The 56100-nt window shown below is 73.0% G+C and carries 52 protein-coding genes and 1 tRNA gene (2 of these 53 only partly in view); 20 read left to right on the forward strand and 33 right to left on the reverse strand.

Features of this window, described 5'->3' with window-relative positions; translation table 11 throughout:
• The 6 genes from E4U92_RS28230 to E4U92_RS28255 form a co-directional block, all read left to right on the forward strand.
• A protein-coding gene (locus tag E4U92_RS28230) for a phosphatidylglycerol lysyltransferase domain-containing protein (protein WP_137303255.1) crosses the window boundary here: on the forward strand, positions 1-632 show its end. It extends 1180 nt beyond the left edge of the window; 632 of the gene's 1812 nt are visible here — the last part of the coding sequence; its start codon lies off the left edge, out of view; the stop codon is at positions 630-632.
• Between the two features lie 146 nt (positions 633-778).
• Positions 779-1657 carry a dihydropteroate synthase gene (folP, locus tag E4U92_RS28235; RefSeq protein WP_137303256.1) on the forward strand — a complete coding sequence of 293 codons (879 nt, stop codon included), beginning with the start codon at positions 779-781 and terminating at the stop codon, positions 1655-1657.
• The gene (locus E4U92_RS28240; RefSeq protein WP_137303257.1) at positions 1654-2157 is read left to right on the forward strand and encodes a nuclear transport factor 2 family protein; all 504 of its coding nucleotides are present in this window, start codon (positions 1654-1656) and stop codon (positions 2155-2157) included. Before folP ends, E4U92_RS28240 begins: the two co-directional genes overlap by 4 nt.
• 240 nt (positions 2158-2397) lie before the next feature.
• Positions 2398-2757, forward strand: a complete 360-nt coding sequence (gene folB, locus E4U92_RS28245) for a dihydroneopterin aldolase (protein WP_137303258.1) — start codon at positions 2398-2400, stop codon at positions 2755-2757.
• Positions 2754-3365, forward strand: a complete 612-nt coding sequence (gene folK / locus E4U92_RS28250; RefSeq protein ID WP_137303259.1) for a 2-amino-4-hydroxy-6-hydroxymethyldihydropteridine diphosphokinase — start codon at positions 2754-2756, stop codon at positions 3363-3365. The genes folB and folK overlap by 4 nt, the downstream gene beginning before the upstream one ends.
• A gap of 61 nt (positions 3366-3426) precedes the next feature.
• Positions 3427-3912: a DUF3180 domain-containing protein gene (locus tag E4U92_RS28255; RefSeq protein ID WP_137303260.1), complete on the forward strand. Its 486-nt coding sequence runs from the start codon at positions 3427-3429 to the stop codon at positions 3910-3912.
• 85 nt (positions 3913-3997) lie between these two features.
• Here E4U92_RS28255 and folE read toward each other — a convergent pair whose 3' ends face one another.
• The 6 genes from folE to dacB form a co-directional block, all read right to left on the reverse strand.
• Positions 3998-4609 carry a GTP cyclohydrolase I FolE gene (gene folE, locus E4U92_RS28260; protein ID WP_137303261.1) on the reverse strand — a complete coding sequence of 204 codons (612 nt, stop codon included), beginning with the start codon at positions 4607-4609 and terminating at the stop codon, positions 3998-4000.
• A 120-nt stretch (positions 4610-4729) separates the two neighbouring features.
• Positions 4730-6769, reverse strand: coding sequence for an ATP-dependent zinc metalloprotease FtsH (gene ftsH / locus E4U92_RS28265; RefSeq protein WP_137303262.1), 2040 nt, complete (start codon positions 6767-6769; stop codon positions 4730-4732).
• Between the two features lie 206 nt (positions 6770-6975).
• A complete protein-coding gene (hpt, locus tag E4U92_RS28270) occupies positions 6976-7536 on the reverse strand; it encodes a hypoxanthine phosphoribosyltransferase (protein WP_067240779.1) in 561 nt (186 codons plus the stop codon).
• A 50-nt stretch (positions 7537-7586) separates the two neighbouring features.
• Positions 7587-8669, reverse strand: a complete 1083-nt coding sequence (tilS, locus tag E4U92_RS28275; RefSeq protein WP_137303263.1) for a tRNA lysidine(34) synthetase TilS — start codon at positions 8667-8669, stop codon at positions 7587-7589.
• Positions 8670-8894: 225 nt separating this feature from the next.
• Entirely contained in the window at positions 8895-10007 is a 1113-nt protein-coding gene (locus E4U92_RS28280) for a zinc-dependent metalloprotease (protein WP_137303264.1), read from the reverse strand.
• A gap of 213 nt (positions 10008-10220) precedes the next feature.
• On the reverse strand, positions 10221-11990 hold the full coding sequence (gene dacB / locus E4U92_RS28285; protein ID WP_137303265.1) for a D-alanyl-D-alanine carboxypeptidase/D-alanyl-D-alanine endopeptidase: 1770 nt from the start codon (positions 11988-11990) through the stop codon (positions 10221-10223).
• 79 nt (positions 11991-12069) lie between these two features.
• Between dacB and E4U92_RS28290 the strand changes: the two genes are divergently transcribed.
• Both E4U92_RS28290 and E4U92_RS28295 read left to right on the forward strand, forming a co-directional pair.
• Positions 12070-12561, forward strand: a complete 492-nt coding sequence (locus tag E4U92_RS28290; RefSeq protein ID WP_067240787.1) for an inorganic diphosphatase — start codon at positions 12070-12072, stop codon at positions 12559-12561.
• Between the two features lie 140 nt (positions 12562-12701).
• The gene (locus E4U92_RS28295; protein ID WP_137303266.1) at positions 12702-14372 is read left to right on the forward strand and encodes a threonine/serine exporter family protein; all 1671 of its coding nucleotides are present in this window, start codon (positions 12702-12704) and stop codon (positions 14370-14372) included.
• Between the two features lie 33 nt (positions 14373-14405).
• Here E4U92_RS28295 and E4U92_RS28300 read toward each other — a convergent pair whose 3' ends face one another.
• Positions 14406-15425, reverse strand: a complete 1020-nt coding sequence (locus tag E4U92_RS28300) for a DedA family protein (protein WP_137303267.1) — start codon at positions 15423-15425, stop codon at positions 14406-14408.
• Positions 15426-15560: 135 nt separating this feature from the next.
• Here E4U92_RS28300 and E4U92_RS28305 point away from each other — a divergent pair, with 135 nt between their 5' ends.
• Positions 15561-15926 (forward strand): YbjQ family protein, encoded by a 366-nt coding sequence (locus tag E4U92_RS28305; RefSeq protein WP_137303268.1) that lies wholly within the window; start codon positions 15561-15563, stop codon positions 15924-15926.
• A 55-nt stretch (positions 15927-15981) separates the two neighbouring features.
• Here E4U92_RS28305 and E4U92_RS28310 read toward each other — a convergent pair whose 3' ends face one another.
• Positions 15982-16743, reverse strand: a complete 762-nt coding sequence (locus tag E4U92_RS28310) for a MerR family transcriptional regulator (protein ID WP_137303269.1) — start codon at positions 16741-16743, stop codon at positions 15982-15984.
• 144 nt (positions 16744-16887) lie between these two features.
• Here E4U92_RS28310 and E4U92_RS28315 point away from each other — a divergent pair, with 144 nt between their 5' ends.
• The gene (locus E4U92_RS28315) at positions 16888-18174 is read left to right on the forward strand and encodes an ion channel protein (RefSeq protein WP_137303270.1); all 1287 of its coding nucleotides are present in this window, start codon (positions 16888-16890) and stop codon (positions 18172-18174) included.
• Positions 18175-18185: 11 nt separating this feature from the next.
• On the opposite strand, the gene E4U92_RS28320 is transcribed toward E4U92_RS28315, so the two are convergent.
• From E4U92_RS28320 to E4U92_RS28345, 6 genes are all read right to left on the reverse strand, one after another.
• The gene (locus E4U92_RS28320) at positions 18186-18947 is read right to left on the reverse strand and encodes an ABC transporter permease (RefSeq protein ID WP_137303271.1); all 762 of its coding nucleotides are present in this window, start codon (positions 18945-18947) and stop codon (positions 18186-18188) included.
• Positions 18944-19978, reverse strand: coding sequence for an ATP-binding cassette domain-containing protein (locus tag E4U92_RS28325; protein WP_137303272.1), 1035 nt, complete (start codon positions 19976-19978; stop codon positions 18944-18946). Before E4U92_RS28325 ends, E4U92_RS28320 begins: the two co-directional genes overlap by 4 nt.
• 76 nt (positions 19979-20054) lie before the next feature.
• Positions 20055-20696 carry a PadR family transcriptional regulator gene (locus E4U92_RS28330; protein ID WP_137303273.1) on the reverse strand — a complete coding sequence of 214 codons (642 nt, stop codon included), beginning with the start codon at positions 20694-20696 and terminating at the stop codon, positions 20055-20057.
• Positions 20697-20721: 25 nt separating this feature from the next.
• On the reverse strand, positions 20722-21264 hold the full coding sequence (locus tag E4U92_RS28335) for a DinB family protein (protein WP_137303274.1): 543 nt from the start codon (positions 21262-21264) through the stop codon (positions 20722-20724).
• Between the two features lie 143 nt (positions 21265-21407).
• Positions 21408-22868 (reverse strand): aldehyde dehydrogenase family protein, encoded by a 1461-nt coding sequence (locus tag E4U92_RS28340; protein ID WP_137303275.1) that lies wholly within the window; start codon positions 22866-22868, stop codon positions 21408-21410.
• Between the two features lie 177 nt (positions 22869-23045).
• The gene (locus E4U92_RS28345; RefSeq protein ID WP_137303396.1) at positions 23046-23870 is read right to left on the reverse strand and encodes a helix-turn-helix domain-containing protein; all 825 of its coding nucleotides are present in this window, start codon (positions 23868-23870) and stop codon (positions 23046-23048) included.
• Positions 23871-24245: 375 nt separating this feature from the next.
• On the opposite strand from E4U92_RS28345, the gene E4U92_RS28355 reads away from it, so the two are divergent.
• On the forward strand, positions 24246-24728 hold the full coding sequence (locus E4U92_RS28355; protein ID WP_137303277.1) for an ATP-binding protein: 483 nt from the start codon (positions 24246-24248) through the stop codon (positions 24726-24728).
• 84 nt (positions 24729-24812) lie between these two features.
• Here the strand turns inward: E4U92_RS28355 and E4U92_RS28360 are convergent, their stop codons facing one another.
• From E4U92_RS28360 to E4U92_RS28375, 4 genes are all read right to left on the reverse strand, one after another.
• Entirely contained in the window at positions 24813-25073 is a 261-nt protein-coding gene (locus tag E4U92_RS28360) for a DUF397 domain-containing protein (RefSeq protein ID WP_067240803.1), read from the reverse strand.
• 837 nt (positions 25074-25910) lie between these two features.
• Positions 25911-26144 carry a 30S ribosomal protein S18 gene (rpsR, locus tag E4U92_RS28365; RefSeq protein ID WP_137303278.1) on the reverse strand — a complete coding sequence of 78 codons (234 nt, stop codon included), beginning with the start codon at positions 26142-26144 and terminating at the stop codon, positions 25911-25913.
• Between the two features lie 6 nt (positions 26145-26150).
• On the reverse strand, positions 26151-27269 hold the full coding sequence (locus E4U92_RS28370; protein WP_137303279.1) for a CobW family GTP-binding protein: 1119 nt from the start codon (positions 27267-27269) through the stop codon (positions 26151-26153).
• Positions 27269-27523 (reverse strand): type B 50S ribosomal protein L31, encoded by a 255-nt coding sequence (locus tag E4U92_RS28375; protein ID WP_137303280.1) that lies wholly within the window; start codon positions 27521-27523, stop codon positions 27269-27271. The genes E4U92_RS28370 and E4U92_RS28375 overlap by 1 nt, the downstream gene beginning before the upstream one ends.
• A 119-nt stretch (positions 27524-27642) precedes the next feature.
• On the opposite strand from E4U92_RS28375, the gene rpmB reads away from it, so the two are divergent.
• The 4 genes from rpmB (at position 27643) to E4U92_RS28395 (ending at position 29487) form a co-directional block, all read left to right on the forward strand.
• Positions 27643-27879, forward strand: coding sequence for a 50S ribosomal protein L28 (gene rpmB / locus E4U92_RS28380; RefSeq protein WP_137303281.1), 237 nt, complete (start codon positions 27643-27645; stop codon positions 27877-27879).
• Positions 27879-28184, forward strand: a complete 306-nt coding sequence (rpsN, locus tag E4U92_RS28385; protein ID WP_137303282.1) for a 30S ribosomal protein S14 — start codon at positions 27879-27881, stop codon at positions 28182-28184. The genes rpmB and rpsN overlap by 1 nt, the downstream gene beginning before the upstream one ends.
• A 151-nt stretch (positions 28185-28335) precedes the next feature.
• Positions 28336-28857: a hypothetical protein gene (locus E4U92_RS28390; protein WP_373311668.1), complete on the forward strand. Its 522-nt coding sequence runs from the start codon at positions 28336-28338 to the stop codon at positions 28855-28857.
• 93 nt (positions 28858-28950) lie between these two features.
• Positions 28951-29487 carry a DUF4232 domain-containing protein gene (locus E4U92_RS28395; protein ID WP_137303283.1) on the forward strand — a complete coding sequence of 179 codons (537 nt, stop codon included), beginning with the start codon at positions 28951-28953 and terminating at the stop codon, positions 29485-29487.
• Between the two features lie 94 nt (positions 29488-29581).
• Here the strand turns inward: E4U92_RS28395 and E4U92_RS28400 are convergent, their stop codons facing one another.
• Positions 29582-30763, reverse strand: a complete 1182-nt coding sequence (locus tag E4U92_RS28400) for a DUF2786 domain-containing protein (RefSeq protein ID WP_137303284.1) — start codon at positions 30761-30763, stop codon at positions 29582-29584.
• A gap of 85 nt (positions 30764-30848) precedes the next feature.
• On the opposite strand from E4U92_RS28400, the gene E4U92_RS28405 reads away from it, so the two are divergent.
• The 4 genes from E4U92_RS28405 (at position 30849) to E4U92_RS28420 (ending at position 35372) form a co-directional block, all read left to right on the forward strand.
• Positions 30849-31610 carry a Clp protease N-terminal domain-containing protein gene (locus E4U92_RS28405; RefSeq protein ID WP_137303285.1) on the forward strand — a complete coding sequence of 254 codons (762 nt, stop codon included), beginning with the start codon at positions 30849-30851 and terminating at the stop codon, positions 31608-31610.
• 114 nt (positions 31611-31724) lie between these two features.
• A complete protein-coding gene (locus E4U92_RS28410) occupies positions 31725-33410 on the forward strand; it encodes a bifunctional 3'-5' exonuclease/DNA polymerase (protein WP_137303286.1) in 1686 nt (561 codons plus the stop codon).
• Between the two features lie 145 nt (positions 33411-33555).
• Positions 33556-34590, forward strand: coding sequence for an ATP-binding cassette domain-containing protein (locus E4U92_RS28415; RefSeq protein ID WP_229863177.1), 1035 nt, complete (start codon positions 33556-33558; stop codon positions 34588-34590).
• A complete protein-coding gene (locus E4U92_RS28420; RefSeq protein WP_137303287.1) occupies positions 34587-35372 on the forward strand; it encodes an ABC transporter permease in 786 nt (261 codons plus the stop codon). The genes E4U92_RS28415 and E4U92_RS28420 overlap by 4 nt, the downstream gene beginning before the upstream one ends.
• A gap of 31 nt (positions 35373-35403) precedes the next feature.
• Here the strand turns inward: E4U92_RS28420 and E4U92_RS28425 are convergent, their stop codons facing one another.
• The 14 genes from E4U92_RS28425 to bldG form a co-directional block, all read right to left on the reverse strand.
• On the reverse strand, positions 35404-36177 hold the full coding sequence (locus E4U92_RS28425; protein WP_229863180.1) for a TetR/AcrR family transcriptional regulator: 774 nt from the start codon (positions 36175-36177) through the stop codon (positions 35404-35406).
• A gap of 75 nt (positions 36178-36252) precedes the next feature.
• Positions 36253-36966, reverse strand: a complete 714-nt coding sequence (locus tag E4U92_RS28430) for a DUF2637 domain-containing protein (protein WP_308433320.1) — start codon at positions 36964-36966, stop codon at positions 36253-36255.
• Positions 36967-37134: 168 nt separating this feature from the next.
• A complete protein-coding gene (locus tag E4U92_RS28435; RefSeq protein WP_229863184.1) occupies positions 37135-37296 on the reverse strand; it encodes a hypothetical protein in 162 nt (53 codons plus the stop codon).
• A 378-nt stretch (positions 37297-37674) separates the two neighbouring features.
• Positions 37675-37751 (reverse strand) — tRNA-Thr (locus E4U92_RS28440).
• 88 nt (positions 37752-37839) lie between these two features.
• Complete coding sequence (locus E4U92_RS28445; RefSeq protein WP_137303289.1) at positions 37840-39462, reverse strand: alpha/beta hydrolase; 1623 nt, start codon at positions 39460-39462, stop codon at positions 37840-37842.
• A gap of 117 nt (positions 39463-39579) precedes the next feature.
• Positions 39580-40785, reverse strand: a complete 1206-nt coding sequence (locus E4U92_RS28450; protein ID WP_137303290.1) for a DNA polymerase III subunit delta' — start codon at positions 40783-40785, stop codon at positions 39580-39582.
• 103 nt (positions 40786-40888) lie between these two features.
• Positions 40889-44167, reverse strand: coding sequence for a dTMP kinase (gene tmk / locus E4U92_RS28455; RefSeq protein WP_137303291.1), 3279 nt, complete (start codon positions 44165-44167; stop codon positions 40889-40891).
• A 156-nt stretch (positions 44168-44323) separates the two neighbouring features.
• Complete coding sequence (gene topA, locus E4U92_RS28460) at positions 44324-47161, reverse strand: type I DNA topoisomerase (protein ID WP_137303292.1); 2838 nt, start codon at positions 47159-47161, stop codon at positions 44324-44326.
• Between the two features lie 281 nt (positions 47162-47442).
• Complete coding sequence (locus E4U92_RS28465; protein ID WP_137303293.1) at positions 47443-47640, reverse strand: hypothetical protein; 198 nt, start codon at positions 47638-47640, stop codon at positions 47443-47445.
• A 247-nt stretch (positions 47641-47887) separates the two neighbouring features.
• Positions 47888-49414, reverse strand: coding sequence for a DUF7059 domain-containing protein (locus tag E4U92_RS28470; RefSeq protein WP_137303294.1), 1527 nt, complete (start codon positions 49412-49414; stop codon positions 47888-47890).
• A 64-nt stretch (positions 49415-49478) separates the two neighbouring features.
• Entirely contained in the window at positions 49479-50096 is a 618-nt protein-coding gene (locus E4U92_RS28475) for a small secreted protein (RefSeq protein ID WP_137303295.1), read from the reverse strand.
• A 209-nt stretch (positions 50097-50305) separates the two neighbouring features.
• Entirely contained in the window at positions 50306-52711 is a 2406-nt protein-coding gene (locus E4U92_RS28480; RefSeq protein ID WP_137303296.1) for a sodium-translocating pyrophosphatase, read from the reverse strand.
• 293 nt (positions 52712-53004) lie between these two features.
• Complete coding sequence (locus tag E4U92_RS28485; protein ID WP_137303297.1) at positions 53005-53436, reverse strand: ATP-binding protein; 432 nt, start codon at positions 53434-53436, stop codon at positions 53005-53007.
• Positions 53437-53541: 105 nt separating this feature from the next.
• Positions 53542-53883 (reverse strand): anti-sigma factor antagonist BldG, encoded by a 342-nt coding sequence (gene bldG / locus E4U92_RS28490; RefSeq protein ID WP_009189842.1) that lies wholly within the window; start codon positions 53881-53883, stop codon positions 53542-53544.
• Between the two features lie 82 nt (positions 53884-53965).
• On the opposite strand from bldG, the gene E4U92_RS28495 reads away from it, so the two are divergent.
• A protein-coding gene (locus E4U92_RS28495; RefSeq protein WP_229863186.1) for a DEAD/DEAH box helicase crosses the window boundary here: on the forward strand, positions 53966-56100 show its 5' portion. Its footprint extends 403 nt past the window's final position; the window shows 2135 of its 2538 coding nt (coding positions 1-2135); it begins with the start codon at positions 53966-53968; its stop codon lies off the right edge, out of view.

Here is a 56100-nt window from a genome sequence, read left to right on the forward strand (position 1 = left end):
GGCAAGCCGCCGAGGACTGGCGCGGCACCGACACCGAGCGCGGTTTCTCCATGGCGCTGGGCCGCATCGGCGACCTGGCCGACGGCGACTGCCTCATCGCCACCGCCCACAAGGCCGACCCGGAAACGGGCCCCTACGGCGACCTGAAGGCGATCCTGCACTTCGTGCCCTGGGGCAGCGACGGCGCCTCGCTGGACCTGATGCGCCGCGACCGCGCCGCCGACCCGGGGATGAACGAGCTGCTGATCGTGGCCGCCCTGCAGGCCGCGCCCAGGTTCGGCATCACGCGCGTGTCGCTGAACTTCGCCATGTTCCGCTCGGCGCTGGCCCGCGGCGAGAAGATCGGCGCGGGACCGGTGCTGCGCGCCTGGCGCGGACTGCTCGTCTTCCTCTCGCGCTGGTTCCAGATCGAGTCGCTGTACAAGTTCAACGCCAAGTTCCAGCCGCGCTGGGAGCCCCGCTTCGTCGTCTACCGCGCCTCCGCGGACCTGCCCCGCATCGGCTTCGCCGCCATGCAGGCGGAGGGCTTCGTCACGCTCGCCCTGCCGCTGCCGCGCTTCCTGCGCCGGCACCGGCCCGCCCCGCGCCCGTGCGCGCACGCCCTGACCGAGCACGAAGCCCGCGCCGCGTAGCCCCCACGGGGACCACCCCGACCGGTCCGGGCGGAGGCCTCGCCCCCCTCCAGCCCTGAGGCCCCCGCCCGGACCACCCGCACCACCCGCCCGCACCACGCGCGCGTGCTGCACAGCGTGTCGTGCCCTGGGCCTAGGCTGAACATATGAGCAAGCAGAGCGGACGCGGGCGGGTCGCCGGTCTTCCCGAGTGGGACCGGTGCGCGGTCATGGGCGTCGTCAACGTCACGCCCGACTCCTTCTCGGACGGCGGCCGCTGGTTCGACACCACGGCCGCCGTCAAGCACGGCCTCGCCCTGGTCGCCGAGGGCGCCGACCTCGTCGACGTGGGCGGGGAGTCCACCCGCCCCGGCGCCACGCGCGTGGACGAGGCCGAGGAGCTGCGCCGCGTCATCCCCGTCGTCCGCGGACTCGCCTCCGAGGGCGTCGTCGTCTCCGTCGACACCATGCGCGCCTCGGTCGCCGGGCAGGCCCTCGCCGCCGGCGCCGCCCTCGTCAACGACGTCAGCGGCGGCCTCGCCGACCCCGCGATGATCCCCGTCGTCGCCGACGCCGGGGCACCCTTCGTCGTCATGCACTGGCGCGGCTTCCTGGAGGGCGGCAACGTCCGCGGCGTCTACGACGACGTCGTCACCGAGGTCGTCGACGAGCTCCGCGCGCGCGTGGAGGCCGTGCTCGCGGGCGGCATCGCCCCGGACCGGATCGTCGTCGACCCCGGCCTCGGCTTCTCCAAGGAGGCCGGGCACGACCTGACCCTCCTCGCCCACCTCGACCGGCTGCACTCCCTGGGCCACCCGCTGCTCGTCGCCGCCTCCCGCAAGCGGTTCCTCGGCCGTGTCCTCGCCGGCCCCGAGGGCGCGCCGCCGCCCGCGCGGGAGCGGGACGCCGCCACCGCGGCCGTCTCCGCCCTCGCCGCGCACGCCGGCGCCTGGGCCGTCCGCGTCCACGAGGTGCACGCCACGGCCGACGCGGTCCGGGTCGCGCGCGCCCTGGAAGGCGCCCGGCAGGCGGACGGCACCCGGTGAGCGCCCCGCACACCGACGTGGAGCGGGTCGAGGCCGCCAACGCCGCCTTCTACGAGGCCCTGGAGCGCGGCGACTTCGAGCAGGTGTCCGCGCTCTGGCTCACCCCCGCCGACCTGGGCGTCGACGAGACGTACCACGACCCGGCCGACACCGGCGTGGTCTCCTGCGTGCACCCGGGCTGGCCGGTGCTCACCGGCCGGGGGGAGGTGCTGCGGTCGTACGCGCTGATCATGGCGAACACCGACTACATCCAGTTCTTCCTCACCGACGTGCACGTCTCGGTCACCGGCGACACGGCCGTGGTGACCTGCACCGAGAACATCCTCAGCGGCGGCCCCGCCCCCGAGGACGGCGAGGAACTGGGCCCGCTCGTCGGGCAGCTCGTCGTCGCGACGAACGTGTTCCGGCGCACACCCGACGGCTGGAAGCTCTGGTCGCACCACGCCTCGCCGGTTCTGGCCGAAAACGACGAGGACGAGGACGAGGAGACGCCCTCCTGAGGGGTAGACGCCTCTCGGGGCGTGGTGGGAATCACCCGCCGGCGGCAGGTGCGGGCACCGACCGGTGAACCACCGGTGTTCCCCCGGGGGAACACCCGGCGCAACCGGCCGGATCCGACACCCGCCGGCGCCCCCGCGGCCCGTCGTTGTCGGTGCCCGCAGGTAGATTCGTTCGAGGCCGGCGTGCCGCCCGCACGTGGCAGCGACCGGCCGCCACCGACGATTGCAGGAGTGATTCGCGTGGATCGTGTCGCGCTGCGCGGCCTGAAGGCCCGCGGGCACCACGGCGTGTTCCCCAAGGAGCGCGAGGAGGGCCAGACCTTCCTCGTGGACCTCGTGCTGGGACTGGACACCCGGGCGGCCGCGGCCGACGACGACCTGGCGAAGACCGTGCACTACGGCATCGTGGCGGAGGAGGTCGTGGCCGTCGTCGAGGGCGAGCCGGTGAACCTCATCGAGACGCTCGCCGAGCGCATCGCCGAGACGTGCCTGAAGCACGAGCAGGTCCAGGAGGTCGAGGTCCGCGTCCACAAGCCGGACGCGCCGATCACCGTCCCGTTCGACGACGTGACCGTCACCATCATCCGGAGCCGAGCATGACCGCGTCCTTCACGCAGGGCCCGACGGACCCGACCGTCCAGCCGGTGCCCGCCTCCGTCGTCGAGCGGGTCGACGCCGCCGACACCACGCTGCACAACCCGCAGCGGGCGGTGATCTCCCTCGGCTCCAACCTGGGCAACCGGCTGGAGACCCTGCAGGGCGCCGTCGACGCCCTGGAGGACACCCCGGGCGTGCGCGTGAAGGCCGTCTCCCCGGTGTACGAGACCGAGCCGTGGGGCGTGGAGCCGGGCAGCCAGCCGTCGTACTTCAACGCCGTGGTGCTGCTGAAGACCACTTTGCCGCCGTCGTCCCTGCTGGAGCGGGCCCACGCCGTCGAGGAGGCCTTCCACCGGGTCCGCGAGGAGCGCTGGGGCGCCCGCACGCTGGACGTCGACATCGTGGCGTACGCCGACGTCGTCTCCGACGACCCGGTGCTGACGCTCCCCCACCCGCGCGCCCACGAACGGGCCTTCGTGCTCGCCCCGTGGCACGACGTGGAGCCCGGCGCGCGGCTTCCCGGCCGCGGTCCGGTGGCCGACCTCCTCGGCACCGTCACCCGCGACGGCGTCGCGCCCCGCGCGGACCTGGAACTCCGGCTGCCCGAGTAGTCGTTAAGGTCGAGGACACCACACGTACGCCGGGCCCGGCCGGGGGAGCTGAAGGATCACCGTGAGAGAGCTGCGCATCAGGTTGCTGGCCGGCGTCTTCGTCGTGGCCGGTGTCCTGTCCTGGGCGGGCGCCCGCCTCTGGAACTCGATCGGGACCCTCCCCAGCGTCCCCCTGGCCGCGCCCATCGTGCTGGCCCTCATCGCGGTGGTCCTGCTCGCCACGGCGCTCTCGCTCCGCGCCCGGCTGCGGGCCCAGCGCGAGCGCCGTCCCGAGGCCAAGGGCGTCGATCCGCTGATGGCGGCCCGCGCGGTCGTCTTCGGCCAGGCCAGCGCCCTGGTCGCGGCCCTGGTCGCCGGCATGTACGGCGGCACCGGCGTGGTCCTGCTCGAGTCCCTGGACATCCCCGCCCGACGCGACCAGGCCATCTACGCCGGCTTCTCGGTCCTCGCGGGCATCGGCGTCATAGCGGCCGGGATCTTCCTGGAGCGCGTCTGCAGGCTCCCGGAGGACGACGACCACGACCAGGGCGCCCCGTCGGCCGCCTGAGCCCTCCCGAACCGGTCCGCCCGCCGGATCGACCGGGCGGAGGCACGGACCGGGCACGGACCGCCCCCGTCCGGGGCACGGCGCGTCAGCGCGCCATGATGAGGCTCATCGCCTCGTTGCGGGTCGCCGCGTCCCGGAGCTGACCGCGCACCGCAGAGGTGAGCGTCTTGGCGCCGGGCTTGCGGATGCCCCGCATCGACATGCACATGTGCTCGCACTCGATGACGACGATGACGCCACGCGGCTCCAGGATCTCCATCAGGGAGTCAGCGATCTGCGTGGTGAGACGTTCCTGCACCTGGGGGCGCCGGGCGTAGACGTCGACGAGCCGGGCCAGCTTGGACAGGCCCGTGATCTTCCCGCTGGCGGACGGGATGTAGCCGACGTGCGCGACGCCCCGGAACGGCACCAGGTGGTGCTCACAGGTCGAGAACACCTCGATGTCCTTCACCAGGACCATCTCGTCGTGACCGAGGTCGAAGGTCGTCGTCAGGACGTCCTCGGGCTGCTGCCACAGACCCGCGAAGATCTCCCGGTAGGCCCGTGCCACCCGCGCCGGCGTCTCCTTGAGGCCCTCGCGGTCCGGGTCCTCGCCGACCGCCAGCAGGAGTTCGCGCACGGCGTTCTCGGCGCGCTTCTCGTCGAACTCGCCGATGGCGCCGCCGCGGTCGCCGTCCAGCGTCACGGGGTCGGTCATCTTGGTGCCTCGTTCCTCTGCGGGTCACACGTGTGGGGTACGCGCTGCGGGGGCGGTCATACGACAAACCGCGCCCCCCAGGCTAGAACCTGGGGGGCGCGGCATCCATTCCGGGCCTGGTCAGCTCTCCGGGCGGTCCTCCGGGGCGGGCTCCGCCACCGGGGCGGACTCCGTCGCGGTGGACTTGACGGTGGAGATCGCGGGCGTCGCGCCGTTGGCGCCGTTCGTCAGGGCCAGCTCCTTGGGGGAGAGCACCGGCGGACGGGTGGACGGTGTGCGCCGCGAGGAGCCGGTCCAGGCGGGCCGCGCCGGCCGCTTGACGATGGTGGAGAAGATCTCGGCGATCTCCTCCTTGCCCAGCGTCTCCTTCTCCAGCAGCTTCAGGACGAGGTTGTCGAGGACGTCGCGGTTCTCGACCAGGATCTCCCAGGCCTCGTTGTGCGCGTTCTCGATGAGCTTCTTGACCTCCTCGTCCACCAGTGCGGCGACCTCTTCCGAGTAGTCGCGCTGGTGAGCCATCTCACGTCCGAGGAACGGCTCGGTGTTGTCGCCGCCGAACTTGATGGCGCCCAGCCGCTCGGTCATGCCGTACTGGGTGACCATGGCGCGGGCCGTGGCCGTGGCCTTCTCGATGTCGTTCGCCGCGCCCGTGGTCGGGTCGTGGAAGACCAGTTCCTCCGCCGCGCGGCCGCCGAGCATGTAGGCCAGCTGGTCCAGCATCTCGTTGCGCGTGGTGGAGTACTTGTCCTCGTCCGGCAGGACCATCGTGTAGCCCAGGGCGCGGCCGCGGGACAAGATGGTGATCTTGTGGACCGGGTCGGAGTTCGGCGAGGCCGCCGCGACCAGGGCGTGTCCGCCCTCGTGGTACGCGGTGATCTTCTTCTCCTTGTCCGACATGATCCGGGTCCGCTTCTGCGGGCCCGCCACCACACGGTCGATCGCCTCGTCCAGCATGGAGTTGTCGATCAGCTTCTTGTCGCTGCGGGCCGTGAGCAGGGCCGCCTCGTTCAGCACGTTCGACAGGTCCGCGCCGGTGAAGCCGGGCGTGCGGCGGGCGACCGCGGCGAGGTCGACGTCGGGCGCGACCGGCTTGCCCTTCTGGTGGACCTTGAGGATCTCCAGACGGCCCTGGAGGTCCGGCGGGTCGACCGCGATCTGGCGGTCGAAGCGGCCGGGCCGCAGCAGCGCCGGGTCGAGGATGTCGGGCCGGTTCGTCGCGGCGATGAGGATCACGCCGCCCTTGACGTCGAAGCCGTCCATCTCGACGAGGAGCTGGTTCAGGGTCTGCTCGCGCTCGTCGTGCCCGCCGCCCAGGCCGGCGCCGCGGTGGCGGCCGACCGCGTCGATCTCGTCGACGAAGACGATCGCCGGGGCGTTCGCCTTGGCCTGCTCGAACAGGTCGCGGACCCGGGAGGCACCGACACCGACGAACATCTCGACGAAGTCGGAACCGGAGATCGAGTAGAACGGCACCCCGGCCTCGCCGGCCACGGCGCGCGCGAGGAGCGTCTTGCCGGTGCCGGGACGGCCGTAGAGCAGCACGCCCTTGGGGATCTTGGCGCCGACGGCCTGGAACTTGGCCGGCTCCTGCAGGAACTCCTTGATCTCCTGGAGCTCCTCGACGGCCTCGTCACAGCCCGCGACGTCCGAGAAGGTCGTCTTGGGGGTGTCCTTGGTGATGAGCTTGGCCTTCGACTTGCCGAAGTTCATCACCCGGCTGCCGCCGCCCTGCATCTGGTTCATCAGGAACAGGAAGACGACCACGATGAGGACGAAGGGGAGCAGGGAGAGCAGGATCCCGACGAACGGGTTCTGCTTGGACGGCGACACCGTGTAGCCGTCCGTGATCTGCTTGTCCTGGTACTTGGTCTGCAGCGTGTTGGCGATGGTCACGCCCTGGTCGCCGATGTAGCTCGCCTGGATCTTCGAGCTGCCCTCGACCTTTTCGCCGTCCTTCAGCGTGACCTTGATGGTCTGCTCGTCACCGGTGGTGAGCTTGGCCGACTCGACCCTGTTGTCGTTGATCGCTGCGACGACCTGGCCGGTGTCCACCGTCTTGTAGCCGCCGGACGAGCCGACGACCTGCATCAACACGACCACGGCAAGGACGGCCAGCACGATCCACATGACCGGCCCACGGAAGTATCGCTTCACGTCCATCCATACGGAGCGGTGCCGCCCCGTCCCTCCTGCCATAGTGAGTTTGATAAGACAGTTCTTCTGACGGTACCCCAGCATCGTGGGCCGAAGCCGCACCGGAGAGCCGGGAGCCCGTCCGCATGGTCCAACGGTGCGGGAGCCGCTGGGGTTCCCGATCGCCGTGCCGGACCGGCCCGTCCGGCCCAGTGGCCGGACGGGAAGGGTGCTCAGCCGCCGTAGACGTGGGGCGCGAGCGTCCCCACGAACGGCAGGTTGCGGTACTTCTCCGCGTAGTCGAGCCCGTACCCGACGACGAACTCGTTCGGGATGTCGAAGCCGACCCACTCCACGTCGATGGCGACCTTCGCGGCGTCCGGCTTGCGCAGCAGGGTGCAGATCTTCAGCGACTCCGGCTCGCGGGAGCCGAGGTTGTTGATCAGCCAGGACAGCGTCAGGCCGGAGTCGATGATGTCCTCGACGATCAGGACGTGCCGGCCCTTGATGTCGGTGTCGAGGTCCTTCAGGATCCGCACGACGCCGGACGACTGGGTGCCCGCGCCGTACGAGGACACCGCCATCCAGTCCATGGTGACCGGGGTGGACAGCGCCCGGGCGAGGTCGGCCATGACCATCACCGCGCCCTTGAGGACTCCGACGATGAGCAGGTCCTTGCCCGCGTACTCCGCGTCGATCTTCGCGGCCAGCTCGGCCAGTTTCGCGTCGATCTCTTCTTTGGTGATGAGCACCTGCTGGAGGTCGGCACCCATGTCTTTCGCGTCCACCCGCATCACTTTCGGTCGTCCCACCGGCTGTCGCGCTCCGCCGCAGGGGGTCGGATTCAGCCTTGCCGAATCACCAGTCTGCCACCCTGGCGCTGGGCGACGACTTTGCCGGGGAGGTTGATGACCCCCTGGCCGCGCCAGCCGGTGATCAGCCGGTCGACTTCCTCGATGTGGCGGGCGAACAGCGAACCGGCCGGGGCGCCGGCCTCGATCGCGGCGCGGCGCAGGATCCGGCGGCGCACGGCGGGCGGCAGGGCGTAGAGCTTGGCGCACTCCAGCAGGCCCGTGGCGTCCCGTACGGCGTCCTCGGCCTGGCGGGCCCAGGCGTCCAGGGCGTCGGCGTCGTCGCGGGAGAGCTGGGCCGTCCGGGCGAGGGCCTCCACGACGCCCTTGCCGAGCGCCTTCTCCAGGGCGGGCAGTCCTTCGTGCCGCAGCCGGGAGCGCGTGTACGCGGGGTCGGCGTTGTGCGGGTCGTCCCAGACGGGCAGCGACTGGGCCATGCAGGCCTTACGGGCGGTCTGCCGGTCGAGGTGGAGGAAGGGGCGCCGGTAACGGCCGTCGGCCCCCGAGACCGCGGCCATGCCCGAAAGGGAGCGGATGCCGGAGCCGCGGGCGAGACCGAGCAGGACGGTCTCGGCCTGGTCGTCCCGGGTGTGGCCGAGCAGGACCGCGGCGGCGCCGTGGCGCTCGGCGGCGGCGTCGAGGGCGGCGTAGCGGGCGTCGCGCGCGGCGGCCTCGGGGCCGCCCTCGCGGCCGACGGTGACGGCGGTGGACTCGACGGGGTCCAGGCCGAGTTCGCGCAGGCGCTGGACGACCTCGGCGGCGCGCTGGTCGGAGCCGGTCTGCAGGCCGTGGTCGACGGTCACGCCGCCCGCGCGGACGCCGAGCCGGGGGGCCTCGAAGGCGAGGGCGGAGGCGAGCGCCATGGAGTCGGCGCCGCCGGAGCAGGCCACGAGCACGAGCGGCGACGGCGCTCGCTCGTGCGGGGGGCGCGCGGCGGCCCGGGGGAACGGCGCCGTGGATCCGGCGGCCGCCGGGGTCGGCACCGGGGGCTGCGGGGAGGTCTGTTCGATCAGGATGTCGTGGAGGACGCGGCGGACCGCCAGGCGTATCGCCGCGACCGCAGGATGGGGACCCATGTCCGGTTCCCTTCATGAAGTTTTCGGGGGGTGAGCCCGAAGTCCGGTCACGCAGAGTGTGTAGATGGTGACAGAACCGGGGCGCTCCCCGAGCATCGCACGCCTGCGGGAGCCTCACGGTCCCTCGGACGGGTGATTGGAGCGGCGTTCGTCTGCCGTCGGCCGATTCCTTTCACGCCGGGCTGCCGATCCGTTGCGCGCCGGGCCGGCGGGGCCAGGGCCCCGCTAGCGGTGCACGCGCGCGATCCAGTCCGCCGGCTGGGAGATCTCCGCCTTGGTGGGCAGGGTGTTCGGGCTGGTCCAGACGCGGTTGAAGCCGTCCATGCCGACCTCGTCGACGACCGCCCGCACGAAGCGCTCGCCGTCGCGGTACTGGCGCAGCTTGGCGTCCAGGCCGAGCAGCTTGCGCAGGGCGGTGTCCAGGCGGGAGGCGCCCTTGGCGCGGCGCTGCTGGAACTTCTCGCGGATCTCGGCGACGCTCGGCACGACGGCGGGTCCGACGCCGTCCATCACGAAGTCGGCGTGGCCCTCCAGGAGGGACATCACCGCGGTGAGGCGGCCGAGGATCTCGCGCTGCGCCGGGGACTGCACGAGTTCGACGAGGGACCGGCCGCCGTCGTCCTCCTCCGCCTCGGGGCGGCCGCCGGCCAGCGACTGGGCCGCCTCGCGGATCCGCTCCAGGAAGGTCATGGGGTCGACGTCGGTCTCCGCCAAGAACGACTGGATTTCGCCCTCCAGGTGGTCGCGCAACCAGGGCACGGCGGAGAACTGGGTGCGGTGCGTCTCCTCGTGCAGGCACACCCACAGGCGGAAGTCGTGGACGTCGACGTCGAGTTCGCGCTCCACGTGGACGATGTTGGGGGCGACCAGGAGCAGCCGGCCGCCGCCGCTCCCGCCGGCCGGGAGGTCGCGGGTGGCCGGGGCGAAGGTCTCGTACTGGCCGAGGACGCGGGAGGACAGGAACGACAGGAGCATGCCCAGTTCGACGCCGGTGACCTTGCCGCCGACGGCGCCGAGGACCGCGCCGCCGGCGCTGTTGCCGCGACGTTCCTGCATCTTCTCCAGCAGGGGCCTGAGGATCTCCCGGAAGCCGGCGACGTTCGCCCGGACCCAGCCGGGGCGGTCGACGACCAGGACCGGGGTGTCGTGGGTCTCCTCGGTGCCCATCCGGGTGAAGCCCCGGACGTGCTCCTCCGAGGCCTTGGCGTGACGGCGCAGCTCGGCGACGACGGCTCTGGCCTCGTCGCGGCTCACCTCGGGGCCCGGCCGCACGAGCCGGGTCGCGGTCGCGACCGCGAGATTCCAGTCGACCATCTCGGCACCACCGATGCTCGTCATGCGTCAACCGTACGTGAGCCCTCCCCCTTGGGGCAGAGCACGGAGCCCCCGGGGCAACTGCTCAACGGCCGTCGCTGCTCCCACCGAAGGGGCTCGGGCCACTGCTCAACGGCGTCCACCGGTCCCACTCAGGGGCGCGGGGAACCGCGCGACCAGCCCCCACCGGCCCGCACCTCGACGACCGCCGCGCCCCACCCCCACGGACCGCCCCGCTCAGCCGCAGCCGCAAGCCGCCAGCGCCGTCGCCGCCCGGTCCAGCGCCGCCTGCACGGGTGGCGCCTCCCCCGGGCTGTCCGGGTCGGCCGTGAGGAAGGCGAAGGCCAGCAGGCGCCCGTCCTGGTCCACGACCGTGCCGGAGAGGGTGTTGACGCCGGTCAGCGTGCCGGTCTTGGCGCGGACCACGCCCGCGGCGCCGTCGGCCGGGCCGTTCGCGTAGCGCGCGGACAGCGTGCCGGTGAAGCCGGCGACCGGCAGGCCGGTGAGGGCGGGGCGCAGACCGGGCCGGGCGGGGTCGGCCGCTTTGGTGAGGAGGGCGGTGAGCAGGCGGGCGGTCAGCTTGTCGGTGCGGTCGAGCCCGCTGCCGTCGTGGAAGATCGCCCCCGCCCGCGGCAGCCCGAGCTTCTCGAGCTGGGCCCCGATCGCCGTGCCGGCGCCCGCGAACTCCGCGCGCACGCCGCTCGCGAGGGCGGTCTGGCGGGCCAGGGCCTCGGCGATGTCGTTGTCGCTGTTGGTCATCATCCGCTCGACCAGGGCGGACAGCGGCGGGGAGGACACCGTCGCGAGGGTCTGCGCGCGGGTCGACGCCTTGGAGGGGCCGGGCGGCGAGGTGGTGATGCCGGCCGCGTCGAGGAACGCGGCGAACTCGTTCGTCGCCTGCGCCGCCGGGTCGGGGAAGCGCCGCACGGGGCCGCTGGTGGAGTCGTCGGTGCGGGCCTCGTCCGCCATCAGGGCGGTGACGCGGGCGAGGTTGCCGTTCTCCCCGATGGGGTGACGGCCGGACCCGGCGAACAGGGTGGTGTCGTACGACAGCGTGACGCGCTTGATGCCGCGCTTCTTCAGCGCCGCCGCGGTCGAGTCCGCCAGGGTGCGCAGGCTGGCCCAGCCGTCGGCGCGGGGGCGTGCGGTGAGGGTGGGGTCGCCGCCGCCGACGAGGACGAGTTCGCCGGTGTCGGGTTCGAGGGCGGTGCGGGTGGTGAGGCGGTGGTCGGGGCCCAACGCGGACAGCGCGGCGACGGCGGTGGCGATCTTCGTGGTGGAGGCGGGCGTCAGGGGCTGGTCGGCGCCGGAGCCGTACAGCAGCCGTCCGGTGGCCACGTCGACGACGGCGGCGGTGTGCTGGGGGCCGAGGGCCGGGTCGGCGAGGAGCGGGCCGAGGACCGCGGCGAGGGCGGCCGGGTCCGGGGCGGACCGCGGCGCGGACTTCACGGTGTTGCCGGTGGCGCCGCCGAGGCCGGTGAGGACGGCGGCGGCGCTGGGCGCGGGGCGCGGTACGGCGTCCGCGGGGTGGGCGGGGCCGTGCGCGGCTCCGTGATCTGCGCCACCCGTGCGGCCGAGGGCGACGGCGTGGTCCCGCTCGGCCGTACGCTGACCGGTGGAGTCCCAGGGGCCGGCGGCGGTGACCACACCGGCGGCCAGGGCCAGCCCGACGGTCGTCGCACCCGCGGTGTAGCGCCAGTTCGGGCCGGGCTTCGGGCGTGTGCCGCGCAGGTGCCCAACCCGCGCCTTCGTGGCCTGCACCAGCCGCGCGACCCGCGGCTGAACGGCCCGCGCGACCCGCGCGACCCGGGCCACCCGGGGGCCCGCGGCCTGTGCGTCCCGTGGCGCTGCCGACGGCTCGACCCGTGCGGAGGCGGTCCGCCGCAGCCGTGCGAGCGGCGGTGCCACCGTCGCTGCGACCCGGGCCAGACGGGGGCGTAGGGCGGCGGCGACCCGTGCCGCGTGCGGTCCCGCGGCCCGCCAAGGCCTCAGTTCTGGCACGACCACCAGCCCCTTTCGCGATCACACACCTGCGTGAGGGACACTTAATCACCCGAAGTATGTGTTGATCATGGAGGAGCCACCGGTGGAGTTCGACGTCACGATCGAGATTCCGAAGGGTTCGCGGAACAAGTACGAGGTGGACCACGAGACCGGTCGGATCCGCCTGGACCGTCGACTCTTCACCTCGACCGCCTACCCGACCGACTACGGCTTCGTCGAGAACACCCTCGGCGAGGACGGTGACCCGCTGGACGCGCTGGTCATCCTGGACGAGCCCACCTTCCCGGGCTGCCTGATCCGCTGCCGCGCGATCGGCATGTTCCGGATGACCGACGAGGCCGGCGGCGACGACAAGCTGCTGTGCGTCCCGTCGACGGACCCGCGCGTGGAGCACCTGCGCGACATCCACCACGTGTCGGAGTTCGACCGGCTGGAGATCCAGCACTTCTTCGAGGTCTACAAGGACCTCGAGCCCGGCAAGTCCGTCGAGGGCGCCAACTGGGTCGGCCGCACGGACGCCGAGACGGAGATCGAGCGGTCGTACAAGCGCTTCAAGGAGCAGGGCGGCCACTGAGCCCGGTGCCCTGGGCTCTGACCTCTGAGCCTGTACCCGAAGGGGCCGCACGCGTGCGCGTGCGGCCCCTTCGTGTGTCGGATGGATCTCCGTGCGCATACTGAGGGATACGGAATGTGTCGTTCAGGGAGCGTTGCTCAGTGACGGAGGCGGAGGACCGCAAGCCGCAGTCGGACGAGGCGAGGAGTGTCTACGACGGCGAGTCGACGTCGGAGATCACGTCCGAGTTCGCCCTCCCGAAGGGGCTGGCCGTCCAGAGAACCGGCGGTGAGGCGGAGACCACGTCGGAGTTCGCCCTCCCGCGGGGGCTGGACGCGCCGCAGGCGACCACCGCCGAGCCGGAGGGGTCGGCGTTCAGCCTGCCGAGCACGTACGACGCGCGCAGCGCCCCGGCCGCGTTCACGCCGCCCGCCGGGGTGCCGGCGGTGAGCCTCGCCAAGGACGTGCCCTGGCAGGACCGGATGCGGGCGATGCTGCGCATGCCGGTGACCGAGCGGCCCGCGCCGGAGCACCGGCCGAAGGCGGAGGACGAGGGGCCGGCCGTGCCGCGCGTGCTGGACCTGACCCTGCGCATCGGCGAGCTGCTGCTCGCCGGCGGGGAAGGCGCGGAGGACGTCGAGGCGGCGATGTTCGCGGTGTGCCGCAGCTACGGCCTGGACCGCTGCGAGCCGACCGTCACCTTCACGCTGCTGTCCATCTCCTACCAGCCGTCGCTGGTGGAGGACCCGGTGACGGCCTCGCGCACGGTGCGCCGCCGGGGCAGCGACTACACGCGCCTGGCGGCCGTGTTCCGGCTCGTGGACGACCTGAGCGACCCGGAGACCCACCTGTCGCTGGAGGACGCCTACCGGCGCCTCGCGGAGATCCGCCGCAACCGGCACCCGTACCCCACCTGGGTGCTCACCTCGGCCAGCGGGCTGCTGGCGGGCGCGGCCTCGGTGCTGGTCGGTGGCGGGGTGCTGGTGTTCCTGGCGGCGGCGGTCGGCGCGATGCTCGGCGACCGGCTGGCCTGGCTGTGCGCGGGGCGCGGGCTGCCGGAGTTCTACCAGTTCCTGGTGGCCGCGATGCCGCCCGCGGCGATCGGGGTGGCGCTGACGCTCGCGCACGTCGACGTGGCCGCGTCCGGGGTGATCACCGGCGGGCTGTTCGCACTGCTGCCGGGGCGGGCGCTGGTGGCCGGCGTGCAGGACGGGCTGACCGGCTTCTACATCACCGCGGCCGCGCGCCTGCTGGAGGTCATGTACTTCTTCGTCGGCATCGTCGTCGGGGTGCTGGTGGTGCTCTACGTGGGCGTGAACCTGGGCGCCCACCTCAACCCCGACGCGGCGCTGGTCGGCGCGGAGCGGCCGGTGGTGCAGACCGTCGCGTCCATGCTGCTGTCGCTCACCTTCGCGGTGCTGCTCCAGCAGGAGCGGTCCACCGTGCTGTCGGTGACCTGCAACGGCGGTGTCGCCTGGGTCGTCTACGGCGCGATGCACTACACGGGCGGGATCTCCCCGGTGGCCTCCACGGCGGCCGCCGCGGGCCTGGTGGGCCTGTTCGGGCAGTTGCTCTCGCGCTACCGGTTCGCCTCGGCCCTGCCGTACACGACGGCGGCGATCGGGCCGCTGCTGCCGGGCTCCGCCACGTACTTCGGGCTGCTGGCCATCGCGCAGAACGAGGTGGACCGGGGTCTGGTGTCGCTGACCAAGGCGGCGGCGCTGGCCATGGCCATCGCGATCGGCGTCAACCTCGGGTCGGAGGTCTCCCGGCTGTTCCTGCGCGTCTCGGTGGAGAAGCGCAGGGCGGCGAAGCGGACCCGCGGCTTCTGAGCCGGGCGGCCGACGCGCGGCCGCCCGGGTCGGTCAGTAGCCGCCCTGGTCGTACGGGTACTGGCCGGTGTTCTGCTGCTGGTACTGGCCGTTGTCCTGCTGCGGGTGGCCGCCCTGCTGGGCGCCGTAGGGCTGCTGGTACGGCTGGTGCTGCTGGTGCTGGGGCTGCTGCTGGTGCTGGGGGTACTGCCGGCCGTAGTACTCGTTCTGGTCGTAACCCTGCTGGTAGCCCTGGTCGTTGCCGTACGGCGCCTGCTGGGGCTGGGGCTCGTACTGCTGCGGGTACTGCTGGTGCTGGTGCCGGGACTGCTGCTGGTCGCGGGGGTCCGGCTCCATGCGGCGGAGCTGGGTCGTGGCGTCGTCCATCGGCTGGTGCTGGTACTGGGGCTGGTGCTGCCCGGCCTCGGGCTCCTCGGAGGTCTGCGCCGCCGCCCGCTTCTTCTTGCCGCGCTCGCGCAGGTACTCGATGAGGATCGGGACGACCGACACCAGGACGATGAGGACGAGGATGGCCTCGACGTTGTTCTTGATGACCCCGATCTGGCCCAGCCAGTAGCCCGCGAGGGTGACGCCGGTGCCCCACGCGACGCCGCCGATGACGTTGTAGACCAGGAAGGTGCGGTACTTCATCCGGCCGGCGCCCGCCACGATCGGGGCGAAGGTGCGCACGATGGGGACGAAGCGGGCCAGCACGATGGCCTTCGGGCCGTACTTCTCCATGAACTCGTGGGCCTTGTCCAGGTTCTCCTGCTTGAAGAGCTTGGAGTTGGGCCGGCCGAAGAGCTTGGGACCGAGGAACTTCCCGATCATGTAGCCCACTTGGTCGCCGAGGACGGCGGCCAGCACGATCAACGTGCACACCAGCCACAGCGGCTGGCTGATGAAGTTCCCCTCGGCCACGAACAGACCGGCCGTGAACAGCAGGGAGTCGCCGGGCAGGAAGGCGAACAGCCCGGACTCCGCGAAGACGATCAGCAGGATGCCGGGCAGGCTGAACGTCTCGATCAGGTAGTCCGGGCTGAGCCACTCGGGGCCGAGCGCAAGCGTGGTCACGGGTCTGTGGCTCCTGCGGGTGGGGGGTGCGGGCGGAGGGCTGGCTGCCCCAACGTATCAACGCAGCCGGCCGGGCCCAGGTTCCATGGGCCCCCTCAGGATGCACTGTGCTCCCCCTGGCACAAAGCTGTGTCCATGAGCATCGAGGACCACGGCGGTGGGCAGGGCCCCCGCCCCGACGTACTGGTCGTCACGACGAACGACGTGCCCGGGCACCGGGTGCAGCAGGTCATCGGCGAGGTGTTCGGGCTGACGGTGCGCTCGCGGCACCTGGGCAGCCAGATCGGCGCCGGCCTGAAGTCGATGGTCGGCGGCGAGCTGAAGGGGCTGACGAAGACGCTCGTGGCCACCCGCAACCAGGCGATGGAACGGCTCGTCGAGCAGGCACGCGCGCGAGGCGCCAACGCGGTGCTGGCGTTCCGCTTCGACGTGACCGAGGCGGCCGACGTCGGCACGGAGGTGTGCGCGTACGGCACGGCGGTGGTCGTGGCCCCGGAGTGACACCGGGGCCACCGCACCGTCCCGCGCCCGCGGCGCCGTCGTCCGCTCCCGGCGCTCAGCCGCCGTGCCGGGCCGCGTTCGCCCGGACGGCCTCGCGCAGGTGCTCGGCGAGCCCGGGACGCATCGCGTCGTAGAACGCCTTGAAGCGCTCGTCGGCGACGTACAGGTCGGCGAGGTCGCGGTGCATGGCGTACGAGCACGGGTAGAACCAGCCGTCGATGTGCAGCCGGTGCTCCTCCGCGAGGCCCATCGCGGCCTCGCCGGACGGCGCCTCCCCCGCGGCCATCAGGGCGGCGTAGCGCTCGCTCCAGTCGGCCACCTCGGCCTGCATCCGCTGCCAGTCCCCCTTGCCGTAGGACGCGGCGCGGCGCTGCGACTCGGCGTAGGTCTCCGTGCCGCCCCAGCGGCGCTCGGCCTCCTCGGCGTACTGCTCGGGGTCCTTGTCGCCGAAGACCTCGAACTTCTCCTCGGGCGTGAGGTTGATGCCCATCGTGCGTGCCTCCATGGCGTGCTCCACGGCCTCGGCCATCTTCCGCAGCTTCTCGATCCGGGCGGTCAGCAGCGCGTGCTGGCGGCGCAGGTGCTCCCGCGGGTCCGCGTCCGGGTCGTCGAGCAGGGCCGCGACCTCGTCGAGGGGGAAGCCGAGCTCCCGGTAGAACAGGATCTGCTGGAGCCGGTCGAGATCCGCGTCGCCGTAGCGCCGGTGGCCGGCGTGGCTGCGCTCGCTCGGCACCAGCAGGCCGATGGTGTCGTAGTGGTGCAGGGTGCGCACCGTGACCCCGGCGAAGCCGGCGACCTGTCCGACGGAGTAGCTCACTTCCGCTCCTTTCTCGGTACGCGCTCCACAGTGGGTCCTCACGCCGCGTGAGGTGCAAGCGGCTTTCCCCGGCGGCACCCGCGACGCTCCCCCGAGGGCCGCGCTCCGGATGTTGAGTCCTTTTTGTCTGCTTATCGTGAGCGCGTGGCCCAGCACTCCGCGCAGCAGGCGCCCTCCTCCGCTCCGGCGGCCCCCGCGCGCGTGCTGCTGCGGTCGCTCCTGCCCGCCCTGGTGGTGGGCGTGACCGCGAGCCTGGTCTTCATCGGGGTGAGCGCGGCCGCCGAACAGCTCCAGCACGTGCTGTGGACGGACCTGCCGGACGCCCTGGGCGTGGGCAGCTACTCGGTGCTGTGGATGACGGTGATGCTCGTCGCGACGGGCGTGGCCGTGGGCCTGGTGGTGTGGCGCGTCCCGGGACACGCGGGGCCCGATCCGGCGACCACGGGCCTCGACGCGCCCGTGCTGCCGCCCCTCGTGCTGCCCGGCCTGCTGCTCGCGACCGCCCTGATGCTGGCCGGCGGCCCGAGCCTCGGCCCGGAGAACCCGATCATCGCGGTGAACGTCGGCCTCGCGGTGTGGCTGGGCACCCGGGCGCTCCCCGGCGCCCCGGCCGGGCTGTGGGGCGCGCTGGCCGAGGCGGCGACGATCGGCGCGCTGTTCGGCACGCCGGTCGCCGCGGCGCTGGTCATCTCCGAGGCGCTGGCGGGCCGCCGGGTGCAGGGGCTGCTGTGGGACAACCTGTTCGCGCCGCTCGCGGCCGCCGCGGCCGGTGCGATCACCACGACGCTGGTGGCGCACCCGAGCTTCGACCTGCACCTGCCGCCGCTCGGCCGGCCGGACTGGGCCGACCTGCTCGCCGCCCTGGTGGTCGCCTCGGCCGGCGCGCTGCTCGGCCTGTGCGCGGTGTACCTCTTCCCGTACGTCCACGGCAGCTTCCGGCGACTGCGGCACCCGATGCTGGCGCTCCCGGCCGGCGGGGTCGTCCTGGCCCTGCTGGCGGCCGTGGGCGGCCACCTGACGCTCTTCAAGGGGCTGGACCAGATCGGGGAGCTGGCGCGGGACCCGGAGGGCTGGTCGGCGGGCGGCTTCGCGACCATGGCGGTGGTGAAGCTGGCGGCGATGCTCGTCGCCGCGTCCTGCGGCTTCCGGGGCGGGCGGATCTTCCCGTCCGTGTTCGTCGGCACCGCCCTCGGCCTGTGCGCGCACGCGCTCGTACCGGCGGTGCATCCGGCGCTCGGGGTGGCGACGGCCGTGCTGGGCGTGCTGCTGGCGGTCACCCGGCAGGGCTGGGTGAGCCTGTTCACCGCCGCGGTGCTGGTCTCCTCGCCGGCCGTGCTCGCCCTGCTGTGCATCGCCTCGCTACCGGCCTGGCTGCTGGTGACGGGGCGCCCGCAGATGCAGTTGGAGCCGGACGGGACCCCGGTGCGCTGACCACCGTGCGGTCAGCGGCCCAGGCGGGTGAACCTGCGCACCGCCAGCGGGAAGAAGACCGCCAGCAGGGCCAGCGGCCACAGCACCGCCGCCGTCACGTGGCCGCTCTCGCCGCCGGGGGCGCCGAGCAGGTCGCGCACGGCGGTCGCCGTACGGGACATCGGGTTCCACTCCACGGCCGTGCCCAGCCAGCCCGGCATGGACCCGGGCGCGGCGAGCGCGTTGGACAGGAAGCCGACCGGCCAGACGAGGATCTGCACGGCCTGCACCAGCTCCGGCTTCCCGGCGACCAGGGCGAGGTGGATGCCGATCCACAGCATCGCGAAGCGCAGGAGCAGCAGCAGGCCGAGGGCGGCCAGGAAGGCGCCGGGGCCGCCGTGCGGCCGCCAGCCGAGGGCGAGGCCCACCCCGGTCAGCGCGGCCAGGGAGAGCACCGACTGGAGCATGTCGGCGCTCGCCCGGCCGACCAGGACGGCGCCGTCGGCCATCGGCAGGGACCGGAAGCGGTCGACGACGCCCTTGTTCAGGTCCTGGGTGACGGCGAGCATCGTGCTCTCCAGGCCGAAGACCATGGTCAGCGCGAGCATGCCGGGCAGCAGGTAGTCGAGGTAGTCGCCGCGCACCCCGCGGCCGCCGCCGATGAGGTAGCCGAACATCAGCAGCAGCATCACGGAGAACACCAGCCCGACGAGCAGCCGGACGGGCTGCCGGGCCCAGTGGGCGAGTTCGCGGCGGGTCATGGTCCAGCAGTCGGTCAGCGCGTGGGCGTTCATGCGGCCCGTCCCTCCGTGCGGTCGCGTCCCGGTGCGCGGTCCCGTCCCGCCGTACGGCCGTGCTCCTCCGTACGGTCCTGCTCCTCCGCGCGGTCGTGCACTCCGGTCAGGTGCAGGAACACCTCGTCCAGCGTGGGCCGGCGCAGGGCGATGTCCTCGGCCTCGATCCCGGCCTCGCCGAGCGCCCGTACGACGCCGGCCAGCGCGGCCATGCGGTCGGTGACCGGGACGCTGAACAGCCGGCGGTCGGCGTCCACGCGGAGGTCGTCCCGGGCCACCGGGAGCAGCGCGACGGCGGCGCCGAGCCGGCCCGCGTCGCGCAGCACGACGTCGATGCGGTCGCCGCCGGTGCGCGCCTTGAGTGCGTCGGCCGTACCCTCGGCGACCACCCGGCCGCGGTCGACGAGCGAGATGAGGTCGGCGAGCTGGTCGGCCTCCTCCAGGTACTGCGTGGTGAGCAGCACGGTCGTGCCGCCGCCGACCAAGGAGCGCACCGAGGCCCACACCTCGGCGCGGCCGCGCGGGTCCAGGCCCGTGGTGGGCTCGTCGAGGAACAGCACGCGGGGCTCGGTGACGAGGGAGGCGGCGAGGTCCAGGCGGCGCCGCATGCCGCCGCTGTAGGCGCGCACGGGCTTGCGGCCGGTGTCGGTGAGGCCGAAGCGCGCGAGGAGCTCGTCGGCGCGCACGCGCGCGTGGCGGGCGCCGAGGTGGTGGAGGCGGCCGAACATCTCCAGGTTCTGCCGGCCGCTCAACTCCTCGTCCAGGGCCGCGTGCTGGCCGAGCAGGCCGATGGCGCGGCGGACGGCGCGGGCCTCGTGCACCACGTCGTGGCCGGCCACCTCGACCCGGCCGGCGTCGGGGCGCAGCAGGGTGGCCAGGACGCGCACCAGGGTGGTCTTGCCGGCGCCGTTGGGTCCGAGGACCGCGTGCACGGTGCCGGGCGCCACCGTCAGGTCCAGCCCGTCCAGCGCGGCCCTGCCGCCGTACCTCTTGCGTACGCCCTCGACGGTGATCGCGGGGTCGTCGGTCACAGCGCGCCCTCCTGTTAGTCAAACTTGACTACTGCCCAGGCAACGTACTCCCGCCCAGTCGACTCGTCAAACTTGATTAATGGTCGTCCTGCGGATGCCGGTCACCCGTCGCGTACGGGTTCTCCTGGCCGTCGGCCAGGACGCCGACGAACGGCTCGCCCTCACCGGCGAAGGTGTACGCCCCGCCCCGGATGCGCTCGACGAGCCCGCGGGTCCACGCCGACTCGGCGTCGGCCGTGTGGACCCACAGGTGCATGATCTCGCCGATGTGCCCGAGCTGTTCGGGGCCCTCCGCGGGGATGTAGTGCTCGGTGACGGCTGCGCGCCACTGCGCGATCTTCTCGATCCGCTCCTCGAGGAGCGCCACCGCCTCCGCGCGCGGCAGGTCGACCATGAAGCCGATCGCCGCGGACTTCACGTCCACCTTCTGGTCGTACTCGGTCAGCGCCTCGCGGACCAGGCGCAGGAACTCCTCGGTGCCCGCCTCGGTGATCTCGTACTCGGTGCGCGGCGGGCCGCCCGCGGTGGACGGGGCCGTTTCGTGCGCGCGCAGCAGCCCCTGCTTCGCCATCTGCTTCAGCGCGTGGTAGATCGAGCCGGGCTTGGCGTGGGACCACTCGTGGGCGCCCCAGTACTCCAGGTCGTTGCGCACCTGGTAGCCGTGGGCCCGCCCGTGCTGGCGCACCGCGCCCAGCACGAGGAGACGGATCGCTGACATGGGCCCCAGCGTAGGACAGGCCCGTTCAGGCGCCGTCCCGCTCCAGTGCCACCAGCTCGAAGGCGGTCCTGCCGTCGAGGGACTCCCGGATGATGTCGGCGTGGCCGGCGTGCCGGGCGGTCTCGCGGATCAGGTGCAGGCACAGCCAGCGCAGCGAGACCCTCTCGTCCGGCGGGAACCAGGGCTCGTTCGGCAGCGGGAAGGTGTCGTCCAGGCTCGGTGCCGAGCGGATGAACTCGTCCGTCTGCGCGGCGACCTCCTCCCCGTACGCGAGCTGCCCCTGCAGCGTCTCGTCGCCGACGAGGGTGAAGCACTCGTGCCAGTTCGACCGGTCCCGCGCGACGGCCGGCGGGACGCCCTTGGCGCGGGCGATCCAGCCCTGCTCCACCTCGGCGACGTGCTTGACCAGCCCGGCCAGGGACAGCTCGCTGGCGCTCGGGCGGCTCGACGCCTGCTCCTCGGTCAGCCCCAGCACCGACCGGCGGATCCCGCCGCGCTGCTCCGCGAGGAAGGAGAGCAGCGCCCCCCGCTCGTCGCCCTGCGCCTCGGCTCGCACGTGAGTGACCATGTCCGGCTGCCTTTCGTCGGATCGCACCGCCAGGCCCTTGCTGCCTGACACCGACGACGTTACGGACTCTTGAGGACAACCGCTGTCCTCAACTCGGGCACGTCCCCCGAAGGGTTCCACGCCTCCGGAGGCCCCGGGGCGGCTCAGAAGGGGAACCGGCTCCGCCCGCGCTGCACCGAGATCCACTTCAGGGTGGTGAAGGCGTCCAGGGTCGTCTCGCCGTTCAGCCGGCCGATGCCGGAGTGCTTCTCGCCGCCGAACGGCACCAGCGGCTCGTCGTGGAGGGTGCCGTCGTTGACGTGGAACATCCCGGTGTCGACGCGCTTGGCGAAGGCGACGCCCCGCTCGACGTCGGCGGTGTGGACGGCGCCGCTGAGCCCGTACGGCGTGTCGTTGACGATGCGGATGGCCTCCTCCTCGCCGTCGAAGGGCACGAGCAGCGCGAGGGGGCCGAAGATCTCCTTGTGCAGCAGGGCCGAGTCGGCGGGCACGTCCGTCAGCACGGACGGCTCGACGAGGTTGTCGGTCGCCCCGCCGCGCACCAGGACCGTGGCGCCCTCGGCGACCGCCTGGTCGACGGCGGCCGAGACGGCGTTCGCCTGGAGGGAGTTGACCACCGGGCCGATGGCGGTCTGCGGGTCGCTCGGGTCGCCGGTCTTGAGCGTCCTGACCTTGGCGACGAACTTCTCGGTGAACTCCTCGGCCACCGAGCGGTCCACCAGGACGCGGTTGGCGGCCATGCAGACCTGGCCCTGGTCGACGTAGCGGCTGAAGACGGCCGCGTCGACCGCGTAGTCGATGTCCGCGTCGTCCAGGACCACCAGGGCGCTGTTGCCGCCGAGTTCGAGCACCGTGCGCTTGAGCTGGGCCGCGCAGACGGTGGCGATGTGCCGGCCGATCTTGTCGGAGCCGGTGAAGGAGATGACCTTGGGGACCGGGTGCTCGATGAAGGCGTCGCCTATCTCGGCTATGTCGGTCAGGACCACGTTGAGCAGCCCGGGCGGCAGGCCCGCGTCCTCGAAGAGCCGCGCGATGTAGGTGCCGCCGACCACCGGGGTGTCCTGGTGCGGCTTGAGCACGACGCCGTTGCCGAGGGCGAGCGCGGAGGCGACCGGCTTGATCGACAGCAGGAACGGGAAGTTGAACGGGCTGATCACGCCGACCACGCCGACCGGCTCGCGGTACAGCCGGTTCTCCTTGCCCTCGATCGGCGACGGCAGCAGCCGCCCCTCGGAGCGCAGGGTCAACTGGGCGGCCTCGCGCAGGAACTCCTTGGCGAGCCCGATCTCGAACCCGGCCTTGAGGCGGGTTCCGCCCAGCTCCGCGATGATCGCCTCGGTGATCTCCTGCTCGCGCTCCTCGACCAGGCGCAGGGCGCGCTCGAACACGGCACGGCGGGTGTAGGGATTGGTGGCCGCCCACGCCTGCTGGGCCCGCTGGGCCGCCCGGTAGGCCTGGTCGACCTCGTCGACGGTGGCGATGGTGATCGAGGCCAGCTTCGTGCCGTCGTACGGGTTGACGTCGATGATGTCCCAGGAGCCGGTGCCCGGGCGCCACTCGCCGTCGATGTACTGCAGGGCCAGGTCGGTGAAGCAGGACGACATGTGATCCCTCAATCCCTTGCCGTCGGAGCACGAAGGCTCTGATCTCGCGTCATCGTACTTATGTCCGGCACGAGTTGGAGGGCGCGTTGACGGAAAAAGGCGAGGCGACGGGCGGGATGCGGGGGTCTGTCCCCCGGCGCGGGGAACGACGCGGGACCACGAGCGTCCCGTGCGGTTCTACGAGAGCTGGAGCAGGCCGCGCAGGAGGTCCCGGCTGGCGTCGGGGCCCGGGCTGTCCTGCTGGAGTTCGCGCAGTGCGTTCTCGTACTGGGCGACGTCCTCGCGCTTGTCCAGGTACAGCGCGCTGGTGAGCTGCTCCAGGTAGACCACGTCGGACAGGTCGGACTCCGGGAAGCTGAGGATGGTGAAGGCGCCGGACTCGCCGGCGTGCCCGCCGAAGCTGAACGGCATGACCTGCAGCCGGATGTTGGGGCGCTCGGAGATCTCGATGAGGTGCTGGAGCTGGCCGCGCATCACCTCGCGGTCGCCGTAGGGGCGGCGCAGCGCGGCCTCGTCGAGCACGATGTGGACGTCGGGGGCGTTCTCGGAGACGAGGTACTTCTGGCGCTCCAGGCGCAGGGCCACCCGGCGGTCGATGTCGGCGGCGCTCGCGTCCTTCATGCCCCGGCTGACGACGGCGTGCGCGTACGCCTCGGTCTGCAGCAGGCCGTGCACGAACTGCACCTCGTAGGCGCGGATCAGCGAGGCCGCGCCCTCCAGACCGACGTAGGTGGGGAACCAGCTCGGCAGCACGTCCGAGTAACTGTGCCACCAGCCCGCCACGTTGGCCTCGCGGGCGAGTCCGACGAGCGCCGCGCGCTCCGCCTCGTCCGTGATGCCGTACAGCGTCAGCAGGTCCTCGACGTCGCGTGTCTTGAAGCTCACCCGGCCCAGCTCCATCCGGCTGATCTTCGATTCCGAGGCACGGATGGAGTACCCCGCAGCCTCGCGCGTGATGCCGCGTGACTCACGCAGCCGCCTGAGTTGCGAGCCGAGCAGCATGCGTCGCACCACCGATCCGGGCTCTCCCGCGCTCACGTTCGCCAGCCTCCCCAACCGTCCTCAGGGGCAGGAGTCTGCCACTAAAACACTTCGAGCAGTACTCGTCCGATTACAGAGACGGAAAGAAGCCAAAGCATACGCACGGCGGCGCACAGGGGAAGAGGCAGGAGCGCACGACTTCCGGCCGCCGATCTGCGAGAAGATGGCGGAAAAAATGGCCAAGAAGCGGTACGGGCAGGTCGATTTCGGTCACGTGCACGTGCATCTGCCCTTGCATCTGGTGTACGCATCCGAAACCATGGTCCCGCGCCACCGCTGCATCGCAACGACCGCGAATTCCCGGGAGTGCCTCGCATGGGGACGAATGGATCGACCATGCTCGAGCCGTTACGGCAGGGCCTTCCGCCGCTGGATCCCGCGGCCGTGTCCAACGCTGCCTCCTGTGCTCTGCCCGCCCGCTTCGAAGCGGTGGGCGAGGCGCGCAGGTTCGCGCGAAGAACCCTCGGACAGTGGGATGTCGGCGACCGCTTCGACGACATATGCCTGGTCGTCTCCGAACTCGTCACCAACGCCCTGCGGCACGGCCTGTCGTCGCGCGACGCCCCCTGTCCCGCCGACCGCCATCCGTCCGTGCGGCTGCACTTGATGCACTGGACCGGCCGGCTGGTGTGCGCGGTGCGCGATCCCAGCCGTGAGGGGCCGGTCGCGGGCGAGGCGGACGACTTCGCGGCGGAGTCGGGCCGCGGCCTGTTCCTGGTGGACTCCTTCGCCGACGGCTGGGGCTGGCAGCCGCTGAGCGGCACGCTGGGCGGCAAGGTGGTCTGGGCGCTGTTCCGGCTGCCCACTCCGGCCGACTAGACGGCATTCGGCGAGCGCGGGCGCCGGCTGTCTCTACGCGCGTCGCGGCTGGTTCCGGCTGGGCACGGGGAGCGGGCGGGGACGTCAGCCCGCGATCAGGTGGTCGAACTCGCCGTCCTTGACGCCGAGCAGCATCGCCTCGATCTCGGCGCGGGTGTAGACGAGCGCCGGGCCGTCCGGGAAGCGCGAGTTGCGCACCGCCACGTCACCGCCGGGCAGCCGCGCGAACTCCACGCAGGATCCCTGCGAGTTGCTGTGTCTGCTCTTCTGCCACGCGACGCCGTGCAGGTGTGTGGCCGCCATGCCGTTGTACACGTCGCGTCCCCCGTCAACATCGTGGTCCACAGGTCGCTCCCTGCTGGTGCACTGGCTCGTGTGGCCATTGGTGCGGTGGTCAACTGTCGGGGATCATAACCCCGTTCATGTGCAGTTGCATGAGCAGATGCACGTGCACGCGCGGTGTTCCTGTGGTTACAGCTTTGACGCACGCTTTACCGGACCGGTGCGGTTTCACGGAATCTGCTCCAGCGTCTGCCCCGAGGGGCACGGCACATGCGGTGGCCGGCCCTCGGTTCACTAGGAACAGACGCACGGGGCGCGCCCGTTGTTCCGTCGCGGATGTGAAGATCCGCGCCGTCTCACGGGGCGGATCCCCGGCGTCCGCCGGACGGAAGGCGTCCGTTCCTCGGCGCGGCCCCGACGGCGGCGGCCCGCCGGGCCCGGGTGCCGCGACCGGCCCCCGGGGACGGCGACCGCGCGGTGCTGCGCCGCACCGCGGACGCGACGCCCCGCCACCTCGGACGGCCGGGGTGACCCGGTGCGGACGACGGAGTGCACGGTACGACGCACGGGCGAGGTGTGTCGGTGGTACGGCGGGGCGCGGACGTCGGCGCCGGGCGGGAGTGCGGTGCGGAACATGGCCGAGAGGGCGTCGCTGACAGGCGCCGGTGGAGGCCGTACGGCTGTGGGAGGTCCGGTACGGCGATGAGCGGACCCGGGGGGCGAAAACCGGACGCCCCCGGAGAGGATCTCCGGGGGCGGAGACGGTCTCCGGGGGCGGGGCGAGCGGCGCTCGGCGGGGCCTGGTGAGCGGGGCAGGGTGGGCGCGCGGTCGGCTCTCCGCTCGGCGAGCGGACGCGGTCAGCGGTTGCGGCCGGCGAGCCGTTGCGGCGGTCGTCCCGATCAGCGGCTCCCGTACGGCAGCAGGGCCATCTCGCGGGCGTTCTTGACGGCGCGCGCGAGGAGGCGCTGCTGCTGGGCCGTCACGCGGGTGACGCGGCGACTGCGGATCCTGCCCCGGTCGGAGAGGAACTTCCGGAGCAGGTCGGTGTCCTTGTAGTCGATGGAGGTGACACCCGCCTGGTCGAGCGGGTTGGGCCGGCCCTTCACAGGCGTGCGGTCGGTGCGGCGGGGCATGGCGGGTCAGACCTCCAGGAGCGGGTCGAAGGCGGGCGGCAGCCGCTTCCAGGCGTCCCGCCCGGCGGCGTACTCGGCGTCGGTGAGCAGGCAGGACTCCAGCAGCCGGGTCACGCCCTCCCGGTCGAGGGCCGGTGAGGTGAAGACCAGGTGCTGGCCGCGGTCACCGTGCTCGGGGTGCCAGTCCAGGGCGGCGGCGGCCCGGCGCACCGGCGGCACCCGGTCCCAGGCCGCGTCGGGCAGGGAGGCGAGCCAGGGTCCGGCCGGCTCGACGCACAGGGCTCCGCCGGCCGCGTCCCAGTGCAGCAGGGTGTCGGGCCGGTCGGCGAGCCAGAACCTGCCCCGGCTGCGGGCCGCCGCGCAGGTCAGGTCCTCCAGGGCGCGGTACAGCCGCTCGGGGTGGAAGGGGCGGCGCCGGTGCCAGACGAGGGTGCTCACGCCGTGGGCGTCGGCCTCGGATTCCTGTGCGCTGAGCCTCGCTGTCCCGCCGGGGCCCGCCGTATCGCCGGGGGCCGGCGTGCCGCCGGGGGCCGCTCCGCTCGGCACCGCGACGCGGCGGGCCGTCGGATGGAGCTGGACCAGCAGCTCACGGTCCTCGTCGTCGGCCTCCGGGGAGTCCACGACGGCCAGGACGGGGGCGTACTCGAGCTGACGGGCGAAGGTGTCGGCGACGGTGCGCCGGTCGGTGGCGGCCGCGGCGAGGCCGCGCTCGGCCAGGTCGTCGCCGTTGCCGAGGCAGGGCAGCAGCAGCGCCGGGTCGACGGCGGTGATCACCCCGGTGAGGGTGAGACCGCCCGCGACGACCACCTCGGCCATGGGTCTGGGCTCGACGGAGTCCCACAGTTCGACCACCGCTAGCCGGGTGGCGCCGTCGCCGGCGAGCCGGCGCAGCTCCGGCACGAGGTCCTCGCGCAGCGCGCAGCAGGCACAGTCGTTGACGAGCGGCGCCTCCCCCGCCGAGCGGAGGCCGGTGGCGTCGCGGACCGTGCGGACGACCGTGCCGGACGCGGCTGTCGTGAGGTCGTGGTGGAGGGCGACGGCGCCGGGCACGTCGGCGAGCAGGCGGGCGACGGCCGCCCGGCGGGCGTCGGCGTGCAGCCCGCCGACGATCACGACGGGGAGCATCAGCCTTTCTTCCCGTTCCCGTACCGGCGCTCGAAGCGCTCGACGCGGCCGGCGGTGTCCAGGACGCGGGCGGTGCCGGTGTAGAAGGGGTGGCTGACGTCGGAGATCTCCACGTCGACGACCGGGTACGTGCGGCCGTCCTCCCAGACGACCGTCTTCTCGCTCGTCATGGTGGAGCGGGTCAGGAAGGCGTGGCCCGCGGCCCGGTCACGGAAGACGACGGGGCCGTAGGCGGGGTGGATTCCGTTGCGCATGACGCTGGTTCAGCGCTCCTCTCGGAAGTCGACGCGGCGTTCGGTGCGGCGCGCGATGCTGGTACCTTACTGAAAATGAATCCCATTAGCATCACGGCATCGAGGAGAGGTACGTCACCGTGTCCGCGCACTGCATGCTGACCGGAGCCCGCCCCGGCTTCGGCCACCGCGTCTCCCACTCCCACCGGCGCACGCCGCGTCGCTTCGACCCGAACGTGCAGACCAAGCGGTACTGGCTGCCCGGCGAGGGGCGGTACGTACGGCTCCGGCTGAGCGCCCGGGGCATCCGCACGGTCGACGCGATCGGCGTCGAGGCGGCCGTCGCCCGCATCCGCGCGCGGGGAGTACGGGTCTGATGGCCAAGAAGAGCAAGATCGCCAAGAACGAGGAGCGCCGCGCGGTCGTCGCGCGGTACGCCGCCCGCCGCGCCGAGCTGAAGGAGATCCTCCGCAGGCCCTCGTCCCCGCCGGAGGAACGGCTCGCCGCCCGGCGGGAACTGACCCGCCAGCCACGCGACGCGAGCGCCACGCGCGTGCGCAACCGCGACCAGGTGGACGGGCGTCCGCGCGGCTGCCTCCGCGCCTTCGGGCTGTCGCGGGTGAACCTGCGGGAACAGGCCCACGCCGGTCATCTGCCGGGGGTGCGGAAGGCGTCGTGGTGAGCGGGGAGCCGTGAACGGCCCATGACCGGCAGGGGGTGCGGGAGTGCACGGGGGCCTGGGGCGCTCGGGGTCGTCGTGCGCCCCCTGCTGGTAGCTTGCTGCGGACCTCCCGGTCGGGCGGGCCGGCCGGCGACAGCTTGGAGTGTGTGCAGTGACTTCGGTGACGTACTCCCGCCGGTGCACGTGGGCGGCGGCCGCCGCGCTGGCCGGCGCGCTCGCGCTGGCCGGGTGCAGCGACGACGGCGGCGACTCCGGCGGCAGGACGTCCCCCTCGCCGAGCGCCACGGCGACGGCGGACACCGGAGGGGCCGACGGCACGGGCGGCAGCCCCTCCGCGTCGGTGACCGGCGACGCGGCCTCCCTGGAGGGCAGTTGGCTCGGCACCGCCGACGGCGAGGCCGTCGTGCTGATGGTGACCGGCGCCAAGGCCGCGCTGTACGCGACGGGCGGCACCGTGTGCAGCGGCAGCACCGGCGAGCAGGCGGGCGCGCGGACGATCCACCTGACCTGCGCCAGCGGCAAGAAGACCCGCACCACCGGCACGGTCGACTCCGTCAACGGCTCGACGCTCCGGGTCACCTGGCAGGGTGGCGCCGGCCAGGAGACGTACACCAAGGCGGAGAGCGGCGGCGGCTGGCCGTCGGGGCTGCCGACGGCGGGACTCGGCTCGTAGCGGTCCGGTCACGACCGCCGGGGCGGGCGGCGGACAGGGGTGATCATGCGTGATGATCCTTCGAGCACCGTCACGACATCCGAGGACCCCTTCATGCGCGCCGTTCCCATCACCGTCACCACCCTCGCCGCCGCCCTGCTGCTGACCGCCTGCGACAGCGGCGGCGACTCCGGCAACGACGACGCCAAGCCCCCGGCCACCCCGTCCGCCGCCGCCTCGGGCGGGTGCGCGGCCGACGGGCTGGACGCGCAGGTCGGCCCGGTCAGCGAGGCGCCGGCGGCCGGGGACACCGGCACCGTCACGGTCACGCTCACCAACAAGGGCGCCGAGTGCACCCTGAAGGGCTTCCCCGTCGTCCGCCTGCACGCCGACGCGGACGTCGACGTCCCCCAGGACCCCACCGCCCCAGCCCAGTCGGTGACGCTGCCCGAGCAGGGCACCGCGTCCTTCACCATCACCTACGTGCGGGGCGACGGCGGCAAGAGCGTCGCCGCCACCACCGCCTCCTACGCCCTGCCGAACGGCACCGGTGCCCCCGTCGACTTCGACTGGTCCTACGGCGATGTCGCGCGCAAGGACGACGGCGCGGTGGACGCCACGGTGAGCGGGTTCCAGCAGGCGGGCGACTGATCCCGGCAGGGCGTCGGAGCGGCAGCCCCTTCTCGGCGGCGGCGCTCGACGGACGGCCGTCGGCGTTCCTGCGCGTGCGCGTGCCGAGGCGTGGTCACTCCGACGGCAGCCGCGGCCGGGAGCGCATCTGCGCCCGGTCGGCGGCGCGGGCGCCCTCGGTCCAGCCGGCCGCGTCGCTCACCCCGCGCAGACGCGTGCTGACCGTGTCCGGGAACAACCGGTCGGCCGCCGCGGTGACCGCGACCTCGCGGGAGGCGAGCACCGGCAGCAGGTCGTCGGTGACCTGGGACCCGGCCGCCTCCGCGAGCCGGGTGCCCACGCGGTGGGCGTAGGCGGCGAGGAACGACTGCCGGAAGGTCTTGGTCCGCTTGCGCCCGCCGGCGCGCTGGGCGGCCTCCGCCCGGGTCATCGCCGACTGGGCCTGCACCAGCAGCGAGGTGTAGAGCAGTTCGACCACCTCCAGGTCGGCCTCGAAGCCGACGACCGTGGAGAAGCAGAACGGCTCGTTCCACACGGCCCGGCAGTGGTTCGCGGACGCGACCGCGTCCAGCAGGACCGCCTTGGCCTGCTCGTACGGCGCCTCGACCCCGATCCGGCAGGCGCCGGGCGCGTCGGGCGCGGGCGTCGCGGCGTCCAGCAGGGCCTCGTCCACGCTGTGCTTGGCCATCAGCTCCTGCGCCTTCGCGCTCAGCGCCTCCGCCTCGTCGGGGTACCCGGTCGCCTCCGCCTTGGCGAGCAGGGCGCGGATCCGGGAGAGCATCCTCGCGCCCGAGCCGCCCGAAGCTCCCGAGCCGCCCGAAGCCTTCGCGCGGCCCGACGCGTGCGGGTGGTCCTGCAGCGGCTCCAGCGCGGGCAGCCGCAGCAGCAGGCGGTACAGCTCCAGGACCGCCGTCGCGTGCGTGAAGCGGTCCGGGCGGGGCGGGGGGTCGGCGAGCAGCTCGTCGAGCTGGGCGAGCTGGTCGCGCCAGCGGCGGCCGCGCACCCGGTCCCGCGGCGCCTGCGCCCGGATCAGCCCCGCGAGCAGCCGCACCGCGGTGTCGTCCAGCTCGCGCCGGACCACCCGTACGACGTCGGCGGGCTGCCAGCCGCGTCCCCACAGGGCGGCCACGAACTCCTCCCCGCGGCGCGCGAGGTCGGCGTCCGCCGCGGGGTCGGCGGCCAGCAACGAGGCGCCGGTGTCGAGGGAGGCGTCGGCGCTGTCAGCGCCGGAGTAGAGCGCCGTACGGAAGGCGCGCTCGACGGTGGACGGGCCGGTGGGGGTCTCGGTGCTGCTCACCCGTCGATGGTGGCACGCGCGCGGAGAAGCACTCCCCTGTCAACCGTGGGTTGACGCCCGACGGCTGTCAACCTACGGTTGACACATGTCGACGAACCCGAATCCCGCCGTCACCCCCGTCCGTCTGGACGACCTCATCGACGCCATCAAGAAGGTCCACACCGAACCCCTGGAGCAGCTCCAGGACGCCGTGATCGCCGCGGACCACCTCGGGGACGTGGCCGATCACCTCATCGGGCACTTCGTGGACCAGGCACGGCGCTCCGGCGCCTCCTGGACCGACATCGGCCGCAGCATGGGCGTCACCCGGCAGGCCGCCCAGAAGCGGTTCGTGCCGAAGGAGTCCACCGACCTCGACCCCCAGCAGGGTTTCACCCGCTACACCCCCCGCGCGCGCAACGTCGTCGTCAGCGCCCACAACGAGGCCCAGTCGGCCGGCGCCACCGAGGGCCTGCCCGAGCACCTGGTCCTCGGTCTGCTCGCCGAGCCGGAGGGGCTGGCCGCCCGGGCGGTCACCGCTCAGGGCGTCAGCCTGGACGCGGTGCGCGAGGCGGCCAGGGCCGCGCTGCCGCCCGCCGCCGAGGACGCCCCGGAACTCGTCCCGTACGGCCAGGACGCCAAGAAGGTGCTGGAGCTGACGTTCCGCGAGGCCCTGCGCCTCGGCCACAACTACGTCGGCACCGAACACCTGCTGCTCGCCCTGCTGGAGCACGAGAACGGCTCGGGCGTCCTGAGCGGACTCGGCATCGACAAGGCGGCGACCGAGCGGTACGTCGCCGAGGCCCTGGCGCGGCTGGTGGCGCAGCAGGCCGAGGCGAACCCGCCCGAGGCGCCGAAGGGCCCGTGACCCGGAGGTCTCAGGCACCGGAGGCCAGTGACCGGGCCTGTGCACGCCCCAGGCTCGGAAGGCTCGTCACCGCAGGTCAGGGCAGTTGTCAGACCCCCCTGCCACACTGACCGCATGACCGACCGCTGGGCGCTCGCCCCGGCCGAGGACGGCGGCGTGGAGCTCGCCCCCCTCGGCGGGGACGGGCTGCCCGCCGGGCCGGTCGTCCGGGAGGCGGATCTCGTCGAGGCCGTGCGCAGCCGGCCCGACGTGACCCGGTGGGTCTGGCGTTCCACGGCCGAGGTGTACCCGCGTCTGCTCGCCACGGGGGTGCGAGTCGAGCGGTGCTACGACGTCGAGGACGCCGAGACCCTCCTCCTGGGCCACGAGGGGCGGTACGGCGAGCCCCGCTCGGCGGCCGCCGCCCTGGCCCGGCTGCGCGGCGGACCCGTCCCGCCCGACCCGCCGCCGCGCTCGGCCGAGCCGGGCTCCCAGTCGCCGCTGTTCGAACCGCAGGGCACCCCGGTGCGCCTCGCGGACCTCCTCGCGGTCTACGCGGAGCAGCAGCGGCGCCACGACCGGGCCGAGCACCCCGACCGGATGCGGCTGCTGACCGCCGCCGAGTCGGCGGGGATGCTGGTCGCCACCGAGATGAACCGCGCCGGGCTGCCGTGGCGCGCGGACGTCCACCGCGCGGTGCTGCACGACCTGCTGGGCGAGCGGTACGCCGGGAGGGGCGAGCCGCGGCGCCTGGCCGAGCTGGCCGACGAGGTGTCCGCCGCCTTCGGCCGCCGGGTGCGGCCCGACCTGCCGGCCGACGTGGTCAAGGCGTTCGCGCAGGCGGGCGTCAAGGTGAGGTCCACCCGCCGCTGGGAGCTGGAGTCGCTGGACCACCCCGCGGTGAAGCCCCTGGTGGAGTACAAGAAGCTGTACCGCATCTGGGTCGCGCACGGCTGGTCCTGGCTCCAGGACTGGGTGCGCGACGGACGCTTCCGGCCGGAGTTCCACGCGGGCGGCACCGTCACCGGCCGCTGGGTGACCAACGGCGGGGGCGCCCTGCAGATCCCGAAAGTCATCCGGCGGGCCGTCGTCGCCGACCCCGGCTGGCGGCTGGTGGTCGCCGACGCCGACCAGATGGAGCCGCGCGTGCTCGCTGCGATCTCGCGCGATCCCGGGCTCATGGAGGTGGCCGGCCGGGAGAGCGACCTGTACCAGGCGGTGTCCGACCGCGCCTTCTCCGGCGACCGCGCCCAGGCCAAGCTCGCCGTGCTCGGCGCCGTCTACGGCCAGACCTCCGGCGACGGCCTGAAGAACCTCGCCGCGCTGCGCCGCCGCTTCCCGCGCGCGGTGGCGTACGTCGACGACGCCGCCCGGGCCGGCGAGGAGGGGCGGCTGGTGCGCACCTGGCTGGGCCGCACCTGCCCACCCGCGGCCCGGACCGGGGAGGACGCGGAGGACGAGGCCGGCATCCCGGTGGGTGACGACGGCACCGACGACCGCCCGTGGGTGCCGGGGTACGCCTCCACCGACGCCCGTGCCCGCGGCCGTTTCGCCCGCAACTTCGTCGTCCAGGGCAGCGCCGCCGACTGGGCCCTGCTGCTGCTCGCCGCGCTGCGCCGCGCCTGCGCGGGCATGGCGGCCGAGCTGGTCTTCTTCCAGCACGACGAGGTGATCGTGCACTGCCCCGAGGACGAGGCGGAAGCCGTCGTCGCGGCGATCCGCGAGGCGTCGCACGTGGCCGGCCGCCTGACGTTCGGGGAGACGCCGGTCCGGTTCCCGTTCACGACGGCCGTGGTGGAGTGCTACGCGGACGCCAAGTAGGGCGCCCGTCCCCCGGCAGCGACAGCCCGACCGGCTGACGCGCCCCCACTGAACGCGTCCATTGCGTACACCGTACTCATCTGCGTACAGTCATCGCGTACGCCGTACGCAGAAATTGTCCGTTGAACGAAAGAGGGAGGGGAACGTGGACTCACCCATCGTGTCGGTGCACGGCCTGCGCAAGCGCTACGGCGACTTGGAGGCGCTGGCCGGCCTCGATCTGGCCGTGGCACCGGGCACCGTCTACGGGCTGCTGGGCCCGAACGGCGCCGGCAAGAGCACCGTCGTGCGGATCCTCAGCACACTGACCCGCGCCACGGCGGGCCAGGCCACGGTCGCCGGACACGACGTGGCCGCACGGCCCGACGCGGTCCGCGAGGCCATCGGCCTGGCCGGACAGCACGCCGCCGTCGACGAGAAGCTCACCGGCCGCGAGAACCTGCGGATCTTCGGCAGGCTGGCCCGCCTGGGCCGCCGCGGTGCCCGCCGTCGCGCCGACGACCTGCTGGAACGCTTCGAGCTGACCGAGGCGGCCGACCGGCTGGTCAGCACGTACTCCGGCGGCATGCGCCGGCGCGTCGACCTGATCGCCAGCCTGCTGCGCGCCCCGGCGGTCCTCTTCCTGGACGAGCCGACCACCGGACTCGACCCGCGCAGTCGCCTGGACATCTGGGCGATCGTGCGCGAGCTGGTCGCCGAGGGCACGACCGTGCTGCTCACGACCCAGTACCTCGACGAGGCGGACCACCTGGCGTCCGCCGTGGCCGTGATCGACCACGGCCGGGTGATCGCCGAGGGCAGCCCGGCCGAGCTGAAGGCGCGCATCGGCAGCCACGTCGACGTCGAGGTGGGCGGCGAGGCCGACCTCGCGGGTGCGGTGGCCGTCCTGGAACGGCTGACCGGCGGCCGGCCGGCCGTCGAGGACCTGCGGATCGTCACCGGCGTGCCGGGCCGGGCCCCGTCGGTCCCGCAGTTGGTGCGCGAGCTGGACGCGGCCGGAGTGGTGGTGCAGGACGTCGGCGTCCGCCGGCCGAGCCTCGACGACGTGTTCCTCACGCTGACCGGCCGCACCGCCGGGACCGGTGGAGCCGGCGGGGGCACGACCGGGACGCCGCAGGACGGGCCCGAGGCGCAGAAGGCGCGCCGGCGCGAGCGGTCGACGGAAGGAGCGACGGCATGATCGTCCTGGCGGACGGACTCACCCTCGTGCAGCGCAAGCTGCTCCACCTCCGGCACCAGCCCGGCACCCTGGTCGCGATGCTGGTGATGCCGGCGGTGATGGTGGTGCTCTTCGGCTTCGTCTTCGGCAGCGCCATCAAGGTGCCGGGCGGCGGCAACTACCGCGAGTACCTGATGCCGGGCCTCTTCGTCATGACCGGCATGTTCGCGCTGTCCTCCGCGATGGTGGACGTCGCCGCCGACCAGGGGCGCGGGGTCACCGACCGGCTGCGCTCGATGCCCACCGCGCGCGCCGCGGTGCCCGTCGGGCAGACCGGCGCCGACACCGTCACCGGCCTCATCGGCCTGCTGATCCTGCTGGCCTCGGGGCTGGCGTTCGGCTGGCGGGCCCACCACGGCCTCGGCCACGCCCTCGGCGCCGTCGGCGTCCTGCTGCTGTTCCGCTGCACGATGTCGTGGGTCGGCACCTACCTCGGCCTGATCATGCCCTCCGAGCAGACGGCCGACGCCCTGGCGCCGCTCACCCTGCCGCTGAGCATGCTGTCCAACGCGTTCGTGCCGACGGACGGCATGCCGGGCTGGCTGCGCGTGGTCTGCGAGGGGAACCCCATCAGCGCGGCGGTCGCCGCCTGCCGGTCGCTGTTCGGCAACCCGGGCGCGACGGCCGCGGGGGGCTCGTGGCCGCTGGCCCACCCGCTGGCGGCGACCCTGCTGTGGTCGGCGCTCCTCCTGGCGGTCTTCGTGCCCCTGTCGGTCCGGCGCTTCACCCGGGCCGGACTCTGACGCGGGAACGCCGCCGCAGCGGCGGTGGCCCTCAGCGCCGCGGCCCGGCGAGCGCGGGGAAGCGGGCCTCAATGCCGTCCAGCAGTACGGCCAGCCCCGTCTCGAACCGATCGTCACGGCTGGGGTGCCGGGCCTCGCGCACCATCCGGTCGAGGTAGGGGAACGCGCCGGTGGCCAGCAGTTCCCTGATGTACGGACCCATCCGCTGCTGCCAGGTCGTGCGGTCCATGCCGGAGCGCAGGGCGGCCTCCCGCTCGGCCGTCTCGGCCTGGGTGGCGCCGGTGACCCAGTGCCGGATCAGGTTCACCACCTGCATCATCTGGTCGATGTCCAGCCCCCGGCCGTCGACCAGCGCGAGGTCGCGCTCGTTGCCGCGCAGCATGTTGGGTCCCATGACCGGCCGGCTGGCGACGGCGTGCGCCAGCCAGGGGTGCCGGCGCAGGGTCTCCCGGTAGCGGCGGGCGAACGTGGCCAGGTCGGCGCGTACGTCACCGGTCGGCTCCTGCGGCTCGAACCCGAGGGCCTGGTCGACCACGACGGCGTACAGGTCCTCCTTGGTCGGCAGGTACCGGTACAGCGTCATCGCGCCGGTGCCCAGCTCCTTGGCGATGCGCCGCATCGTCACCGCTTCGATGCCCTCGCCGTCGGCCAGCGCGATCGCCACCTCGGCGATGCGCTCACGGCTGTACGCCGGCATCGGCCCGCGCGCTCCCCGCTCGGGCCGCAGCCAGATGATCGGCTGCGGGTCGTTCAGGTCGGTACGGTCGCTCGGCGGGACCGCGTCGTGGGGTTCGGGTTCGGCCATGCGCCCATGCTAAATGCGTACAGCGTTCTCACCACGAGCGCGGGATCGCACCCGACCGCCCGTCCGGCCGGCGACTCACCTGCCGCCCCGCTCCCCCGGCCGGCCGCCCGCGGCACCCCGACCGGCCTGCCCCGCGACCGGTCCCGCGTCTGTGGCCTGCACGTCCTGGGCGGGGGGCCGCTGCCGGTGCCGCGGTACGACGGCCCGCCGCGGCGGGCGGGTCAGGGTGATCTGCCGCACGAGCTGCTGGAAGCAGGCGAGCGACGCGACGCTCGGCAGGGCCGCCGCGACGTGGCCGGTCAGCGACCTGGGCGACTGCAGCACGCAGATCAGGAGCGCGGTCGCGGAGAAGAGGAGCACCACGCACCAGGAGTGGACGGCACGCCGCTGGTGCACCGCGGCCCGCAGCACCGAGAGGGCCGCCACCAGCCACGGCCCGTACACCAGCAGCGGCCACCACGTCGCCATGCCGCCTCCCGTGCGCGAGACGGCCAGCAGGTGCAGGGGGCTGTAGGCGACCATGCCGCCGAACAGGCTCACCGCGGACGCCATGACGGCCACCATTCCCGTGATGGACAGGCTGATCACACGGAGGCTGCTGACCCGCCGGCGTTCACGGACCTTCCGGTGCGCCGCGCGCGGGTGCCGCAGGGGCGGCAGTTCCGCGGTGAGGTCCTGCAGGTTGCGCATCGGCGTACCGGGCGCCGGATCGACGAGGGGGGTCTCCTCGCGCGCCGCGGGAATCCTCGGCCGCGGCTCGTCGTCCCGCTCCATGGCGTCCTGCAGCATGAAGGCGAGTTCTTCCGCCGGATCCCAGATCAGGTCCGCGGTTTCCGCACGGTCGACGAAGACGTCCGGGGCCGCGCGGTGCCGGCCCGTACCGACGTCATGGAAATGCTGTCCGTGATCCTGAATTCCCCACTGGCCCGTTCGTTCGTCGTACATGATACGGACCGACTATTCCGCGCCGGGAAAGGACGACAGGGTCTGCGCGTCCATCCAGCGGCGGGCCAGATCGGCCTCCATGCAGATCATCGATTCCACGAAGTCCCGCAGCAGCGGTTCGGTCACCCGGAGGGTCACCGCCCTTCCGTCCCTGATCAGCGTCCCGTTGGTCACGGCCGCCGAACCTCTAGGAGCGGGGACGTAGGTGTACGCCCCCAGTACGGCCGCCCGCTCGATCAGTTGACCCGCTCGCCCCTCGGTCGCCCTGAGGTCGAAGCACCCATCCCCGGTTGCCCTCGTCATATCCCACCTAACGGCGGCCGGGGGGCACGGATACTGTGGCGAACGGGTGAGGCAATTGACAGACGAGCACTATTCCGACCACCCCTAATTCAGATACTTCAGGTCAATGACCGGGCGTATCCCCTACAGGAGCAGGACCTGTTCACTGCCGCCGGGTCGCTTTTCCGACCTGCAGCGGAAATACCCGGGCGCACGGCACTCCGGACACAGAAAAACCCCAGGCCGGATGATTCCGGCCTGGGGTCCCAGTGGAGCCGCCTTCGGGATTCGAACCCGAGACCTACGCATTACGAGTGCGTTGCTCTGGCCATCTGAGCTAAGGCGGCGCGCCGCCTCGCACCATGGTGCGATCGGCAACGTCGGTAAGTCTACACAGTTTCGCAGGGTGCTCCGACCACACCCCTGGCCTCCGTCCTACGTGCAGCGCTTGCCCTTCGCCGGGGGCGTGCCGCGCAGCAGGTAGGTGTCGATCGCGGTGTCGATGCAGGAGCTGCCGCGGCCGTACGCGGTGTGGCCGTCGCCCTCGTAGGTCAGCAGGCGACCGGAGTCGAGCTGGCCGGCCAAGGACTGGGCCCAGCGGTAGGGGGTCGCCGGGTCGCGGGTGGTGCCGACCACGACGATCGGCGCCGCGCCCTTGGCCTCGATGCGGTGCGGCTCACCCGTGGGCGCGACCGGCCAGTACGCGCAGTTCAGCGACGACCACGCCAGGCCCTCACCGAAGACCGGCGACGCCTCCTCGAACGACGGCACCGCCCGCGCGACCTGGTCCGGGGTGTCGAAGGAGGGCGGCAGGTCCAGGCAGTTCACCGCCGCGTTGGCGAACATCAGGTTGCTGTAGCGGCCGTCGGGGTCCCGCTCGTAGTAGCTGTCCGACAGCGCGAGCAGACCGGAGCCGTCGTCGCGCTTCATCGCCGCGGTCAGCGCCTCGCGCAGCTCGCCCCAGGCGCTCTCGTCGTACATCGCCGCGATCACCCCGGTCGTGGCCAGCGCCTCGCCGAGCTTGCGGCCGTCGGCGTCGCCGGTCGGGACCGGGCGGGCGTCGAGCCGGCCGAAGAACGCCTTGAGGTTGCGGCCCACCTGGGCGGGCGTCGTACCGCGGCCGCCGAGCGGGCAGTCCGACTGCCGTACGCAGTCCTTCGCGAACGACTGGAACGCCGTCTCGAAGCCCTTCGTCTGGTCCAGGTTCATCCGGCGCGCCGACAGCGACGGGTCCATCGCGCCGTCCAGCACCAGCCGGCCCACCCGCTGCGGGTACAGCCCCGCGTAGGTGGCGCCGAGGAACGTCCCGTACGACGCCCCCACGTAGTGGAGCTTCTCGTCGCCCAGCAGGGCCCGCAGGATGTCCATGTCCCGGGCCGCCTCGACCGTGGAGACGTGCCGCAGCAGCGCCGGGGCGTCGGCGCCGCAGCCCTCGGCGAACGTCTTGTACGCGTCGACCAGCCCGGTCTTCTCCCGCTGGTCGTCCGGTGTGACGTCGGTCTGCGTGTACGCGTCCATCTTCGGCCCGTCCAGGCACTCGACGGGCTCGCTGCGGGCCACGCCCCGCGGGTCGACGGCCACCATGTCGTAGCGGGCGCGCACCGGGGCCGGGTAGCCCACGCCCGCGTACTGCTGGAGGTAGCCGATCGCCGAGCCGCCGGGACCGCCCGGGTTCACCAGCAGCGACCCGATCCGCTTCCCCGGGCCGGTGGCCTTCTTGCGGGCCACCGCCAGCCGTACGTCGCCGTCCTTCGGCTTCGCGTAGTCGAGCGGCACCTTCATGGTGGTGCACTGGAACCCGGGCACACCGCAGTCCCGCCAGCTCAGCCGCTGCGTGTAGTACGGCGCGAGCGCCGACGGCGTCGCCTTCGGCAGCGGGGTCAGCACCGCCTCCGCCGTGGCGGTGCTGGTCGAGCCCGCGGCGGTGCTGGCGCCCTGGGCGGAGCAGGCCGGGACGAGCAGAGCGGCCAGGGCGAGCAGGCCGAGACCGGTGGGGTGACGGCGCCTTCGGCGGCTGGTGCGGGTGGTGCTGGGGCGGGGGTAGCGCAGGGCGTGCATCAAGCGAGCGTAACTCTGCGCGACGGCTCCGGTGCGCTCCGTGCCGGATGCCCCACGGACGAGTGACGCGGTCCTCAGCCGTCCCCGCCCGCTGTCACTCCGCGGTCAGCGCGCTCGTCAGCCGGCTCTCAGTGCCATCGTCATCGCCTCCACGGCCAGCAGCGGTGTGACGTTGCGGTCCAGGGCGTCGCGGCACGCGGCGATCGCCTCGATGCGGCGCAGGGTCGCCTCGGGGGTGCTCGCGCGGGCCAGCCGCTCCAGGGCGTCCTCCGCGTCCGCGTTGGCGATGGCGACGCGGGAGCCGAGCTGGAGGGCGAGGACGTCGCGGTAGAAGGCGGTGAGGTCGGTCAGCGCGACGTCGAGACTGTCGCGCTGGGTGCGCGTGCGGCGGCGCTTCTGCTTGTCCTCCAGGTCCTTCATCACGCCCGCGGTGCCGCGCGGGAGCCGGCCGCCCTGGGCCGCGCCGAGCGCCGCCTTCAGCTCCTCGGTCTCCTTGCCGTCCAGCTCCTCGGCGAGCGCCTTGGCGTCCTCGGCGGCCGCGTCCACCAGTTCCTGGGCGGCCTTGAGGGCACCTCCGACGTCCTCGACCCGCAGGGGCAGCTTCAGGACGGCGGCGCGCCGCTCCCGGGCGGCGGGGTCGGTGGCGAGGCGCCGGGCGCGGTCGACGTGGCCCTGCGTGGCGCGGGCGGCGGCCATCGCGACGGCGGGCTCGACGCCCTCCCTGCGCATCAGCAGGTCGGCGACCGCGTCGACGGTGGGTGTGCGCAGGTTGAGGTGGCGGCAGCGGGAGCGGATGGTGGGCAGCACGTCCTCGATGGACGGGGCGCACAGCAGCCAGACGGTGCGGGGCGCGGGCTCCTCGACGGCCTTGAGGACGGCGTTGGCCGACTTCTCGTTCAGCCGCTCGGCGTCCTCGACGAGGATGACCTGCCAGCGGCCGTTCGCCGGCGAGGTGAACGACTTGCGGACCGTGTCGCGCATGTCCTCGGCGAGGATCTGGGTGCCGACGGCGGCGACGGTCGTGACGTCCGCGTGCGTGCCGATCAGGGCGGTGTGGCAGCCGTCGCAGAAGCCGCAGCCCGGGACGCCGCCGAGGGCGCGGTCGGGGCTGACGCACTGGAGGGCGGCGGCGAAGGCGCGGGCGGCCTGGGTGCGGCCGGCTCCCGGGGGGCCGGTGAACAGCCACGCGTGCGTCATCTTCGACGCCTCGGGGGGCGGGGCGTCGGTGGAGATCGCCGTGACGAACGCGTCGGCGTCCCGGGCGGCCGCGGCCAGCTGCTCGCAGACCTTGTCCTGCCCGACCAGGTCGTCCCACACGGTCATCGCTCGGCGCCGCCCTTCCGTGGTGCTCGGTGTCGCGGCTTCCATTGTGGGGGGCGGCACTGACAGCGGACGCCGTCAGCCGGTCCGCCCCCCACCGGGAGCGTCAGCGGCGACGCCCCCACCCGCGTCCGCGTCCCTCGTCCGGCTCGTCCTCCTCGCGGTGCGGGCCGAGCAGTTCGTCCGCCAGGGTCGGCAGGTCGTCGAGGGGCGTCTCCTCGGCCCAGTCGGAGCGGGTCCGGCGCCGCGGGGTGCCGTCCTCGTCGAGCTGGGGCAGCTCACGCGTGCGGTCGTCCGCCCCGGGCTCCTCGGTGCGGGCCGGGCCGGCCGGCTCGTCGCGGAAGAACCCGGGCGGCACCCGGCGGTCCACCGGCTCCTCGCCGCGCACCGGGGGACGGACCGCCGTCTCCTCCTGCGGCGGGACCGGAGGCAGCACGGCCGTCTCCTCCTGCGCCGACACGGGGGGCAGCACCGCCGTCTCCTCCTGGGGCGAGACGGGAGGCAGCACCGCCGTCTCCTCCGACTCCGCCTCCGGCGCCCCGGCCGGCTCCGCCGCGACCTTCGGCTGCGGCAGCTCCGCCGTCACCTCGGCGTCGGCGGCCGCGCCGCCGGCCCGCGCGTCCGGCTCCGCGTCGTCGCGCACCGGACGCAGCACCGTCGTGGGGTCGTCCGACGCGACCGGCGAGGAGATCACCGGCGTCGGCACGGTCAGCGCGTCCGAGGCGGCCGTGGCCGCCGCGGCCGGACGCGGTGCCACCGGCTTCGCTCCGGCCTGCGCCGCCGCGGCGGCCTCCTCGGCCGCCCGCCGGGCCTCCTCCGCCCGCAGCAGGGCCTCCTCGGCCTTGCGCTGCTTCTCCAGCCGCCGCGCCTCGGCCTCGGCACGCAGCCTGGCCTCCTGCTCGGCCTGCTGGCGGCGCCGCTCCTCATCGGCCTTGCGGCGCGCCTCCTCCTCGGCCCGGGCCTTCTCCTCGGCGAGCAGCCGCTGCCGCTCCTCCTCGGCCCGCCGGCGCGCTTCCTCGGCCCGCTGCCGGGCCTCCTCCGCCTGCCGCTCGGCCTCGCGCCGCTGCGCCTCCTCCAGCTCGCGCCGCTTGCGCTCCTCCTCCTCGGCGCGCAGCTTGGCGAGCTGCTCCTGGCGCTCACGCTCCAGGCGCTCCTCCTCGGCCTTGCGCCGGGCCTCCTCCTCGGCCTTGCGGCGCGCTTCCTCCTCGGCCTTGCGCCGGGCCTCCTCCTGCGCCTTGATCTCCGCCTCGGACAGCGGCAGCATCCGGTCGAGGCGGTGGCGCACCACGGTCGTGACGGCCTCCGGCTCCTGGCCGGCGTCCACGACCAGGTAGCGGCCGGGGTCGGACGCGGCCAGCGTGAGGAACCCGGAGCGCACGCGCGCGTGGAACTCCGCCGGCTCCGACTCCAGCCGGTCCGGCGCCTCGGTGAACCGCTCGCGCGCGGTCTCCGGCGAGACGTCCAGCAGCACCGTCAGGTGCGGCACCAGCCCGTTCGTCGCCCAGCGCGAGATGCGCGCGATCTCCACCGGGGACAGGTCGCGGCCCGCGCCCTGGTAGGCCACGGACGAGTCGACGTACCGGTCGGAGATGACCACGGCGCCGCGCTCCAGCGCCGGGCGCACCACGGTGTCCACGTGCTCGGCGCGGTCCGCCGCGTACAGCAGGGCCTCCGCGCGGTGCGACAGGCCGGCGCTGGAGACGTCCAGCAGGATCGAGCGCAGCCGCTTGCCCACCGGCGTCGCCCCCGGCTCGCGCGTGAGGACGACCTCGTGGCCCTTGGCCCGGATCCACTCGGCCAGCGCCTCGGCCTGCGTCGACTTCCCGGCGCCGTCGCCGCCCTCCAGGGCGATGAAGAAACCGTTCGTCGCGGGCGCGGGCGTCGGTTCGTCGCCGCCGAGGACCGCGTCCCGCAGGTCCTTGCGCAGCGGTACGCCCGAGCGGTCGTCGAGCTTGGCCAGCACCAGCACGGCCACCGGCAGCAGCAGCGCGCCCACCAGCATCAGCGTGAACGCCGCACCGCCGTGCGCGAAGACGAACTTGCCGTTCTCCAGCCGGTGCGGCCCGATCAGCGCGGCCACCAGCGGGGCGATCAGCGCGCCCAGCGCCACGAACACCCGGACCACCGCGTGCAGGTGCTCCGTGGTGCGCGCCCTGCGGTGCTCCTCGGCCTCCTGGTCGAGGAGGGTGTGCCCGACGTTGGCGGCGACGCCGGCGCCGACCCCGGCCAGCGTGAGGATCAGCAGCACGCTGGTGACGTCCGGCACCAGACCGGCCGCGAGCAGGGCGACGCCGGTGAAGGCGATAGCCAGCGACAGCAGGCGGCGGCGCGACAGGGCGGGCAGCACGGACGGCGCCGTACGGATGCCGACGACGACGCCGCCGGTCAGTCCGAGCACCAGCAGGCCGTACAGCACCGGGCCGCCGCCCAGGTCCTTGGCGTGCAGCACGGCGACCGCGACCGCAGCGGAGACGGCCCCGGCGACCGCCGCGCAGGCGAGCACCAGCAGCGGGATCGCGCGCGTGCGGCCGGCGTCCACCCCGGCGGCCGTGCGCGGCCGGCGCAGTCCCTCGAGCGGCGAACGCGCGCGGGGCGTCCGCGCGTCGGGCAGCTCCAGGTAGACCACGACGGACAGCGCCGCGGCGAACAGCCCCGCCGCCACGTACGAGGCGAGGGCCGCCTGGTGCTGGGCGAACCAGTCGATGCCCGCGCCGAGCAGGTTGTTGACCAGGCCGGCCACGACCAGCGCGGCCGCGCCGAGCGGGACGGCCAGGAAGCTGGTGCGCAGCGACAGGCGGCGCAGGGCGTCGAGGTGGTCCGGCAGCGGCCGTACCGTCGCGCCCTCCGGGGGCGGCGGGGGGAGCAGCGCGGGCGCCGCGCTCTCGCGCGCTATCGTCCAGAACCGCTCGGCGACCCCGAGCACGAAGACGGTGACGAGGAGCAGCGCCAGGGCGTTGTCCGGCGTCCAGTCGATCCACAGGGGCGCCACGATCAGCAGCGCGGCCCGCAGGCCGTCCGCGCCGACCATGGTCCAGCGCCGGTCGAGCGGGCCGTCCTTGGCGGTGAGGGTGGTCAGCGGTCCGAGCAGGACCGCCCCGAAGAGCAGGGTGGCCAGAACGCGCACCGCGAAGACGGTCGTCACCGCGAACGCGACGCCCCGGTAGCCGCCCCCGAAGGAGCCCTGGGCGATGGCCGCCTGCAGGGCGAGGAGCACCAGCACCAGGAGCGCGAGGGCATCGCCCACACCGCCCACGAGCTGGGCACTCCACAGCCGCCGTACGGTCGGCTGACGCAACAGGGCGCGCACGGCGCGTTCGCGGGAGTCCACCACCAGGGCTTCGTCCGGGACGGGTGTGGGGGCCGTTGGCTGCTCGGCTCGGGTCATGCATTCAGCCTATCGGCCGCGGCTGACACCGAGTGGGACACGCCCGAACGCACGCGCGCCCCGGCACACCGAAGTGGGGCAGGGCGCGCGGATTGCGAAGCCGCGGTGAAGAACTGGCGGAGGATCAGAGGATCATCGGACCAGCGGACCGGAGACTCAGTCCTCGGACGCCGCCGCCCGCGAAGCCGCAGCCGTCTTCTTGGCGGTGGCCGTCGTCTTGGCGGCCGCCGACTTGGCGGTCGTCTTCTTCGCGGCCGTCTTCTTGGCGGCGGTCTTGGTCGCGGTCGCCTTCTTGGCCGGGGCCTTCTTGGCGGCGGCCTTCTTCGTCGTCTTCTTGGCCGGGGCCTTGGCGCGCTTCTCGGCGAGCAGCTCGTAGCCGCGCTCCGGGGTGATCGCCTCGACGCTGTCGCCGGAGCGCAGGGTCGCGTTGGTCTCCCCGTCGGTGACGTACGGCCCGAAGCGGCCGTCCTTCACCACGACCGGCTTGCCGCTGACCGGGTCCTCGCCCAGCTCCTTCAGCGGCGGCTTGGCGGCCGCCCGACCGCGCTGCTTGGGCTGGGCGTAGATCGCCAGCGCCTCCTCCAGCGTGATCGTGAACAGCTGGTCCTCGGACTGCAGGGACCGCGAGTCCGTGCCCTTCTTCAGGTACGGGCCGTAGCGGCCGTTCTGCGCGGTGATCTCCTGGCCCTCGGCGTCGGTGCCGACGACGCGCGGCAGCGACATCAGCCGGAGGGCGTCGTCCAGGGTGACCGTGTCCAGCGACATCGACTTGAACAGCGAGGCCGTGCGCGGCTTGACCGCGTTCTTGCCGGTCTTCGGGGTGCCCTCGGGCAGCACCTCGGTGACGTACGGGCCGTAGCGGCCGTCCTTGGCGATGATCTGGTGGCCGGTCGCCGGGTCGGTGCCCAGCTCGAAGTCGCCGCTCGGCTTGGCGAGCAGCTCCTCCGCCAGCTCCACGGACAGCTCGTCGGGCGCCAGGTCCTCGGGGATGTCGGCGCGCTGGTGGTTCTCGGAGTCCTTCTCGCCGCGCTCGATGTACGGGCCGTAGCGGCCGACCCGCAGCACGATGCCGTTGCCCACCGGGAACGACGACACCTCGCGCGCGTCGATGGCGCCCAGGTCGGTCACCAGCTCCTTGAGGCCGCCGAGGTGGTCCCCGTCGCCGTTGCCGGCGTCGGCGGCGGCGCCGGTGACCGTGCCCTCGCCGAAGTAGAACCGCTTCAGCCACGGCACGGCCTGGGCCTCACCGCGCGCGATGCGGTCGAGGTCGTCCTCCATCCTGGCCGTGAAGTCGTAGTCGACGAGCCGACCGAAGTGCTTCTCCAGGAGGTTGACCACGGCGAACGACAGGAAGGACGGCACCAGGGCCGTGCCCTTCTTGAACACGTAGCCGCGGTCGAGGATCGTGCCGATGATCGACGCGTACGTCGACGGGCGGCCGATCTCCCGCTCCTCCAGCTCCTTGACCAGGCTCGCCTCGGTGTAGCGCGCCGGGGGCTTGGTCGCGTGGCCGTCGACGGTGATCTCCTCGGCCGACAGCGCGTCGCCCTCGGCGACCTGGGGCAGGCGGCGCTCACGGTCGTCCAGCTCGGCGTTCGGATCGTCGGCGCCCTCGACGTACGCCTTGAGGAAGCCGTGGAAGGTGATCGTCTTGCCGGACGCGCTGAACTCGACGTCCCGGCCGTCGGCCGCGGTGCCGGCGATCTTCACCGTCACGCTGTTGCCGGTCGCGTCCTTCATCTGCGAGGCGACCGTGCGCTTCCAGATCAGCTCGTACAGCTTGAACTGGTCGCCGGTCAGGCCGGTCTCGGCCGGGGTGCGGAAACGATCACCCGAGGGGCGGATCGCCTCGTGCGCCTCCTGCGCGTTCTTGACCTTGCCGGCGTACGTGCGCGGCTGGGGCGGCAGGTAGTCGGCGCCGTAGAGCTGCGTGACCTGCGCGCGGGCCGCCGAGACCGCCGTCTCGCTCAGCGTCGTGGAGTCCGTACGCATGTAGGTGATGTAGCCGTTCTCGTACAGCTTCTGCGCGACCTGCATGGTGGCCTTCGCGCCGAAGCCGAGCTTGCGGCTCGCCTCCTGCTGCAGCGTCGTCGTACGGAACGGGGCGTACGGCGAGCGGCGGTACGGCTTGGACTCGACGGAGCGCACCGCGAACCGGGTGTCCTCCAGCGCGGCGGCGAGGGCGCGGGCGTTCGCCTCGTCGAGGTGGAGGGTGTTCGCACTCTTGAGCTGTCCCAGGGAGTCGAAGTCGCGGCCCTGCGCGACGCGCCTGCCGTCGACGGTCTGCAGCCGTGCGACCAGCGACGACGGGTCCGAGGGGTCTCCCGCGCGGCCGGTCGAGAAGGTGCCGGTGAGGTCCCAGTACTCGGCGGAGCGGAAGGCGATGCGCTCGCGTTCCCGCTCGACGACGAGCCGGGTCGCGACGGACTGCACACGGCCCGCCGACAGGCGCGGCATGACCTTCTTCCACAGGACCGGCGAGACCTCGTAGCCGTAGAGGCGGTCGAGGATGCGGCGGGTCTCCTGGGCGTCGACCAGCCGCTGGTTGAGCTGGCGCGGGTTGGCCACGGCGGCCTGGATCGCGGACTTGGTGATCTCGTGGAAGACCATCCGCTTGACCGGGACCTTGGGCTTGAGCACTTCCTGCAGGTGCCAGGCGATGGCCTCGCCCTCGCGGTCCTCATCGGTGGCGAGGTAGAGCTCGTCGGAGTCCTTCAGCAGGTCCTTGAGCTTCTTGACCTGCGCCTTCTTGTCGGCGTTGACGACGTAGATCGGCTCGAAGTCGTGTTCGACGTCCACGCCGAGGCGGCGCACCTCACCGGTGTACTTCTCGGGCACCTCGGCGGCGCCGTTGGGGAGGTCGCGGATGTGCCCGACGCTCGCCTCGACAACGTATCCGGGGCCCAGATAGCCCTTGATCGTCTTCGCCTTGGCAGGCGACTCGACGATGACGAGTCGGCGGCCGCCCTTCGCGGTCTCGCTGGTCGGGGACAACTTCGCTCTTCTCTCCGGTCGACGCTGGGGCCTCCCCAGGCCTTCGTCCCGGGGCACGGTCATGGTGACGCTGCGGAGTGTGACGGTACATCCCGCCCCCGTGTCAAACGGGAAAAGCCCGCAACGGCCACTCGAACGGTAACCCGACTACCGCCATTCCTGCCGCCCGGACTGCCGACCGGTGCTTTTCCACCCGAGCGGAACGCAGCCTTCCCCGTCCACGGTACGGCGCACCGCTCCACCACCCCGATCCGGTGCTCACGGCCGGTGCGGCCCGCTCCTCACAGCCGGGTCAGGCACCACGCGCCGGCAGCCAGCGAGAGCAGCGCGGCCAGGGTCGCGAGGGCCGCCGATGCGACAGGGCTCACACCGTGCGCCACGGGTTCGCGGTGCCGGACGCGCACCGCGGTCCAGGCCAGCAGCGCCAGTCCGAACAGGGCGAACACCGCGCCCGTGAACACCGCCGGTCCGCCGTCCATGCCCGCCCCGCCCCTTTTTCTCCCGCCCGCCCGTGTCCAGCCACCGGAGACTGGCACGCGCGGGCGGCGCCCGGGAGAACCCGAGGTGAACGGCGGACCGACGGGGAGGTGCGGGTGCGGGGAGCGGGCCATGGGGCCGCTGCAGACGGATCAGGGAGCCGCCGCGGACGGGGGCAGGGGGCCGCCGCGGAAAGGGGGGCGGCGCGTGCTTTTCGGCCTACTTCCGTCCCCGGAGCCCGCCGCCCCGTCACCGCGGTACCGGCTCCAGGAACCCCTGCTCCACCAGCAGCCGGATCTGTGCGGGCGTGCGGTCGCGCAGCAGCACCGGGTCCTCGCCGACGAGCTGCGCGATGGCGTCCAGGATGCGGCCCGCGCTGAGCGTGCCGTCGCACACGCCCGCGAAGCCCGCGCCGACGGTGTCCACCTTGGTGGCCCGCCGCATGCCCCGGTTCTGGCGCAGCACGACGTGCTCCGGGTCCTCGGCGCCGGGCAGGCCGACCTGCTCCTGGACGATCTCCCCGGCCAGCCGGAAGTGCCCGGCGAGCAGCGCGGCGTCGTCGTGCGCGCGCAGGTAGTCCAGGCGCTCGAAGTGCGCCCGGACCGTGTCCCCGAGCGGCTGCTCGACCGGGTGCGGCCACTCCTCGGCCGTGATCACCGGCTCCGCGGCCGAGGTCCGGCGCAGCGTGATCCAGCCGAAGCCGACCGCCTTGACCTTGCGCGCCTCGAACTCGTCCAGCCAGGCGTCGTAGCGCGCCTGGTACTCGGCCGGGTCGCCGCGGTGGTCACCGGCGTCCCTGAGCCACAGCTCGGCGTACTGCGTGACGTCCTGCACCTCGCGCTGCACGATCCACGCGTCGCAGCCGCGCGGCACCCACGACCTGAGCCGGTCCTGCCAGTCCTCCCCCTCCACGTGCTGCCAGTTCGCGAGGAACTGCGCGAACCCGCCCTCGTTCAGCCGTTCCCCCGCCTCCTGAACGAGCGAGCGGCACAGATCGTCCCCGCCCATCCCGCCGTCGCGGTAGGTCAGCCGGGCGCCGGGCGAGATCACGAAGGGCGGGTTGGAGACGATCAGGTCGTACGTCTCGTCGTCCCGGACCGGCTCGAACAGCGAGCCCTCGCGCAGGTCCGCGGCCGGGGCGCCGGACAGCGCCAGGGTGAGCGCGGTGATGTGCAGCGCGCGCGGGTTGAGGTCGGTCGCGGTCACGCGCGTGGCGTGCCGGGACGCGTGCAGCGCCTGGATGCCGGAACCGGTGCCGAGGTCGAGCGCGGACGCCACGGGCGTACGGACGGTGATGCCGGCCAGGGTCGTGGAGGCGCCGCCGACGCCCAGGACGACGCCCTCGTCGCGGCTGCCGATGCCGCCCGCGCCGCCGACGGCGCAGCCCAGGTCGGACACGATGAACCAGTCCTCGCCGTCGGGCCCGCCGTACGGCCTCACGTCCACGGTGGCGGCCAGGTCGCCCCCGGCGTCGCCTACGCGGGTGAGCCAGCCGCCCGCCTCGCACGCGTGCACGGGCAGCACGCCCTCCACGCGCGCGTACGGCACGGGCTGCTGGAGCAGGAAGAGCCGGACGAGTGTCTCCAGCGGCGTGTCCCCGCGGGTCGCCCGCAGCGCGGGCACGGTCTCGCTGCGGGCCAGCGCCGCGTACGCGGGGGCGCCGAGCAGGTCGAGCAGGCCGTCGGCGGTGAAGGAGGCCGCGAGCAGGGCCTCGCGCAGCCGGGCGGCGACCTCGTGGTCGGCGGCGGGCAGGGGGGACAGGGTGGCGTTACTCACGCCCCCATTGTGTCCCGTCCCCCTCGCGCCTTCGCGTCGCGTCGCGGGCGCGGCCCGGCAGGAATCAGCCCTGCGTCGTCTGCGGCGAGGCCCCGGCGGACGACGACGAGGCGACCTTCTTGCAGCTCTCCTGCTGGGACATGGCCGTCTTGACGTCGCCCTCCTCGAGATTCTTCAGGGCGGTGTTGCCGCTCTTGCTGAGCGTGCCGAGCTGGGTGGCGATGTCCTGCAGGCCCTCGGCGAACTTCGCCTGGTCCTTGGTGTCGAGGACGTCGATCTTCTTCTTCAGGTCGGCGTAGGAGGTGGAGAGCGTGTTGAGAGCGGCGACGGCGTCCGACTGCTTCTTCTTGCCGTCCTCGACGCCGGGCGGCGCACCGGCGGAGTCGACGGCGCCGGCCAGCGCCTTGTAGGCGTCGGACATGTCCTGGAAGGCCTGGGAGTCGGTCTTCTGCACGGTGGCCGGCGCGTTGTTGTCGGTGGCGGCCTTCTTGATCGCCTCGTTGGCCGCGTCGACCTTCGCGTCCTGGGCCGGGAGCGCGTCGCAGACCTGCTTGGCCCAGGCGTCGAGCTCCTTGTTCCCGTCGTCGCCGCTGCTGCTGCATCCCGTCAGCGCCAGTACCAGTACCGCACCGCCGGACAGTGCGGCCGCGAGCTTCTTGTTCACCGGTTGCGTCCCTTCCATGGCTCTCGGCCCCGGAACATACACGCAGACCGGGCGACCACCCCAGAACGGATGACCGTTGTGCCCGTGCTTGCGACGGTTCGCCCCAGGGGAGAGAAGCCTCACGGCGAGACGCGGGCCACACGAGCGGGGCGGGCGGCCGGCACGTCAACCCGCGCCGTCCGCCCGCCCGTTGAGCAGGACCTCAGGACCCGTCCTCGGGGCCGGCCCTACGAAACCACCGCAGGATCCGCCGACTTGGCGGGCCGCTCGGCGTCGTTGTCGTCCCCGACCGCGATGCCGCGCCGCTTGGAGACGTACACGGCGCCGACGATCACCAGGAGCGCGAGCACCGCGATCAGGATGCGCACGCCGACGTTCCTGTCGTCGCCGTAGCTGAACTTGATGACCGCGGGCGCGATGAGCAGCGCGACCAGGTTCATCACCTTCAGCAGCGGGTTGATCGCCGGGCCGGCGGTGTCCTTGAAGGGGTCGCCGACCGTGTCGCCGATCACCGTGGCGGCGTGGGCCTCGCTGCCCTTGCCGCCGTGGTGGCCGTCCTCGACGAGCTTCTTGGCGTTGTCCCAGGCGCCGCCGGAGTTCGCCAGGAACACCGCCATCAGCGTGCCGGTGCCGATCGCGCCCGCCAGGTACGCGCCGAGCGCCCCGACCCCCAGGGTGAACCCGATGAAGATCGGCGCCATGACGGCGAGCAGACCCGGCGTGGCCAGCTCGCGCAGGGCGTCCTTGGTACAGATGTCGACGACCTTGCCGTACTCCGGCTTCTCGCTGAAGTCCATGATCCCGGGGCGCTCGCGGAACTGCCGGCGCACCTCGAAGACCACCGAGCCCGCGGACCGCGACACCGCGTTGATCGCCAGCCCCGAGAAGAGGAAGACGACCGCCGCGCCCGCGATGAGTCCGACGAGGTTGTTGGGCTGGGAGATGTCCATCATCAGGGTCATCGGCGCGCCGTCGCCGCTGAGCCTCTCCCCGACGTCGTGCGCGCCGGTCGTGAGCGCGTCGCGGTACGACCCGAAGAGCGCCGACGCCGCGAGGACGGCGGTGGCGATGGCGATGCCCTTGGTGATGGCCTTGGTGGTGTTGCCGACCGCGTCCAGGTTGGTGAGCACCTGGGCGCCCGCCCCCTCGACGTCGCCGGACATCTCGGCGATGCCCTGCGCGTTGTCGGAGACCGGCCCGAAGGTGTCCATCGCGACGATCACGCCGACCGTGGTCAGCAGGCCGGTGCCGGCCAGCGCCACCGCGAACAGCGCGAGCATGATCGACGTGCCGCCGAGCAGGAACGCCCCGTACACGCCGAGCCCGATCAGCAGGGCGGTGTAGACGGCCGATTCCAGCCCGACCGAGATGCCGGCGAGGACGACGGTGGCGGGGCCGGTCAGTGACGTCTTGCCGATGTCCCGGACCGGGCGCCGGGTCGTCTCGGTGAAGTAGCCGGTCAGCTGCTGGATCACGGCGGCCAGCAGGATGCCGATGGCCACCGCGACCAGGGCGAGGATCCGCGGGTCGCCGCTCTTGCCGCTGATCGCCGTGTCGGTGACGCCGTCGAGGTCGGCGTACGTGCCCGGCAGGTAGACGAACACCGCGACCGCGACCAGCACGAGCGAGATCACCGCGGAGACGAAGAAGCCCCGGTTGATCGCGGACATGCCGCTGCGGTCGGCGCGGCGCGGCGCGACCGCGAAGATCCCGGCCATCGCCGTGAGCACGCCGATCGCGGGGACCAGCAGCGGGAAGGCGAGCCCGGCGTCACCGAAGGCCGCCTTGCCGAGGATCAGCGCGGCGACCAGCGTCACGGCGTACGACTCGAACAGGTCGGCCGCCATGCCCGCGCAGTCGCCGACGTTGTCGCCCACGTTGTCGGCGATGGTCGCGGCGTTGCGCGGGTCGTCCTCGGGGATGCCCTGCTCGACCTTGCCGACGAGGTCGGCGCCGACGTCGGCGGCCTTGGTGAAGATGCCGCCGCCGACACGCATGAACATGGCGATCAGGGCGGCGCCCAGACCGAATCCCTCCAGCACCTTCGGCGCGTCGGCCGCGTACACCAGCACGACGCAGGAGGCGCCGAGCAGGCCGAGGCCCACCGTGAACATGCCGACCACGCCCCCTGTACGAAAAGCGATCTTCATCGCTTTGTGCGAGACGGTGGTGAGATCCTTTTCCGGTTCGCCTTCCGCGGGTGTCGCTTCCCGGGCCGCCGCGGCGACCCTCACATTGCTGCGCACCGCGAGCCACATGCCGATATAACCGGTGGCCGCGGAGAACGCGGCACCGATCAGGAAGAACACGGATCGTCCGGCGCGCTGTTTCCAGTCGTCGGCGGGCAGCAGCATGAGCAGGAAGAAGACGACCACGGCGAATACGCCGAGCGTGCGCAACTGCCGGGCCAGATAGGCGTTCGCACCTTCCTGGACCGCCGCGGCGATCTCCTTCATGCTGTCGGTGCCCTCGCCGGCCGCGAGCACCTGCCGCAGCAGCAGGCCCGCGACCGCCAGGGCGGCCAGGGCCACGAGCCCGATGACCATCACGAGGATGCGGTTGTCGTCGGTCAGCACCGCGGCTGCGAACGTCGTGGTGTGGTCCAACCGTTGAGGGGTAGAAAGCCCCGCCATTCGTCCTCCTTGACGCTTGGGCTGAGCTCAAGATGTGGACGGATTGTAGGTACCGGAACCTGATCAAAACAGATCGCGGGAAACGGAATTCGCCTCGGCGTCAAGTAATGCCTCAAAGGCGTTGATCGTGAATTGCTTCACGATATTCCGGGCGGCAAGATTCACTTTCCATGATTTATTTCATGGAACCACTGTAAGCACGCCCGCCCGGGTCCGCACACGCCGAAGGGCCCCACCGGGGGGTGGGGCCCTTGGGGAAGAAGACTTCTGCGGACTGCTCCGTCCGGGACGGATTAGACCAGTGGAGTGGTGGCCGGGGTCGTCGGCCAGGTCATGCGGATCAGGCCGCCGTGCTCCCCGGTGGAGACCTCGACGTCGTCGACGAGGCCGCTGATGACCGCGAGGCCCATCTCGTCCTCCTCGGTCTCCGCGTCGGGCTCGGCACCGCCGGACCCCCGCGCCCCGGGCACCGCGTGCGGCGCCTCGTCGCCCACCTCGATGGAGAACTGCTTCTCCTCCTCGATGAGGGACACCTTCACCGGCGCGGTCACCCCGCTGAGCTGATGCAGTCCCACGGCACGCGAACACGCCTCACCGACGGCGAGCCTGACCTCGTCGAGGACGGCCTCGTCCACTCCGGACCTGCGCGCGACCGCTGCCGCCACCAGACGGGCGGTCCGCACGTGCTCCGGCAGCGCGCTGAAGCGGAGTTCAACGGTGGCCATGCATCCCCTCCGAACTACGGGCGTGCTGTCGGAGGGCCGGGCGCGAGGGCCCGGTCCCCCGGTGTTCACCTGATGCCGCCCGGGCGCGCGGCCCGGGGCGGCGGGTCAGTCGGTGGCCGCGACCGCTTCGTCGACCGAGGTGTGAATGGGGAACACCTTGGTGAGGCCGGTGATGCGGAAGATCTTCAGAATGCGCTCCTGGTTGCACACCAGGCGCAGCGAGCCCTCATGGGCCCGCACTCGCTTCAGGCCGCCGACCAGTACGCCGAGCCCGGTGGAGTCGAGGAAGTCCACGCCCTCCATGTCGACGACGAGGTGGAAATTCCCGTCGTTCACCAGCTCGACCAGCTGCTCGCGCAACTTGGGCGCGGTATATACGTCGATTTCGCCACCGACCTCGACGACCGTACGATCGCCGACGGTACGGGTCGACAGGGACAGGTCCACGGATCCTCCAGCACCTTGCTATCGAGCGGTCGCCCCTCGGGTCACCTCGGCTTGAAGCCCCCAGGACGGTTCGCCAGCCGCGATGGCATTCAATCACTTACCGGCAGGCGTGCACGACGCCTTGGCTCCATTGTCCGTCACGCCAGTGACACACTCGGTGCCGATGGCCAAGAATCACCGATCCGATCGATCCCCGGCGGACACCGTGCACCGCCCGTCTCCGGGCGCTGTCCTGGACCGGCTCGCCTCGGGACCGAGCCGGGCCTCGCGCATCACTCATACGGAGCACTTGCCCCCGCGTGCGGGCCGCCATGCCGTCTGGCCTCACCGGATTCACTCCGAGGTGATCGCGGCGGTCCGCGCGGCGGGCATCGAGCACCCCTGGGCGCACCAGGCACTGGCCGCCGAGCACGCCCTGGACGGCGACTCGGTGGTCGTCGCCACCGGCACGGCCTCCGGCAAGTCCCTGGCGTACCTCGTGCCCGTCCTGTCCACCCTCCTGGAGGGGTCGAAAGCCCCGAACGGCCGAGGCGCCACCGCCCTGTACCTCGCCCCGACCAAGGCCCTCGCGGCCGACCAGTGCCGCTCGGTGAGGGAACTCGCCCAGCCGCTCGGCACCGCCGTGCGCCCCGCCGTGTACGACGGCGACACGCCGTTCGAGGAACGCGAGTGGATCCGCCAGTACGGCAACTACGTGCTGACCAACCCGGACATGCTGCACCGCGGGATCCTGCCCTCCCACCCGCGCTGGTCCTCCTTCCTCAAGGCGCTCAAGTACGTCGTCATCGACGAGTGCCACACCTACCGCGGCGTGTTCGGCTCGCACGTCGCCCAGGTGCTGCGCCGGCTGCGCCGGCTCTGCGCCCGCTACGGCGCGTCGCCCGTCTTCCTGCTGGCCTCCGCGACCGCCGCCGAGCCGTCCGTGGCCGCACGCCGCCTCACCGGCCTGCCCGTGTTCGAGGTGGCCGACGACGCCTCACCACGCGGTGAACTGGTGTTCGCCCTGTGGGAGCCCCCGCTCACCGAGATGCAGGGCGAGAAGGGCGCGCCGGTGCGCCGCACGGCCACCGCGGAGACCGCCGACCTGCTCACCGACCTCACCGTCCAGGGCATCCGCACGGTCGCCTTCGTCCGCTCCCGGCGCGGCGCCGAGCTGATCTCCGTCATCGCCCAGGAACGGCTCGGCGAGGTCGACCGCTCCCTGGCCCGGCGTGTCGCGGCCTATCGCGGCGGCTACCTCCCCGAGGAGCGCCGCGCTCTGGAACGCGCCCTGCACTCCGGCGAGCTCCTCGGCCTCGCCGCGACGACGGCCCTGGAACTCGGCGTCGACGTCTCCGGCCTCGACGCCGTCCTGATCGCCGGCTATCCCGGCACCCGAGCCTCCCTGTGGCAGCAGGCGGGCCGCGCCGGCCGCTCCGGACAGGGCGCCCTGGCGGTCCTCGTCGCCCGCGACGACCCCCTGGACACCTTCCTGGTCCACCATCCCGAGGCCCTGTTCGACCAACCGGTGGAATCCACGGTCCTCGACCCCGACAACCCCTACGTCCTCGCCCCCCACCTGTGCGCGGCCGCCGCCGAGCTGCCGCTGACCGACGACGACCTGCCGCTGTTCGGCCCGGCCACCGCCGAGCTGATGCCCCAGCTCGAGGCCGCCGGCCTGCTGCGCCGCCGCACCAGGGCCTGGCACTGGACCCGCCGCGAACGGGCCGCCGACCTCACCGACATCCGCGGCGAGGGCGGCCGGCCGATCCAGATCGTCGAGGCCGGCACCGGCCGCCTCCTCGGCACGGTCGACGCGGGCTCCGCGCACACCACCGTGCACGAGGGCGCCGTCCACCTGCACCAGGGCCGCACCTACCTGGTGCGGACACTGGACCTGGAGGACTCGGTCGCGCTCGTCGAGGAGGCCGCCCCGCCCTACTCCACGGTCGCCCGCGACACCACGGCGATCTCCGTCCTGGAGACCGACGTGGAGGTCCCCTGGGGCGACGGCCGCCTGTGCTACGGCTCCGTCGAGGTCACCAACCAGGTCGTCTCCTTCCTGCGCCGCCGCCTCATCACCGGCGAGGTCCTCGGCGAGACCAAGCTCGACCTCCCTCCCCGGACGCTGCGCACCCGCGCGGTGTGGTGGACGGTCACCGAGGACCAGCTGGACGCGGCCCGCATCAACCCCGAGATCCTCGGCGGCGCCCTGCACGCCGCCGAACACGCCTCGAT

It is taken from the genome of Streptomyces galbus (assembly GCF_005280195.1).
In the GTDB taxonomy this organism is placed as follows: domain Bacteria; phylum Actinomycetota; class Actinomycetes; order Streptomycetales; family Streptomycetaceae; genus Streptomyces; species Streptomyces galbus.

Bases quoted from the DNA above. Each gene is read 5' to 3' on its own strand.
- E4U92_RS28375 (WP_137303280.1), bottom strand. From the start codon at position 27,523: ATGCGCAACGGAATCCACCCCGCCTACGGCCCCGTCGTCTTCCGTGAC.
- E4U92_RS28425 (WP_229863180.1), bottom strand. From the start codon at position 36,177: ATGGCCGAACCCGAACCCCACGACGCGGTCCCGCCGAGCGACCGTACC.
- E4U92_RS28320 (WP_137303271.1), bottom strand. From the start codon at position 18,947: ATGAACGCCCACGCGCTGACCGACTGCTGGACCATGACCCGCCGCGAA.
- ftsH (WP_137303262.1), bottom strand. From the start codon at position 6,769: ATGGACGTGAAGCGATACTTCCGTGGGCCGGTCATGTGGATCGTGCTG.
- folP (WP_137303256.1), top strand. From the start codon at position 779: ATGAGCAAGCAGAGCGGACGCGGGCGGGTCGCCGGTCTTCCCGAGTGG.
- E4U92_RS28335 (WP_137303274.1), bottom strand. From the start codon at position 21,264: ATGGTCACTCACGTGCGAGCCGAGGCGCAGGGCGACGAGCGGGGGGCG.
- E4U92_RS28485 (WP_137303297.1), bottom strand. From the start codon at position 53,436: ATGGCCACCGTTGAACTCCGCTTCAGCGCGCTGCCGGAGCACGTGCGG.
- E4U92_RS28340 (WP_137303275.1), bottom strand. From the start codon at position 22,868: ATGTCGTCCTGCTTCACCGACCTGGCCCTGCAGTACATCGACGGCGAG.
- E4U92_RS28480 (WP_137303296.1), bottom strand. From the start codon at position 52,711: ATGGCGGGGCTTTCTACCCCTCAACGGTTGGACCACACCACGACGTTC.
- E4U92_RS28450 (WP_137303290.1), bottom strand. From the start codon at position 40,785: ATGACCGTGTGGGACGACCTGGTCGGGCAGGACAAGGTCTGCGAGCAG.
- E4U92_RS28420 (WP_137303287.1), top strand. From the start codon at position 34,587: ATGATCGTCCTGGCGGACGGACTCACCCTCGTGCAGCGCAAGCTGCTC.
- E4U92_RS28465 (WP_137303293.1), bottom strand. From the start codon at position 47,640: ATGGACGGCGGACCGGCGGTGTTCACGGGCGCGGTGTTCGCCCTGTTC.
- E4U92_RS28395 (WP_137303283.1), top strand. From the start codon at position 28,951: ATGCGCGCCGTTCCCATCACCGTCACCACCCTCGCCGCCGCCCTGCTG.
- folE (WP_137303261.1), bottom strand. From the start codon at position 4,609: ATGACCGACCCCGTGACGCTGGACGGCGACCGCGGCGGCGCCATCGGC.
- tilS (WP_137303263.1), bottom strand. From the start codon at position 8,669: ATGGGTCCCCATCCTGCGGTCGCGGCGATACGCCTGGCGGTCCGCCGC.
- E4U92_RS28475 (WP_137303295.1), bottom strand. From the start codon at position 50,096: ATGGAAGGGACGCAACCGGTGAACAAGAAGCTCGCGGCCGCACTGTCC.
- folK (WP_137303259.1), top strand. From the start codon at position 2,754: ATGACCGCGTCCTTCACGCAGGGCCCGACGGACCCGACCGTCCAGCCG.
- E4U92_RS28280 (WP_137303264.1), bottom strand. From the start codon at position 10,007: ATGACGAGCATCGGTGGTGCCGAGATGGTCGACTGGAATCTCGCGGTC.
- E4U92_RS28410 (WP_137303286.1), top strand. From the start codon at position 31,725: ATGACCGACCGCTGGGCGCTCGCCCCGGCCGAGGACGGCGGCGTGGAG.
- E4U92_RS28330 (WP_137303273.1), bottom strand. From the start codon at position 20,696: ATGTCAGCGATCCGTCTCCTCGTGCTGGGCGCGGTGCGCCAGCACGGG.
- E4U92_RS28430 (WP_308433320.1), bottom strand. From the start codon at position 36,966: ATGCTGCAGGACGCCATGGAGCGGGACGACGAGCCGCGGCCGAGGATT.
- rpsN (WP_137303282.1), top strand. From the start codon at position 27,879: ATGGCCAAGAAGAGCAAGATCGCCAAGAACGAGGAGCGCCGCGCGGTC.
- E4U92_RS28445 (WP_137303289.1), bottom strand. From the start codon at position 39,462: ATGCACGCCCTGCGCTACCCCCGCCCCAGCACCACCCGCACCAGCCGC.
- tmk (WP_137303291.1), bottom strand. From the start codon at position 44,167: ATGACCCGAGCCGAGCAGCCAACGGCCCCCACACCCGTCCCGGACGAA.
- E4U92_RS28345 (WP_137303396.1), bottom strand. From the start codon at position 23,870: ATGCTGCTCGGCTCGCAACTCAGGCGGCTGCGTGAGTCACGCGGCATC.
- E4U92_RS28355 (WP_137303277.1), top strand. From the start codon at position 24,246: ATGCTCGAGCCGTTACGGCAGGGCCTTCCGCCGCTGGATCCCGCGGCC.
- hpt (WP_067240779.1), bottom strand. From the start codon at position 7,536: ATGCGGGTGGACGCGAAAGACATGGGTGCCGACCTCCAGCAGGTGCTC.
- E4U92_RS28405 (WP_137303285.1), top strand. From the start codon at position 30,849: ATGTCGACGAACCCGAATCCCGCCGTCACCCCCGTCCGTCTGGACGAC.
- E4U92_RS28370 (WP_137303279.1), bottom strand. From the start codon at position 27,269: ATGCTCCCCGTCGTGATCGTCGGCGGGCTGCACGCCGACGCCCGCCGG.
- rpsR (WP_137303278.1), bottom strand. From the start codon at position 26,144: ATGCCCCGCCGCACCGACCGCACGCCTGTGAAGGGCCGGCCCAACCCG.
- E4U92_RS28305 (WP_137303268.1), top strand. From the start codon at position 15,561: ATGAGCATCGAGGACCACGGCGGTGGGCAGGGCCCCCGCCCCGACGTA.